Genomic DNA, 56,516 nt, shown 5'->3' on the forward strand with positions numbered 1-56,516 from the left:
TGTACGACCCGTTCCCCAACGTTATTCTCGAAGCGATGGCCTGCGGCCTGCCGGTCATTACCACTACCGGCTGCGGCGGCGCGGAGTTTATTGTTCAGGGCAGCAATGGCTACGTTTGCGATGCGCTGGATATCCCGGCCCTGCAGGAGTCGGTTAGCGCCCTTCCCGCCCGGGCGTTAGGCTCCGCGGAAGGCGAACGCGCCCGCGAGCGCATCATGGCCTGCACCAGCGAACGCCTCTCGGCGCAGCTGCTCTCCCTTTATCAGGATTTGGTGAAATAACGATGCGCATATTGTTTGTTATCGACGGTCTGCCCGGCGGCGGCGCGGAAAAAGTCGTGCTGACGCTGGCGGCGCACTTTCTCAGCCAGGGGGAAAAGGTATCGCTTTTTTCCCTGCGCGACGTCTGCGATTATCCGCTGCCGGAAGGACTGGATTATCAGGTCATCGCCGACCGCTGCCGCAAACCGTGGCGCAAACTGACGGAACTCTCCCGGCGCGCGCGCCAGCTTGATGCGGCCATCGATAGCGCAGAACGGCAGGGCCGCTTCGATCTGGTGCTCTCGAATCTGCATAAAACTGACCGCATTGTCTCCCGCAGCCGCCTGCTGAACGGGCGAAACGTCTGGTATTGCCTGCACGGCGTATTCTCTACTTCCTATCTCGGCCATCGCACCGGTTTTGACCGCTGGCTGAAGCAGCAGAAGATCGGACGCGTTTACCAGGGACGCAACGTCGTCACCGTCTCCGATGCGGTAGGTCAAGATCTGGTCGAGCAGTTCGCCATTCGCCCGGCCCAGCTGAAAACCATCTATAACCCGTTTGATATCGCCGCGCTGCGCGCAGCGGCTGAAGAGCCCAGCCAGCGACCCGACGGCGACTATATTATTCACGTGGGCCGCTTTCATCCCGGTAAACGCCACGACCGCCTGATTGAGGCGTATGCGCAAAGCGGTATTGATGCGCCGCTGGTACTGCTGGGACAGGGAAAACCGGAACAAGAGCAGCGCCTGCGCCAGCTGGCGCAGCAGCTACAGGTTGCCGATCGCGTCCTGTTTAAAGGCTTCCAGAAAAATCCGCTGCCGTGGATCAAAGGCGCGCGGATGCTGGTCCTGAGCTCCGATAGCGAAGGTTTTGGCAACGTGGTGGTTGAAGCGCTGCTGCTGGATACACCGGTCGCCAGCACCCGCTGCCCGGGCGGCGTGACCGAGATCCTCACCGGCGAGCTGTCGCGCGGCCTGGCGGATCTCAACAGCCCGGCGCTGGCTCAGACGATGCAAAGCATTTACCATAGCCCCCCTGCCATCGACGCCTCGGCGCTGGAGAAATTCAGCGTGGCATCGATTTGTCAGCAGTATCGTCAGCTGCGCAGCGCCTGACGCCGTTATTCAACCAGGATCGAATGATTTATGAGTCAAACGCCTTTACTAAGCATCGTAGCCGCCGTCTATAACGGCGAAAAATTCCTTGCGCAATTCTTTGAGTGCCTTGAGCAACAGCAGCTGGAAAGCTATGAACTGATCCTGGTGAACGACGGGTCGACGGACGGTAGCCTTGCGGTTATCGACCAGTGGAAAGAGCGCCTGCAAAACGTGCTCGTACTGGAACAGGAAAACCAGGGCGTGTCGGTGGCGCGCAATACCGGGCTCGCCGCGGCGACCGGTAAATACCTGACCTTTCCGGATATCGACGATAAGCTTTACCCGGGCATGTACCGTACGCTTCTGGAAATGGCGGAAAAGGGCAATCTTGACGTCGCCACCTGCAACGGCCGCTACGTCTACGAGACAAAAAAAGATATCCATCCTATTTTCCCGCTGGACCGGCTACAGTCGACCGGCGTTTTGCCCGGCCACGTCTGGTTAAAACAGGCGCTGGATTCTCGTAAGTTCCTGCATGTCACCTGGCTCAATATTTACCGCCGCGAGTTTATCGCGGATCACCGCTTCCATTTTGAGCCGGGCCTGCGTCATCAGGATATTCCCTGGACCACGGAAGTGCTGCTGGCGGCAGAACGCGTGCAGTACACCAGCGAGCAGTTCTACGATTACTACATCCATTCGGAATCGGTGTCGCATAAGCCGGACAATGACGATACGCTGATGCGTTCAGCGCGCCACTATATGAAGATTCTTGAGATGCTGGACGCCATCAACCAGCGCTATCCGGACAAGGTTCGCAATATTTCCGCCTGCCGCTGGCAGATCGCTAAAGAGGGGCTGGGAATTATTCATACCTTCGATAGCATGAAAGATGAGTCAAAAAAGCATATTATCATTAAAGAGTTCTTTGACCGCGGTATCTGGAGCCTGATCTGGAAAAATGCCCATACGTTCCGTCTACGCTGGCGTCTTGGACGCCGCTATCTGCGCATCAAGCGCTATCGCGACGCGGCTTAATACTGAATCCCTTAGTTTCCGCCAAAGAGATAGCTTTACGCGGGTTAAATGCTTAGAATTTGCCCGCAAAAACATAAATACGGATAAATCGCTTGGAATTGCTTTATACCGCCCTACTTTACCTCATTCAGCCGCTGGTGTGGCTGCGACTGCTGTTACGCAGCCGTAAGGCCCCTGCCTATCGTAAACGCTGGAAAGAACGTTATGGCTTCTGCCAGAACAAGGTAGAACCGGGTGGCATCCTGCTGCATTCCGTTTCCGTGGGTGAAACGCTGGCGGCTATCCCGCTGGTGCGCGCGCTACGCCACCGCTACCCCTATCTGCCGATCACCGTCACGACCATGACGCCAACCGGCTCCGAACGCGCGATGTCCGCTTTCGGTAAAGACGTCCATCACGTCTATCTGCCTTACGATCTTCCCGGCGCAATGAACCGCTTCTTCAATACCGTTCAGCCAAAGCTGGTTATCGTCATGGAAACCGAACTGTGGCCGAACATGGTCGCCACGCTGCATAAACGCAAAATTCCGCTGGTTATCGCCAACGCCCGGCTGTCCGAACGCTCGGCGAAAGGCTATGCCAAACTGGGCAAATTTATGCGTCGGCTGCTGAGCCGCATTACCCTTATCGCCGCACAGAATGAAGAAGACGCCAGCCGCTTTATCGCCCTTGGCCTGAAACGCAATCAACTGGCGGTCACCGGCAGCCTGAAGTTTGATATTTCAGTCACGCCGGAGCTGGCCGCTCGCGCTATCACCCTGCGTCGCCAGTGGGCGCCGCACCGCCAGGTATGGATTGCCACCAGCACCCACGACGGCGAAGAGCAAATCATTCTTCAGGCGCATAAAAAGCTGCTGGAGCGCTTCCCCAACCTGCTGCTGATCCTTGTCCCGCGCCACCCGGAGCGCTTCGGCGACGCCCGCGAGATGGTGCAGAAAGCGGGAATGAGCTACACCCTGCGCAGTACCGGCGAAATCCCGTCGAACAGTACCCAGGTGGTGATTGGCGATACCATGGGTGAGCTGATGCTGCTGTACGGCATTGCCGACCTCGCGTTTGTCGGCGGTAGCCTGGTGGAGCGCGGCGGTCATAACCCGCTGGAGCCCGCTGCTCATGCGATACCGGTACTGATGGGCCCGCACACCTTTAACTTCAAAGATATCTGCGCCAAGCTGCAGCAGGACGATGGACTGATTACCGTCACCGACGCCGACTCGCTGGTGACGGAGGTGTCAAACCTGCTGACCGATGAAGATTACCGTCTGTGGTATGGTCGTCACGCGGTGGAAGTCCTGCACCAAAACCAGGGCGCCCTCTCCCGTCTGCTACAGTTATTGCAACCCTATCTGCCGCAGCGGAGCCACTAATGTCGCCTCGACTCTCGGTCGTGATGATCGCCAAAAACGCGGCGGATCTGCTGCCTGATTGTCTGGCGTCGGTAAGCTGGGCCGATGAGATAGTGCTGCTGGATTCCGGCAGCAGCGACAACACCGTCGAATTAGCCCGCAGCATGGGCGTTCAGGTGCATGTCAATCGCGACTGGCAGGGCTACGGTATTCAACGCCAGCGCGCCCAGGACTACGCCACCGGCGATTACGTGCTGATGATCGATACCGACGAGCGCGTCACTCCGGAGCTTGCGCAGTCTATCCGCAGCGTGCTGGCCGCGCCGCAAACCGGCGCAATATACAGCATTGCCCGGCGCAACTATTTTCTTGGCCGCTTTATGCGCCACAGCGGCTGGTATCCCGATCGCGTGATGCGCTTGTACGAACGCGGCCGTTACCGCTATAACGATAATCTGGTCCACGAATCTCTCGATGCCCGAGGCGCGCCGGTTATCGAACTCGCGGGCGATCTGCTGCATCTGACCTGCCGTGATTTCTCCGGCTTTCAGCAAAAGCAGCTGGCCTACGCCGCCGCCTGGGCGCAGGAGCGCCATCAGAGAGGCAAAAAGACCTCGCTGGCCGCTATCTTCGGCCATACGCTGGGCGCCTTTGTGAAAACGCTGCTGCTGCGCGGCGGCATTCTGGATGGGAAACAAGGCTGGCTACTGGCGGTGGTCAACGCGCAATACACGTTTAATAAATACACCGAGCTGTGGGCCCTGAGCCGCGGCTACTCGGAGAAAGTGTCATTATGAGCACAAAAGCGATCTATCCGGGAACCTTCGACCCTATCACCAACGGCCATATCGATATCGTCACTCGCGCGGCCAGCATGTTCGATAAGGTGCTGTTGGCTATCGCCGCCAGCCCGAGCAAAAAGCCGATGTTCACTCTCGACGAGCGCATCGCGCTGGCCACCCAGGCAACGGCGCATCTGGTCAACGTTGAGGTTATTGGCTTCAGCGATTTAATGGCCAATTTTGCCCGCGCGCAGCAGGCGAACATTTTAATTCGCGGCCTGCGGGCGGTGGCGGATTTTGAATATGAGATGCAGCTGGCCCATATGAACCGTCATTTAATGCCGACGCTGGAGAGCGTGTTTCTGATGCCGTGCAAAGAGTGGTCGTTTATCTCCTCTTCGCTGGTAAAAGAAGTGGCGCGCCACCAGGGCGACGTCTCCCACTTTCTGCCGGCAAACGTTCACCAGGCGCTGCTGAAGAAGCTGTAATCCTGCGCCATCGGGTCTCTTCCCGCAGGCGATGCTGCGCATCTGTCCGGGCTACCCAATCAAATCGCACGGACGCGTAGCCCGGCTAAGCGCAGCGCGAGCCGGGTTCACCGCAACCACCGCATATTATTTCTGGCACTGGCGACAATAAAACGTCGCCCGCTGGGCGTGTTTACTGCCGATAACCGGCGTCCCGCAAATGCGGCACGGCTCGCCCTTGCGGCCATACACCTGCAGCTCCTGGGCAAAATAACCCGGTTTACCGTCGCTTTGCAGGAAATCTTTCAGCGTCGTCCCACCCTGTTCGATGGAGCGCAGCAGGACCAGCTTAATCACTTTCACCAGCTGTTCGCACTCCTCGCGCGACAGCGAAGAGGCCAGCCTGTCGGGGTGAATACCCGCCGAAAATAGCGATTCGCTGGCGTAGATATTACCCACGCCGACCACCAGCTTGTTATCCATTAGCCAGGGCTTGATCGCAGTTTTCTTCTTCGCGCATTTCTGCTGGAGATAATCGGCGTTGAACTCATCGCTCAGCGGCTCCGGCCCCAGATGCGCCAGCACCGGATGCCCTTCCAGCTCTTTAGTCCACAGCCAGGCGCCAAAGCGTCGCGGATCGGTATAGCGCAGGACCTTGCCGTTACTCATCACCAGGTCCACATGGTCGTGTTTTTCCGCCGGCAGATCTCCGCTGAGGATACGCAGGCTTCCCGACATGCCGAGATGGACGATAATCCAGCCGTCGGGCAGTTCGAGCAGCAGATATTTAGCGCGGCGGCGCACGCTGAGCACAGGAACGTCGCTCAGGCGATAGATCTCTTCGGAAACCGGCCAGCGCAGGCGCCCGTTGCGCACAATGGCGTGCAGGATGGTCGCACCAACCAGGTGAGGCTCAATGCCGCGGCGGCTGGTTTCTACTTCAGGTAATTCAGGCATTCTTTTCTCGAACAAAAACGGCTGGATGCTCTATCTTACCGCGTTCAACGACGAGGTTCAGGGCAATTATTGTTCAGCTTGCTCTTCCGCCTGCCACAGGAGGGCTAAACTCCCGCCAGCGCCGACGGTGGCGTCGTTTTAATAACAAAAAACCCCGCCGAGGCGGGGTTTTTCTTTACAAGGAACCTAAAATTATTTGATTTTAGCTTCTTTGTATAAAACGTGCTGACGGACAACTGGATCGAACTTTTTCAGTTCCAGTTTTTCCGGCTTAGTACGCTTGTTCTTCGTGGTGGTATAGAAGTGACCAGTACCAGCAGAAGAAACCAGCTTGATTTTCTCACGAATACCTTTAGCCATGATTTATTTCCTCTAAGTACTTAGTACTTTTCGCCACGGGCACGCAGTTCGGACAGAACTGTATCAATGCCTTTCTTATCAATAACACGCATACCTTTAGCAGATACGCGCAGGGTGACAAAACGCTTCTCGCTCTCAACCCAGAAACGGTGAGAGTGCAGGTTCGGCAGGAAACGGCGTTTAGTCGCGTTCAGTGCGTGGGAACGGTTGTTACCGGTCACCGGACGCTTGCCAGTAACTTGGCAGACTCGGGACATGTCTATTCTCCAAAAATCAAATTAGCTCGAGCTTCGTATGGGGTATTGGCGCCTCGTCAGGCTTTACAGCCCGGTCATCGCATAGTTCTATTGAACTCTCGATTGCCAGGCCCAAATGCCAAACCCGAGATTCTCAAAGGTGGCGTAGTATACGCTGACTCTGCGATGTGCTCAAGTCCCGAACAGACAAAGATCCCGATGGATCGCATGATCGGGGCTAAATCCAGCCGCGTTCAGCAAAAGATACGTACGCTCCGCGGCCGATAACAAGGTGATCGAGCACACGTATATCCATGAATCGACAACATTTTATCACTCTTTCGGTAATCAATCTGTCGGCCTTACTCGGCTCAGGACTTCCGGATGGATGATTATGTGCCAGGATCACCGCGGCGGCGTTCACTTTGATGGCTTCGCGTACGATTTCTCGCGGATGCACCTCAACGTGGCTAAGAGTACCAGAAAAAAGTCGGCTATGTTTCAATACCCGGTTCTGATTGTCTAAAAAGATCACCATGAAGATCTCGCGCTCTTCGTCGGCCAGCTGGCTTTGCAGAAACTCCCGCGTCATCGACGGGGTGACCAATGAGGGCTCTTCCGTCATCCGCAGGCTGAAATAGCGTCGCGCCAGTTCAGCAATCCCTTTTAGCTGCGCATATTTCGCCAGACCAATGCCTTCAATCTCAGCGAACTGTGACTCTTCCGCCGAAAGCAGGCCGTACAGCGAGCCAAATCGCTGCAGCAGCTCTCGCGAAAATGTCATCACGTCCTGCGTGCGCGTACCGGTACGTAAAAACAGCGCTAACAGCTCGATATCCGATAAAACTTCGATACCGTAACGCTGCATCTTTTCCCTCGGCATGAGGGTTTCCTGTATCTCCATCGCGGCCTCTCCTTCCCACTCCCCGCTATCCTGACACAGCCTTTTTGCGCCGCCGACAGGCAAGTTTTATCCCTGCGTAGCGCCTCGCAAAGTGGATCGCCACCAGGCACACGATGCCGTGAGGATTGTGATAAGATGCGCGAATTCTGGTGTACCGCAACAGGAAAAAATCATGATGAGTCTGGCTGGTAAAAAGATCGTTCTCGGCGTGAGCGGCGGCATTGCTGCCTATAAAACGCCGGAACTGGTGCGCCGCCTGCGCGACCGCGGCGCGGATGTCCGCGTCGCCATGACGGAAGCCGCTAAAGCCTTCATTACGCCATTAAGTTTACAGGCGGTATCGGGTTATCCGGTTTCCGACAGCCTGCTCGACCCGGCCGCCGAAGCCGCAATGGGCCACATTGAGCTGGGGAAATGGGCCGATCTGGTTATTCTCGCTCCGGCGACCGCCGATTTAATCGCCCGAGTCGCGGCAGGCATGGCTAACGATCTCGTCTCGACGATTTGCCTGGCGACGCCGTCGCCCGTCGCGGTCGTGCCCGCCATGAATCAGCAAATGTATCGCGCCGCCGCCACCCAGCATAATCTTGAGGTGATTGCCTCGCGCGGTTTGCTGGTCTGGGGCCCGGACAGCGGCAGCCAGGCCTGCGGCGATGTTGGGCCGGGGCGGATGCTGGACCCGCTGACCATTGTGGATATGGCCGCGCAGCACTTCTCTCCTGTCAAAGATTTGCAACATCTCAGCATCATGATTACCGCGGGCCCAACCCGCGAGCCGCTGGATCCGGTGCGTTATATCACTAACCACAGTTCTGGTAAGATGGGCTTCGCGATTGCCGCCGCCGCCGCGCGTCGCGGGGCAAACGTCACGCTGGTAAGCGGCCCGGTTTCTCTACCTACGCCGCCGTTTGTACAAAGAATTGATGTCACCACGGCGCTGGAAATGGAAGCCGCGGTGCAAAACGGCGCCTCACGGCAGCATATTTTTATTGGCTGCGCAGCGGTCGCCGACTACCGTGCGGTCACCATTGCCGAAGAAAAAATCAAAAAACAAGGTGATGAACTCACCCTGAAAATGGTTAAAAATCCGGATATCGTCGCAGGGGTCGCCGCGCTTAAGGCCAACCGCCCTTACGTCGTTGGGTTTGCCGCCGAAACGAATAATGTGGAAGAATACGCACGGCAAAAGCGAGCCCGCAAAAATCTTGATCTGATCTGCGCTAATGATGTTTCACAGCCAAATCAGGGATTTAACAGCGACAGCAATGCATTACACCTTTTCTGGCAGGAGGGAGATAAGCGCTTACCACTTGAGCGCAAGGAACTCCTGGGCCAATTATTACTCGACGAGATCGTGACCCGTTATGATGAAAAAAATCGACGTTAAGATTCTGGACCCGCGCGTTGGTCAGCAATTTCCGCTGCCGACCTATGCCACCTCCGGTTCCGCCGGACTTGACCTGCGAGCCTGTCTCGATGACGCCGTAGAGCTGGCGCCTGGCGCTACGCTCCTCGTGCCAACTGGCCTGGCGATTCATATTGCCGATCCGTCTCTGGCAGCAGTGATTCTCCCGCGCTCCGGGCTGGGTCATAAACACGGCGTCGTCCTGGGTAACCTGGTCGGCCTGATTGATTCCGACTATCAGGGTCAGCTGATGGTTTCCGTCTGGAACCGCGGTCAGCAGAGCTTCACCATCGAACCCGGCGAGCGTCTCGCGCAAATGGTGTTCGTGCCCGTTGTACAGGCGGAATTTAACCTGGTGGAAGAGTTTGACGCCACCGATCGCGGCGAAGGCGGCTTCGGTCACTCAGGGCGTAAATAAGCCCGGCAATAGACAAAAATCTTCGGGGCGTCGCCGATTAACGGGCAGTCCCAAAGATGAAGTGGAACCTGCATCGCAAAGCGCACTAATGCAATAACATCACCGCAGGCAACAGCTTGCGGTCGCTTTGTGGATGCCTGCCTGACAAGTGCTTTTTTTCAGGGGTATTTTAAAACATGGCAGAAAAACAAACTGCGAAAAGGAATCGTCGCGAAGAAATACTTCAATCTCTGGCGCTAATGCTCGAATCCAGCGACGGGAGTCAGCGTATCACCACGGCGAAGCTGGCGGCCTCCGTTGGCGTATCCGAAGCGGCTCTGTATCGGCATTTCCCGAGCAAGACCCGCATGTTTGATAGCCTGATTGAGTTTATCGAAGACAGCCTGATTACGCGCATCAATTTGATTTTAAAAGATGAAAAAGACACCACCGCGCGCCTGCGTCTGATTGTGTTGTTGATTCTGGGGTTTGGCGAGCGTAATCCTGGGCTGACAAGAATTCTGACCGGCCACGCGCTGATGTTTGAACAGGACCGGCTTCAGGATCGCATAAACCAGCTTTTTGAGCGTATTGAAGTCCAGCTGCGTCAGGTGATGCGTGAAAAGAAAATGCGTGAAGGTGAAGGCTACTCCGTCGATGAAGCCCTGCTGGCCAGCCAGCTGTTGGCATTCTGCGAAGGGATGCTGTCGCGCTTTGTGCGCAGCGAGTTTAAATATCGCCCGACGGACGATTTTGACGCCCGCTGGCCGCTGGTCGCCGCCCAGCTGAAGTAACCCTCTCCTGTCTCTATGCAGCCCGAAAGGCTGCATCTCTCTTTTTTGATTATTCTGGCATAACGCCCAGAACAATTCGTAGAACTGCCAGATGTTTTCGGCTCTCGCTCTCTCATACCATCCTTTGATTGTATCTTTGCAATGGATAAGGAGAGGGCTGATGGCGACATCACGACGGGAATTGCTCAAACTGGGCGGTCTGGCAACCGCATCACTCGTGCTTAGTCAAAAAAGCTTCGCGGCCTGGGCGCCATCTGCACGTTATCCCGATCCGCGTATTATGGCGGTGGATGATAGCTTTCGCCGCTATATGCTTGCCAGCGCAAAAGTGGAGCAGATCGCCACCGGCTTTCGTTGGGCGGAAGGGCCGGTATGGTTTGGCGATACGCGCATGCTGCTCTGGAGCGATATTCCTGACAACGTCATTATGCGCTGGGATGAGGCCACCGGCGCTACCAGCGTATTTCGCCAACCGGCAAACTACGCGAACGGCCACGCCCGCGATCGGCAGGGACGGCTCATCAGCTGCGAACACGATACCCGACGAATTACCCGCACTGAATATGACGGTAGCATCACCGTACTGGCGGATAACTTCGAAGGCAAACCGCTGAACTCGCCAAACGACATCGTCGTGAGGTCAGACGGCAGCATCTGGTTCACCGATCCGCCTTTCGGTATCAGCGGATTCTATGAAGGTCATAAGGCCACGCCGCAGCTGCCGCAAAACGTTTATCGACTGGACCCGGAGAGCCGTAAACTGAGCGTCGTGCTGGGCGACGTCAAGGGGCCAAACGGCCTCTGTTTTTCCGCCGATGAAAAAACGCTCTACGTGGTGGAAAGCCGCGCTACCCCAAACCGGCTTATCCTGGCGTGGGATGTTGTCGATAACACATTGAAAAACAAAAGAGTGCATATTGACTGCGGTAACGGAACCGCTGACGGCATCGCCTGCGACATGGACGGGAACCTGTGGTGCGGGTGGGGTACGGGCAGCGAAGAGCTGGACGGCGTCCGCGTCTTCAATCCGCAGGGGAAAAACATCGGTATTATTCAGTTACCGGAACGCTGCGCCAACCTGTGCTTCGGCGGTGAACAGCGCAACCGCCTGTTTATGGCATCCAGCACGTCCATCTATTCGCTCTACGTCAATGCGCAAGGCGCAAAGCTGGTCTGAAAATATGCCCGGCGGACGTTGCCGGCCGGGCTGATATTTACACCCCGTACGCTTCGCGATAGGCGCGAACGGCTGCCAGATGTTCAGCCATTTCCGGCTTCTCTTCCAGATAGCTGATCAGGTCTTTCAGCGTCACGATGGAAATCACTTTACAGCTGTAGTCGCGCTCAACTTCCTGAATCGCTGAGATTTCGCCGCGTCCGCGTTCCTGACGATCCAGAGAGATCAGTACGCCGGCTAACTCGGCGCCGTTGGCCTGAATAATTTCCATCGATTCCCGAATCGCGGTGCCTGCGGTGATAACATCATCTACCAGCATCACGCGGCCCTGCAGCGCGCTCCCCACCAGATTTCCACCTTCGCCGTGGGTCTTTGCCTCTTTGCGGTTAAAGCAGTAAGGCAGATCGCGGTCATGATGTTCCGCCAGCGCTACCGCCGTGGTAGTGGCGATAGGGATGCCTTTGTAGGCCGGGCCAAACAGCAGGTCAAAATCAATCCCGGAATCCACCAGCGCTTCGGCATAAAAACGGCCTAACAGTGCCAGATCGCGCCCGGTATTAAACAGGCCGGCGTTGAAGAAATAGGGACTCTTGCGCCCGGATTTCAGCGTAAACTCGCCAAACTTAAGTACCTGCTTGTTAAGCGCAAACTCAATAAACTGGCGCTGATACGGTTTCATGGATTCGCTCCTCATCTTACTTTTCTACGGACAAAAAAAAGGCGACTTCTCAGTCGCCTTAAAAACTAGTTTTGCAACGCCGCCTTCTGCGTCGTGACAATGGATTCGATGCCTCCTCGGGCCAATGCCAGCAGGGTAAGGAGCTCTTCATGGGTGAACGGTTCGCCTTCTGCCGTACCCTGCACCTCAATGATGCGACCATCTTCGGTCATCACCACGTTCATATCGGTTTCCGCCGCGGAATCCTCAACGTATTCCAGATCGCAAATCGCTTCGCCATTCACGATCCCTACGGAGACTGCCGCCACCATTCCTTTCATCGGGTTAGTTTTCAGCTTACCGGCCGCAACCAGCTTATTCAGCGCATCCGCCAGCGCCACGCAGGCTCCGGTAATCGATGCGGTACGGGTGCCGCCGTCGGCCTGCAGCACGTCGCAGTCCAGAGTAATGGTGAATTCGCCCAGCGCTTTCAGGTCAACTGCCGCGCGCAGCGCACGCGCGATCAGGCGCTGGATTTCCATGGTGCGGCCGCCCTGTTTACCTTTGGCGGCTTCACGCGCGTTACGCGTGTGGGTAGAACGCGGCAGCATGCCGTATTCGGCAGTGATCCATCCCTGCCCCTGGCCTTTCAGAAAGCGCGGCACGCCTTCATCAATAGAAGCGGTGCACAATACTTTCGTGTCACCAAATTCGACCAGCACGGAGCCTTCTGCGTGTTTTGTGTAGTTACGGGTCAGGGTTACTGGACGCACTTGATTAGCGCTACGGCCTGCTGGACGCATGATGTTCTCCGGCTTGAAACGAATGTGGCTGCGCATTATACGGATAATGCGCGCTTATTCCTATCCTGATAAGGCCGCGAAAGCTATAATCCACCCCACTCTCCTTTAAAAACAGGAACGTCTATGATCCGCAGTATGACCGCCTACGCCCGGCGTGAAATCAAGGGTGAATGGGGTAGCGCCGCGTGGGAACTGCGCTCGGTAAACCAACGATATCTGGAAACTTACTTCCGCCTGCCGGAGCAGTTCCGTAGCCTGGAGCCCGTGGTGCGTGAACGTATTCGCTCCCGTCTGACCCGCGGTAAAGTCGAATGCACCCTGCGTTTTGAGCAGGACCCGAGCGCACAGGGCGAGCTGATTCTCAACGAAAAGCTGGCAAAGCAGCTGGTTAATGCCGCCAACTGGGTAAAAATGCAGAGCGACGAGGGCGAAATTAATCCGGTGGATATTCTGCGCTGGCCCGGCGTAATGTCGGCTCATGAGCAAGATCTGGACGCCATTGCCGCCGAAATCCTGGGCGCGTTGAACGGCGCGCTGGACGACTTTATCGTCGCCCGTGAAACCGAAGGCCAGGCGTTGAAAACGCTTATTGAGCAGCGCCTGGACGGGGTCACCGCCGAAGTGGCTAAAGTACGCGCCCACATGCCGGAAATTTTACAGTGGCAGCGCGAGCGTCTGGTTTCCAAACTGGAAGACGCCGAAGTGCAGCTGGAAAATAACCGCCTTGAGCAGGAGCTGGTGCTGATGGCGCAGCGTATTGACGTTGCCGAGGAGCTGGATCGCCTGGAAGCGCATGTGAAAGAGACGTGGAATATCCTGAAGAAGAAAGAAGCGGTCGGTCGCCGCCTCGACTTTATGATGCAGGAGTTCAACCGCGAGTCGAACACGCTGGCATCTAAATCGATTAATGCCGAAGTGACGAACTCCGCCATTGAACTGAAAGTGCTAATCGAACAAATGCGCGAGCAGATCCAAAACATCGAGTAACAATGACTCGCCCCGCAAATCGTTTTTGAACAAAAGGTCATGGTAAATCATGGCCTTTTATTTTCGCTGCGTTTCAGAAGGAATCATTCTTATCCAATATCCGGCAGGTTAAAAATGCCCCTGCCGCGCACAGCAGCGTGGGGGCCAGATAGCTGTGATCCATATGGGTGAATTCCATCACCAGCGCCACCGCCGTTATCGGCATCTGCATGGATGCGGCGAGAAACGCCGCCGCACCAACCAGCGCAAAACTGCCGTAATCGCCGCCGGGAAGCAGCTGTTGCCAGAGCATACACAGCAGCAGGCTGGCCAAGCCGCCTACCGCCAGCCCCGGCGTCAGCAGGCCGCCTTCCGCACCGCCGCGCAGCACCGCCAGAATCACCACCATCTTCAGCACCAGCAGCATCGCCGCCCCGGGGAAACCAAGTTCATCGCTGAGAGCCAGCTGCATAGGTCCTTTACCGTTTCCCGGAAGCTGGGGGAAATAGAGGCTGAGGGCGGCAAGCAGAGAAAACGCCAGCAGACAGAAAACCGGCATCTGCCAGTTGCTTTGGACGTGCGAACGAGCGGTACTGGTCGCTTTGCGAAAGAGCCAGGCCCCGGCGCCGAGAATGGGGCCAGAGATAATCGCCCACCAGAGAAATGAATGCGGCAGGATGTCGGAAGTAAAATGGTATTGCGACTCATCGCCTAAGCCGAGGGTGGCCGTCCACGCGGCAATCGCCGATGTGATGATAGCCGCCAGCGTTTTTTCCCAGCTAAACGACAGCAGCATCACCTCAAGGCTGAATAACGCGCCGGCCAGCGGGACGTTATACACCGCCGCCAGACCCGCACCTGCGCCGCAGGCAATCAGCGTTCGGCTTTCATCTTCCGGCAGACCCAGCTTACGCGCCACCATCCCTGCCCCCAGCGCGCCCATTTCCCGCGGCGCGACTTCGCGACCAAGGGGTGAGCCCAGCGCCACGGTGACGATCTGCAACAGGGCATGAATCGTGGTGGTACCCGCAGGCATTGGCACGGAAGGATTGGCCACCGCTGACGCAATTGAAACCCGCTTCTGCCCATATCGCCCAAGCAGCCACCAGCCAAACCCGGCGACTGCACCGCCGGCGACGATTGCCATGATCCGACGCGACCAGGACGAATCCGTGACGCCCTGTAAAAATGACTCTGAGCCAACGAGCTGGCCGTGGCTGTAGCCAAACGCCAGGTGCTGAATCGCGTGTAAAATCAGCGCCAGAACCATGCCTGACAGGCCAGCCAGTATCCCCGTCAGCACAACGGCAAGCAGGCGGATGAGATAGTTTTTATTGTCAGCGGCGGCAGTCATTTTCTCAGACCTTGAAGGAGGAAACTAAAAGGATAAAGGCCCAGAGTTAAACATTAAGTATTCATACTGCTTTCAATATAGATGTGCATAAAAGGTTTAGTCATTATTTTTTCTAATCAATGGATGAATAAACAGCAATTAAATAACCATTAAATAAAGCCAATATAAGCACATCTCGCATTAGTTTAATCTGGTTAAATGCGAATGCTTTAGAAAATCTCAGTCGTGATCCTGAGCACAAATCGTTAACCTTCCGCCATCATCGTGGGGGATTTATGCTGCTTCATATTCTTTATCTGATTGGGATCACGGCGGAAGCCATGACCGGCGCGCTGGCTGCCGGGCGCCGCCGTATGGATACGTTTGGCGTGATTATCATTGCGACAGCGACCGCCCTCGGAGGCGGTTCGGTGCGCGATATTCTGCTTGGTCACTATCCGCTTGGCTGGGTACAACACCCCGAGTACGTCATTATTGTTGCCATTGCTGCGGTCCTCACCACGATTGCCGCGCCGGTCATGCCGCACCTGCGCCGTCTGTTTCTGGTACTTGATGCGCTCGGCCTGGTGGTGTTCTCAATTATTGGCGCCCAGATCGCGCTGGATATGGGCCAGGGCCCGGTAATCGCCTCCATTGCCGCGGTCATCACCGGCGTCTTTGGCGGCGTGCTGCGTGATATGTTCTGCAAGCGTATCCCGCTGGTGTTCCAGAAAGAGCTGTACGCCGGAGTATCGTTCGCCGCCGCGATTTTATATATCGCGCTTCAGCATTACGTCAGCAGTCACGATGTAGTCGTCATTTCCACCCTGCTGTTCGGCTTTACTGCTCGTATGCTGGCGCTGCGCTGGAAGCTGGGCCTGCCGGTATTTAACTACAACCACAGCGCGCATTAATACTTTCAGAACCCCGGAATGCGTTGCCCGCTCAGCCACTTCGCCAGCGCGGCAACATCCGGGTGATGTAAGAACGTCACCAGCTGCCGCGCCCTTTCAGCCCCGACGCCCGGCAGCCGTTGCCACTGCTCTTCGTTTCGATCCTGCATCTGCCGCCAGCTGTCCTCCTCCAGTCTGACAAAAGCCGTCTTCGGTATGGGCACTCCCATCGCCTGGATCCAGCGTAGAAAAGGCCGTTCGCGCGCAAGATTGAACTGATGCCACAGCCGCTGCCCGCGCTGCGCGGAGATACCTGGTATGGCTTGCAGCTGTTCCGGCGTAAAAGCCAGCCATGAAAAGAGATGCTCCATGCCGCGGGCATCGTGCAGTGTCCGCCACAGCGTCTCTCCCGCCCCGTCAATGTTGAGAATCGATCGGGATGAGAGCCAGACCAGCCGCGAGAGAAACTGCTCCGCGCACTCTGGCGTGGCGAAATAGCAGGTTAAGGCATTGTACCGTGCCGCCGGCGGCTGGGGTTTATTACGCTGCGCCGTGCGCCAGACGACCGAATCGATGCGCGGAATTCCCTGCCCGGCAAGGCTGATTTGCAGCTGATCGCCAATACCGATATCCAGAGTGGACCAGCGGGATACCGAGCCGACGTTCACCCGCTGCACGCGCTTATCGTCCAGCAGCTGCGGCTCCAGATGCGCCACCACCGCTATTTTACCGCTACGCCCGATGCTGAAGCTGATACCGCGAACCTCCATAACCCGTGAGGCAGGAGGATATTTCCAGGCGATAACCCAATCACCCTGTCCCGGTACCCAGAAGCGCCCGGCTGACTCTTTTCCCCGCCGCACCACTACGCCATCGCTGGCAAAAGGCAGCGGCGAAGTAAACCAACGCTGGCGCCACTGTTCCACCTGCTGCGCATTCGCGACAGGATGCGAAAAGCGCGCGCTGTAAACAAAGCCGCCCTGCCGCAGCAGCGCCAGCCGCTGTTGCATCTCCTGCGGACCATCGGGCCATGCCCAGATAAAGATGCCCAGTTGATTAAGTTCCGCCGCAGCCTGCTGGCGCATCATCATGCCGGCCACCTTTGCGCGCGCGTTCATGCCCCCCATCTGCTTTTGCACATGCCCCGCGCGAAGCAGGAACAGTTCTCCCTGCAGAACGCTATTGGCCAGTGCACCGTCAGAGACTTTAGGCACGGAGGGGATCTGTAAAACCCTGGCCGTCCAGTCTTCTCCGGCCAGACCATTCCCCCGGCTTATTGCCTGCACCAGGCGCCCCTGTCGATAGACCAGAGTCACTGCGACGCCATCGACTTTAGGCTGTACCCACAGGCCGGATTGACCGCGCATCCAGCGCGCCACCGCAGCGCGGTCCGGCAGTTTACGCACGCCGGTGTGCGCGACCGGATGCCTGACATCCCCCCTCAGCGGCGGAAGAGCATCGTGAGCGGGAGCCTCGCCGGTGAAGCAGCGCCGCCAGAACGCCAGCCGCTCCGCCAGCTGGTCATAGACTTCATCGCTTACCGCACTATTCCCCTGCTGCCAGTAGGCGTTTTTCCATTCCGTTATCTGCTGGCTGAGGCGTTCCATTTCCTGTTCGGCCCTCGCCTGCGGCCACGCGGGGCAGGCTGCCTGCGCGTATCCCACCAGCATCCACAGCACCAGCGCCTGGATTCCTTTTTGCATCGCGATGCCCTCCTGTTTATTCGCCGGGAATTGTGCCGCAGGCGTATTTTCATCGGCGATAGGGGATTTTTAAGGCTGCGAGCAGACGTCCAGGTTTTCTATGTTGTTTCTGCAATGCCCGGAGAAATCAGGGAAACGGCAAGCAAAATGAAAGAAAAAATGCAAAAAGTGTGACAGGGACTGCGTCACGCAGCGGCGGCGTGTATAATAGGCTCGTATGTAAGCTCTATTTCGACCATCACATACAAAAGACACTCATGGCTCAAGGCACGCTTTATATTGTTTCCGCCCCTAGCGGCGCGGGTAAATCCAGCCTGATTCAGGCTTTATTAAAAACCCAACCGTTGTACGACTCTCAGGTTTCTGTTTCGCATACCACACGCGCTCCGCGCCCGGGTGAAGTGCACGGTGAACACTATTTCTTTGTCAATCACGACGAATTCAGGACGATGATTGGCGAAGACGCTTTTCTTGAACATGCAGAAGTCTTTGGCAACTATTACGGCACCTCGCGCGAAGCTATCGAGCAGGTACTGGCGACCGGCGTCGACGTCTTCCTTGATATCGACTGGCAGGGCGCACAGCAAATCCGCAACAGAATGCCCGGCGCACGCAGCATTTTTATTCTGCCGCCGTCAAAAGATGAGCTTGATCGTCGCCTGCGCGGCCGCGGTCAGGATAGCGAAGAGGTTATCGCGAAACGTATGGCACAGGCAGTTGCAGAAATGAGCCATTACGCGGAATATGATTACCTGATTGTGAATGATGATTTTGATACCGCGCTGAGCGATCTGAAAATTATTATTCGCGCCGAACGTCTGCGCATGAGCCGCCAAAAGCAGCGACATGGCGCTTTAATCACCAAACTGTTGGCAGACTGAACCCACATTCAGTATCATGCCCAGTCATTTCTTCACCTGTGGAGCATTTTAAGTATGGCACGCGTAACTGTTCAGGACGCTGTAGAGAAAATTGGTAACCGTTTTGACCTGGTACTGGTCGCCGCGCGTCGCGCTCGTCAGATGCAGGTAGGCGGAAAGGATCCGCTGGTACCGGAAGAAAACGATAAAACTACCGTTATCGCACTGCGCGAAATCGAAGAAGGTCTGATCAACAACAAGATCCTCGACGTTCGCGAGCGCCAGGAACAGCAAGAGCAGGAAGCCGCTGAATTACAAGCCGTTACCGCTATTGCTGAAGGTCGTCGTTAATCACACAGCGGGTCGCCCTTGTATCTGTTTGAAAGCCTGAATCAGCTGATTCAAAACTACCTGCCCGAAGAGCAAATCAAACGTCTTCGGCAGGCTTATCTCGTTGCACGTGACGCTCACGAGGGCCAGACACGTTCAAGCGGTGAACCCTATATCACGCACCCGGTAGCGGTAGCCTGTATCCTGGCCGAGATGAAGCTCGACCATGAAACGCTGATGGCTGCCCTGCTGCACGACGTGATAGAAGATACCCCCGCCACCTATCAGGATATGGAGCAGCTTTTTGGCAAAAGCGTTGCAGAACTGGTAGAGGGGGTGTCAAAACTTGATAAGCTAAAGTTTCGCGACAAGAAAGAGGCTCAGGCCGAAAACTTTCGCAAAATGATTATGGCGATGGTGCAGGATATTCGCGTCATCCTTATCAAGCTTGCTGACCGCACCCACAACATGCGCACGCTGGGCTCATTGCGCCCGGATAAGCGCCGCCGCATCGCCCGCGAAACGCTGGAAATCTACAGCCCTCTGGCGCACCGTTTAGGTATTCACCACATCAAAACCGAGCTCGAAGAGCTGGGCTTTGAGGCGCTGTATCCTAACCGCTACCGCGTTATTAAAGAGGTAGTTAAAGCAGCGCGCGGCAACCGTAAAGAGATGATTCAAAAAATCCTCTCCGAAATCGAAGGGCGTTTGCAGGAAGCGGGAATACCCTGTCGCGTTAGCGGTCGCGAAAAGCATTTGTACTCCATCTACTGCAAGATGGTGCTCAAAGAGCAGCGTTTTCACTCGATTATGGATATCTACGCCTTCCGCGTGATTGTCCATGATTCTGACACCTGCTATCGCGTGCTAGGCCAGATGCACAGCCTTTACAAGCCGCGTCCAGGCCGCGTCAAAGACTACATTGCCATTCCAAAGGCGAACGGCTATCAATCTTTGCACACCTCGATGATCGGCCCGCACGGCGTCCCGGTTGAGGTACAAATTCGTACCGAAGACATGGACCAGATGGCGGAAATGGGGGTTGCGGCGCACTGGGCTTATAAAGAGCACGGCGGCGAAAGCAGTACCACGGCGCAAATCCGCGCTCAGCGCTGGATGCAGAGCCTGCTGGAGCTCCAGCAGAGCGCCGGTAGCTCATTTGAATTTATTGAGAGCGTGAAATCCGATCTGTTCCCGGATGAGATTTACGTTTTCACCCCGGAAGGGCGCATCGTCGAACTGCCCGCTGGCGCGACGCCGGTGGACTTCGCCTACGCGGTGCATACCGATATCGGCCATGCCTGCGTCGGCGCGCGCGTCGACCGCCAGCCATATCCCCTGTCGCAGTCGCTCTCCAGCGGCCAGACGGTGGAGATCATCACCGCGCCGGGCGCTCGTCCGAACGCCGCGTGGCTAAACTTTGTCGTCAGCTCCAAAGCGCGCGCCAAAATTCGCCAACTGCTGAAAAACCTCAAGCGCGACGATTCCGTTAGCCTCGGGCGACGCCTGCTTAATCACGCGCTCGGCGGCAGCCGCAAGCTGGCCGAAATTCCGCCAGAGAACATTCAGCGCGAACTTGACCGTATGAAGCTGGCAACGCTTGACGATCTGCTGGCCGAAATTGGCCTCGGTAACGCCATGAGCGTCGTCGTAGCAAAAAACCTGCAGCAGGGTGAAACCACCGCCGTGCCTGTACAGCCGGCGCCTGTCGGCCATAACCATCTGCCGATTAAAGGCGCGGATGGCGTGCTGATCACCTTTGCCAAGTGCTGCCGTCCGATTCCCGGCGACCCGATTATTGCGCACGTCAGCCCGGGCAAAGGCCTGGTTATTCACCACGAGTCCTGTCGTAACATTCGCGGCTACCAGAAAGAGCCGGAGAAATTTATGGCGGTTGAGTGGGACAAAGAGACGGCGCAGGAATTTATCACCGAAATTAAGGTGGATATGTTCAACCATCAGGGTGCCCTGGCGAATCTTACCGCCGCAATCAACACCGCCTCTTCCAATATTCAAAGCCTGAATACGGAAGAGAAAGATGGCCGCGTTTACAGCGCCTTTATTCGCCTCACCGCGCGCGACCGCGTGCATCTGGCGAATATTATGCGCAAAATTCGCGTCATGCCGGATGTGATAAAAGTCACCCGTAACCGAAATTAGCTCTGACACAAAATCATTCGAATTGCATCAAGGCGGCAAGCGAATGACAAATCTGCCAGGAGCAGATTTGAACGCTGCTTACAGCGGCTCCGTAAGGGGCGAGGCCCAGGGATGGGCCGAGTAATCCGCAGCGATTAAAGAGTCATTCGAAGGATGAAGTGTAATGAATTTACAGCGTTATGCGCGTATCTGCGAGATGCTCGCCAGGCGTCAGCCTGACCTGACGGTCTGCATGGAGCAGGTCCATAAGCCTCATAACGTCTCTGCGATTATTCGTACCGCAGACGCCGTTGGCGTGCATGAAGTGCACGCCATCTGGCCCGGTAGCCGTATGCGTACCATGGCCTCCGCAGCCGCAGGCAGCAATAGCTGGGTGCAGGTGAAAACCCATCGTACTATTGGCGATGCCGTCACGCATTTAAAAGGCCAGGGCATGCAGATTCTGGCAACCCATCTCTCTGATAACGCCGTTGATTTTCGTGAAATCGACTATACCCGCCCCACCTGTATCCTGATGGGCCAGGAGAAAACCGGCATTACTCAGGAAGCGCTGGACCTGGCGGATCAGGACATCATTATTCCGATGATTGGCATGGTGCAGTCGCTGAACGTTTCCGTCGCCTCGGCGCTTATTCTGTATGAAGCCCAGCGCCAGCGGCAGAACGCCGGCATGTATCTGCGCGACAACAGCATGCTGCCGAAAGAAGACCAGCAGCGTCTGCTGTTTGAAGGCGGCTATCCGGTGCTGGCGAAGGTCGCAAAACGTAAAGGTCTACCCTACCCCCACGTCAACGAGCTGGGCGAAGTCGAAGCCGATGCCACGTGGTGGGCCACTATGCAGGCTGCAGGATAAAAACGATGCAAGGTCGCCTGTTAGATGCCGTCCCCCTTAATACCCTAACCGGCGTTGGCGCGGCACAGAGCAGCCGACTGGCGAAAATCGGCCTGCACACGGTGCAGGATCTGCTTCTGCACCTGCCGCTACGCTACGAAGACCGCACCCATCTGTATCAAATCGGTGAACTGCTGCCCGGCGTTTACGCCACCGTTGAAGGCGAAGTTCTTAACTGCAATATCACTTTCGGCGGCCGCCGGATGATGACCTGCCAGATAAGCGACGGCTCCGGCATCCTCACCATGCGCTTTTTTAACTTCAGCGCAGCGATGAAAAATAGCCTGGCAACCGGGCGTCGCGTGCTGGCCTACGGAGAGGCTAAGCGCGGTAAGCACGGGGCGGAGATGATCCACCCGGAATATCGGGTTCAGGGTGATATGAGTACCCCTGATTTACAGGAAACGCTGACCCCGGTTTATCCCACCACCGAAGGCATCAAGCAGGCTACGCTGCGTAAGCTCACCGACCAGGCGCTGGAGCTGCTTGAAACCTGCGCTATCGCCGAGCTGCTGCCGCCGGAGCTGGCGCAGGGGATGATGAGCCTGCCTGACGCCTTGCGCACGTTGCATCGCCCGCCGCCCTCTTTACAGCTTAGCGAGCTGGAAAGCGGCAAACATCCGGCTCAGCGACGCTTAATCCTGGAAGAGCTGCTGGCGCATAACCTCAGCATGCTGGCGCTGCGGGCAGGCGCTCAGCGCTACCACGCTCTCTCGCTCAGCGCTAACGACACGCTAAAAGACAAGCTGCTGGCCTCTCTCCCCTTTACGCCGACCGGCGCGCAGGCGCGCGTCACGGCTGAAATTGAGCGCGATATGGCGCTGGACGTGCCAATGATGCGTCTGGTGCAGGGGGATGTTGGCTCCGGTAAAACCCTGGTTGCCGCGCTGGCCGCCCTGCGCGCCATCGCGCACGGCAAGCAGGTGGCGCTGATGGCGCCGACAGAACTGCTGGCTGAGCAGCATGCCAATAACTTCCGCAGTTGGTTTGAACCGCTGGGCGTTGAAGTAGGCTGGCTGGCGGGCAAACAAAAAGGCAAAGCGCGCCTGGCGCAGCAGGAGGCTATCGCCAGCGGACAGGTGCAGATGGTGGTCGGTACCCACGCCATCTTTCAGGAACAGGTCCAGTTTAACGGCCTCGCGTTGGTGATTATCGACGAACAGCATCGTTTCGGCGTCCATCAGCGGCTGGCGCTATGGGAGAAAGGCCAACAGCAGGGCTTTCATCCGCACCAGCTGATTATGACCGCGACGCCGATTCCGCGGACCCTGGCGATGACCGCTTATGCCGATCTCGACACCTCGGTCATCGATGAACTGCCGCCGGGCCGTACGCCGGTTACGACGGTAGCCATCCCGGATACCCGCCGCAGCGATATTATCGACCGGGTACGGAACGCCTGTACTCACGAGGGTCGCCAGGCCTACTGGGTTTGTACGCTGATTGAAGAGTCGGATCTGCTGGAGGCCCAGGCGGCGGAAGCCACCTGGGAAGAGCTGAAGCTTGCGCTGCCGGAGCTGAATATCGGCCTGGTGCACGGACGCATGAAATCTGCCGAGAAACAGGCAGTCATGAGCGCGTTCAAGCAGGGCGAGCTGCATCTACTGGTCGCCACCACGGTAATTGAGGTCGGCGTGGACGTGCCTAATTCCAGCCTGATGATCATCGAAAACCCTGAGCGTCTGGGGCTGGCTCAGCTGCACCAGCTCAGAGGGCGCGTCGGGCGCGGTGCGGTGGCCTCACACTGCGTGCTGCTCTATAAATCGCCGCTTTCTAAAACCGCGCAGAAGCGCCTGCAGGTTCTGCGCGATAGCAACGACGGCTTCGTCATTGCCCAGAAAGACCTGGAAATTCGCGGTCCCGGCGAGCTGCTCGGCACGCGCCAGACCGGCAACGCTGAATTCAAAGTCGCAGATTTAATGCGCGATCAGGCCATGATCCCCGAAGTTCAGCGCATCGCCCGTCATATACACGAAAGATATCCTCAGCAGGCCCAGGCGCTTATCGAGCGCTGGATGCCGGAAACCGAACGCTATTCCAACGCGTAGCGTGCACGTCATCCCGCCACGCTGCGCATAATTTTTTATTCAGATGAGTGGATTATGAAACGAGAACTGGCCATCGAATTTTCGCGCGTCACCGAAGCCGCCGCGCTGGCAGGCTATAAATGGTTAGGCCGTGGTGATAAAAACACCGCCGACGGCGCCGCCGTCAACGCCATGCGCATTATGCTCAACCTGATCAACATCGACGGTACTATCGTGATTGGCGAAGGCGAAATCGACGAAGCGCCGATGCTGTATATAGGCGAACGCGTCGGTACCGGCAACGGTGATGCGGTAGACATCGCCGTCGATCCCATTGAAGGCACCCGCATGACGGCGATGGGCCAGGCCAACGCGCTGGCGGTGATGGCGGTAGGCGATAAAGGCTGTTTCCTGAACGCGCCGGATATGTACATGGAAAAGCTGATTGTCGGTCCGGGCGCGAAAGGCACCATCGATCTGAACCTGCCGCTGGCGGAAAACTTGCAAAACATCGCCCGCGCGCTGAATAAGCCGCTAAGTGAATTAACCGTTACCATCTTAGCCAAGCCGCGCCATGACGAGGTCATCGTTGAGCTGCAAAAACTGGGCGTGCGCGTATTCGCTATTCCCGACGGCGACGTTGCCGCCTCTATTCTGACCTGCATGCCGGATAGCGAAGTTGACGTTATGTACGGTATCGGCGGTGCCCCGGAAGGGGTCGTTTCAGCGGCGGTGATCCGCGCGCTGGACGGCGATATGCACGGTCGTCTGCTGGCGCGCCACCACGTTAAGGGCGACAGTGAAGAGAACCGCCGCATCGGCGAGAACGAGCTGGCACGCTGTCAGGCCATGGGCATCGAAGCAGGCAAAGTGCTGCGTCTGGACGATATGGCGCGCAGCGACAACGTCGTTTTCTCAGCGACGGGCATCACCAAAGGCGATCTGCTGGACGGTATTACCCGTAAAGGTAATATGGCCACCACCGAAACCCTACTGATCCGCGGTAAATCCCGCACTATCCGCCGAATTCAGTCGATTCATTATCTCGATCGCAAAGACCCGGATATCCAGCTACACATCCTGTAAAACATTTGATCAATAGAGCTTTCCAGCCTTTTCGGGCTGGAATTCTGCTCTCGTCGCGGTGAAGATACGCTAACAGGATTGAGAGGAGAGACGCTATGGCAAACTGGGTTACAGGCAAAGTCGTAAAAGTTCAAAACTGGACGGATGCACTGTTTAGCCTCATCGTTCACGCACCGGTTGAACCGTTTACCGCAGGGCAGTTTGCCAAACTGGGGCTGGATGTCGACGGTGAACGCGTGCAGCGCGCCTATTCCTACGTCAATGCCCCCAGTAATCCCGATCTTGAGTTCTACCTGGTAACGGTTCCGGAAGGCAAACTTAGCCCACGGCTGGCGGCGCTGAAGCCGGGCGATGAAGTGCAGGTGGTCAGCGAAGCGGCCGGCTTCTTCGTGCTCGAAGAGGTGCCGGATTGCGACACCCTGTGGATGCTCGCCACCGGCACGGCGATTGGCCCGTATCTGTCAATTCTCGAAGAAGGGAAGGACCTGGATCGTTTTAAAAATCTCGTACTGGTGCACGCCGCGCGCTATGCCGCGGATCTCAGCTATCTGCCGCAGATGCAGGCGCTGGAAGCTCGCTATGCGGGCAAGCTGCGCATCCAGTCGGTCGTCAGTCGGGAAACCGCGCCGGGCATGCTCACGGGACGTATCCCGTTCCTGATTGAAACCGGCGCGCTGGAAGAGGCCGTTGGCCTGCCAATGAACGCCGAGAGTAGCCACGTCATGCTGTGCGGTAACCCGCAGATGGTGCGCGACACTCAGCAGCTGCTGAAAGAGACCCGGCAGATGAGCAAGCATCTGCGCCGCCGACCGGGTCATATGACCGCCGAACACTACTGGTAATCAGGGCTCCGCTTTCCAGCGCACGTCCAGCGTCTCTTTGCCAAACTTATTTGCCCCCTGGGTGCCGACAAACGCCCCCAGGTCGATAAGCATCATCACGATAATCAGCGTCGGTATAAACCGCCCGACGCCCCACTGCCAGACGCCCGGCAGCATCGACCAGTTACCCGCCAGCAGCATCCACGCCAGAATCATCAGCAGCGCCCAGAGGCCGGATTTCCCCCGGTCGTGCAGACGTTTAATGGTCACCGCCGCCGTCGGCCACAGCAGGCATACCAGAATAAACGCCGCGGTCTGTAAGTTGAGTAGGTTGCTGCCAGCCAGCGTGAACAGCGCGCTCATGGTCGCAATCCAGATAGCAATCCAGATCCAGAAGTCGCGACGTCCAATCCGCCCTTTAATTGAGAATAGCCACTGCTGTAGGGTCATGTTTTATTCCTTATCATCATCACCGACGTAGTTTACCCTGAAGGCGTGACTTTTTGACAAGCGTGACGGTTCTCGTTTTAATCGTCGGCAGACAAAAAAAGGAAAGATGGGCATGAAGAAGTGGGCAACTTTATATTTAATTGGGCTGACGGCGCTATCCGTCGGCCAAAATGCGTTGTCCGCCGAGCCTGACTCCGCCGCTACGGCGCCCTATCTTCTCTCCGGCGCGCCGGTGTTTGATATCTCCATCAGCGCGTTTCGGGAAAAATTCAATACCGATAACCCGAAGCTTTTGCTCAATGAGTTTCGCGCCGTCACCTCCAGTAAAGACCAGGCGAATTTGACCCGCGCCGCCACCAGGATCAACGACAATCTTTATGCCTCGACCGCGCTTGAGCGCGGTACGCTTAAAATTAAATCGATGCAGATAACCTGGCTGCCGATTCAGGGGCCGCAGCAGAAAGCGGCGAAAGCCCGGGCCCTCGAGTATATGAGCGCCGTCATGCGCGCGTTCGTGCCGACGCTCAGCCAGGCGCAGAGCCAACAGAAGCTACAAAAGCTGCTGGCCGCCGGAAAAGGCAAACGGTACTTTTCGGAAACCGAAGGCGCGGTACGCTATGTGGTGGCGGACAACGGCGAAAAGGGGCTGACCTTCGCTGTTGAACCGATTAAGCTGGCGCTATCTGAAACGCTGGAAAACAACAATAAATGACAAAAAGCAAAGCCTTTCCAGTGATGAATCTCTATACTGTTTCACAGACCATGCTGCCCGCGGGGGCGGCTATATTCCTTAATTCGCTTTAAAGCGTGGAGAATAAAAATGCGACATCCTTTAGTGATGGGTAACTGGAAACTGAACGGCAGCCGCCACATGGTAAACGAACTGGTCGCGAACCTGCGTACCGAACTGGCAGGCGTTACCGGCTGTGCAGTTGCCATTGCTCCGCCTGAGATGTACATCGACCTGGCTAAACAAGCCGCTGCCGGCAGCCACATTCACCTGGGCGCGCAGAACGTTGATCTGAACCTGTCCGGCGCATTCACCGGCGAAACCTCTGCCGAAATGCTGAAAGACATCGGCGCTGAATACATCATCATCGGCCACTCCGAGCGTCGTACCTACCACAAAGAGTCCGACGAGTTTATCGCTAAGAAATTCGCGGTACTGAAAGAGCAGGGCCTGATCCCGGTACTGTGCATCGGTGAAACCGAAGCGGAAAACGAAGCGGGCAAAACCGAAGAAGTGTGCGCACGTCAGATCGACGCCGTTCTGAAAACCCAGGGCGCGGCGGCGTTCGAAGGCGCGGTTATCGCTTACGAACCGGTATGGGCGATCGGTACCGGCAAATCCGCTACCCCGGCTCAGGCTCAGGCAGTACACAAATTCATTCGCGATCACATCGCGAAAGCCGATGCGAAAGTGGCTGAACAAGTCATTATCCAGTACGGCGGTTCCGTTAACGCGGGCAACGCAGCAGAACTGTTCACCCAGCCGGACATCGACGGCGCGCTGGTTGGCGGCGCATCCCTGAAAGCGGACGCTTTCGCGGTAATCGTTAAAGCAGCAGAAGCCGCGAAAAAAGCGTAATTCGCTTTACAGGCACTCCCCGGTCGCGCTTCGCAACCGGGGAGTGCCTGGCAGCCCGGACAGGTGCGCAGCGCCGCCTCCGGCAAAATCCCCGAACGAAACAGGCTACAGTTTGCCCAACGCCTGATACCACAGATAGTCCAGCGGCAGCAGAATTAAATAGCTCACCGCCGCCAGCGCAATACACAGCAGCATTCCCGCCCGTGCAGGTACTTTCCCTAGCCCCATCGCCACTACAATCGGTGACGCCTGATACGGCAACAGCGGCGTGGAGTATCCCAGCACCTGAATCATAATCACGCTCAGCAGCGGGAAGCCGGTCGCATCGGAGAAGCTCTGTGCGAAAGTGGTATACAGCGCCGGTACGCCGTTCGCGGTCATAATAAAGTTTAGCGCGCTGGTAATACCGGTCAGCGCGAGAAAGCTGGTAAACGGGCTCTCTTTATCCAGCGGCATAATCTGCAGCAGGGCATTCCCCACCACACCGCCGATCCCGGTCTGGGTCACGGTGATTGCCAGCCCCAAAATTCCGGCGACGTAAATACAGGTGCGGATGTTCACGCCGCTGGAAAACTCCTCGCCGCTGATAAAACCGACTCGCGGCAGCAGCGTTATCACCGCCGCCGCCAACCCCGTCCAGGCTGGCCCTATGCCGTGCCAGCTCTCCGTAACCCAGAGCGTCAGCACCACGACCAGCAGCCAGGCAAGGCGCTTCTCATCGCGGCTCATCGGCGGCAGCGGCGACAGATCGCGCGGCGGGTGCGGTTTCCCCGGGAACAGCCAGCATATCAGCACGATCAGCGCCGCCCCCTTGAGCCAGCCGAGCACCGGCGTATGCAGCAGTAAATAGGGCAGATAATTCAGATGGATACCGTACGATCCCTCCGCCGCGCCGCTCATCACCAGATTCGGGACGTTGGCGGGCAGGATAGTGGCAGACAGCTGGAAGGTACCGAACCCCACCGCCAGCGCCAGGCCAAACCAGGGGCGCGTTCCCTCTTCAATACCGGCACGCCTGGCCATTGCCGCCACAATCGGCATCAGCAGCGCGATGCGCCCCATATTGGACGGCATCACAAACGCCAGCGCATAGCTGAGCAGCACCACGCTGCCGACCATCAGCGGCCAGGAATCCGTCAGACGCGACGAAAGCGCCCGTGCCGCCCTGTCCGCCAGCCCGGTTTTGCGGATAGCGATCCCCAGCACAAAGCCGCTGAACACCAGCCAGAATGCCGACGACGCGAAGCCGCCGAAAATCACCTCCGGCGGCGCGATTTTAGCGATCATCGCTGCGGCAAAAAACAGCAGCGCGGTCATAAACTCCGGCAGGAGCGATGTCGCCCAAAGCAGGATAGTGAGGCCAACGATAATTGAAGGAAGGAACAGAGGATGGGACAACCAGAGCGACATACCTGTCTCCTGTCGGTTTTTTCAGCAAGAATACGACGGACAACAGGGCAGGTAAACGCCAGATATAGTGGGGGTTATGACAACTCTGGTGCGGGCAGATTAGTGATAATGAATTTCGCCAAAGTATTCCGACAGCACGTAATAGCGGCAATATTCGAAAGGGCTGTTATGCCCGGCCTGAAACGTCTGTCTGGCGACAGATAATAGTGGTTTATTCGCCGCAATCTGCAGCTTTTCGCACAGGTCGGCGGAAGGTAAGATCGCCTCCACCTTTTCAGTCGCCGAGTCACTGGTGACGTTTAATAGCGAATAAAGCGACGTATGTTCCAGCGCCTCTGGCGTGAGCTGCAGATTGGGAAAGAAGCTAAGATCGAGATAGATCTTTTCATGGTTAAACGGGCGATTGTTCAGGCAACGAATACGCGAGATATAGAGATAATGATGATGGGCGGGCAGGCTCAAACCATCTGCCTGAGCGTCACGCGCGCGACGCGGCGCGATCTCAAGAATACGGTTCTCTATCTCGACGCTGGCATCCTGAAGATCGCTGGTAATGCCGCGAAACGTGTGGCCGTAGCTTACTCCCTCCGGCACAGAGCACACTACCGATCCGCTTCCGCGCTGGGACGAAATAATGCCCGCATTGATTAATTCGCTCCAGGCCTGTTTAACCACGATGAGCGAGACGTTATAGGCTCTGGCAACCTCTTTTTGCGTCGGCAGCTGGCTGCCTAACGGCAAGGACCCATTCTGAATCTGCTGACAGATGATAAAAAATAGTTGCTTATAAAGCGGAGTAAAGCTCGTTTTATCAACCTGCAAACTGCGCACCTCACGTCTTCGCCAGCAGGGGACGTTTTACCGTCCCCGGCAGGGTGAATTCGCTACCCTGCGATTTGCCTGGCCAGTTGTGCCAAATCGAAATGATTCATACGATCCACGGTCGTTAAATAATCGGCGGGAAAAGCCTCCACGCCATGGAATGCGCCGGAAATCGCTCCAACCATGGTAGCGACAGTATCAGTATCATTGCCGATATTAACGCCGGAGATAATAGCATCTACGGCAGAATTCGGACAACACGCGAACAGGCCAAAGGCCGCCGGTACGGCTTCGCTGACGTGCAGCCCGGAACCAATAATATCGGCAAGTTCCACCACCGCCGTTTCCCAATGACGATGCCGTTGACCGATAGCCACGGCCAGTTCGATGCGTCGGGCAACGGATGGGCCTGCCACCATCATCGCCCCTTGATCCTGCGCCAGCAGATAGCCTCTTTGCGCGCCATAAATACCGGCGGCAATAATGGTGTCCGCATTGGTCTGCGATCGTAACGCTTCGCTGGTTGCCGCCGCCATCGCCGCTGCGCCGGACATCGCCAGCACGTTATTATGCGTAAAGCGGCAAATCTGCAGCGCGCAGTGAATCGCCGCATCAATATCTCCCGGATGCAGTACCGCCGCAGGCCAAATCTTCATGGCGGCGCCGTTGGTGGCTTCCGCGTTTCCCTTATTAATAATCTGTACCGACTGCTTTTCGCCTTCAAGATCACCCTGCAAGGAGGCGCGATGGTCATTGAATATCGCTTTCATTGCCGCACGCGTTGTCGGGCCGGTAAAGTTGGCGTAGTAAGGGTAATCCAGCCACTGCTGGAAGGCCTCGCGCATCGCCTCATCGCTGACCTGGCGCTGGTGGCGCAGCAGCGCTTCCATAATGTATTTCGCCTGAATAAAATCATCCGTGCACATACCCGCTTCGTTACAGCGGCCAAACGTATCCGCTGGCGGTTTTTGAAAGGTCGTCACCCAGCCGCCGAAATAGTCCTTAATTTGCTGCTGAGTCCGTACTTCCGTCGCCGCGCCCATCGCGTCCGCGGCGGCGGCACCCACCAGGCATCCCAGTATTTTGTTTTGATCAACGTGCATGATGACTCCTTATTTCACGGTCATGGCTTGTGCCAGCGAACGGCTGGACAGAAAAGTATTGAGCTGGTCGGGAAACGGCAGAGCAGTCATTGCCCCTTTTGCCGTCACCGCCATCGCTCCGCAGGCGTTGGCATTGCTGATCGCCTCCGCCAGCAGGGCATGATTCCAGTGGTTTTCGCGGGAAAGCGTGAACAGCAGGCCGCCAACAAAGGCATCACCGGCTCCGGTGGTATCGACGACCTCCACGCGCGGGGCAGGAAAAAGGAACTCTCCCTCGGCGGTGATAAGCAACGCTCCTTCGGCCCCCAACGAAATGATGGTGGTCTCGCAGCCCAGATCGCGCATGTAATACCGCGCATCCTGCCAGTGGCTGGCGCCGCTCAGCTGACACAGCTCATCTGCCGAGACTTTGCAGATAGACGCCAGCGCAGCGGAGCGGGCGATCAGGTCAGGGATCTCAGCGGCATTGCGCCACATCTTGCTGCGCAAGTTGACATCAAACAGAACGTAGCCGCCGGCCTCCCGCATTCTTCGCGCGCCCTCAAGGCATGCCTCGCGAGCGGGGCTGTCGGTGAGACCAATGGAGCTAAAGTAAAACCATTCGTATTTTCTGAACGTCGGCAGATCCTGAGGTGAAACGTAGGTATCAGCCCCCGGATGTACCAGATAGGTAAAGCTGCGCTCGCCGTCAGCCGTCAGATTGACGATCAGTACCGCGCTGGTCAGGCTCGCATCCAGCCGCAGCGAAGAGACATCGACGCCGTTATCCTGAAAAACCTGGCGCAGGAAACGCCCGGCGTCATCGTCGCCAAGGCAGCCGATAAAACCGCACGTTCCGCCCAGCCTGGCAACGCAGACCCCCACGTTCGCCGAAGCGCCTCCGGGACATTTCAGGTAGCTGTTCTGTTTTTCCGGTACGAGGTCTACGGAGGCGTCGCCGATCGCCCAAACCTTATTCATGGCATTCATTTACGCCTCCTTATGCCTGTTTTTGCGCAAGGGCTAGCTGAATATCACGATAATATTCGTTATTAATCAGATACTTTTTCATAAGCAACCCAACCGCAAGATGGAAAAGGGCCGGAATGAGCGTCATCATCAGCGCAATACCGGTGAGCGAACGCGCGCTCTGTTCAACGTCGGCCTGATAGCCAAAGTGGCTCAGCAGGAATCCCAGTACGCCCCCCGCGATCCCCATACCAAACTTCTGGAAGAAGAGAATGCCGCCAAACGCGAGGCCGGATACCCGCAGCCCGGTTTTCTTTTCGCCATAATCCACCGCTTCGGCGATAGAGGACCAGAACACCGGCATTTGCATATCGCAGAAGAAATTAATAAGAAAATAGAACGTAAATGCCAGGATAAGATTTTCACGCCCGACGAAGAAATACATCAGCGCGCTTAGTACAAAGGTAATAATCTGGGTGTAGCGGAACATCTTAATTTTATCCCAGAATTTAGTTATCCAGGTGGTGGCGATCATCGCCAGAATAGAGGCGACAACACCGGTAGTCAGAAAAGGTGAAATCAGGCTATCGCCGCCATTAAGATAATACTTGGCATAATAGGCCGCGACGGAACCGCGAATAACGTAACCACACATCAGCAATAAAATAACAACCCCAAGAATAATCCACTGATCGTTACGTAACAGATACTTAAACTGCTTCCCTACCGATAGCGAAGTAATTTCCGGCTCGCTACGTTCACGAGTGGTGAGAAAACAGAAGATAAACAGCAGGGCCCCCATCGCGCCCATTAGCCCCATAGAAAACTGGTAACCCAGGGCCTTGTTGCCCTGCCCAAGCCAGACGGCAAGCATCGGGACGACAATAGTCACCAGAAAAGCGGCAATTTTGGTCATCACAAAGCGATAGCCGTTTGCGCTTAGCCGTTCCACGGGATCGCTGGTAATCACGCCAATCATCGAGATATAGGGAATAGTGATAGCGGTATAGACCAGGGTCATCAGAATATAGGTGCCATAGGCCCACGCCAGCTTAGCCATATAAACCATATCAGGCGTGATAAACATTAAATAAACGGCGAAGCCAAAAGGGATGGCAAACCACAGCAGCCACGGGCGATAGCGTCCCCAGCGCGTATTCAGCTTATCGGTAAGGACGCCCATGGCCGGATCGATAATGGCATCGATCATCCGCACAACCACGAAAAGTACGCCAACATCAGCGGCGCTCAGGCCGTAGATATCGGTATAAAAATAGGCGAGAAGCAGCTGCATGGCGATGATCACAACGTTTATCGCCATATCTCCTGCGCCGAAGCCGATTTTTTCCACGATAGAAAGTTTCATGTTGATATTCCTTTACGCTTAGCCGCGCAAATAGAGGAAACAATTAATGATGTCACTACATGAAATAAAAACGTTTTTATAAATAAGCCGCCTGTCCGACACGCAATAGAGGCTATGAAGAGAGTGTAACCATCCTCAAAAAGATATAAAGGTATACCTTTATATCTTTTGATCGGTTTCACATATTTTTATGCACCCGATCCTACCCCGGCGTTAAACCGGGATAAGAATCAAGGAGATAATGAATAGCGGGAACGTAAAGAAAATTAACGGGATGCGAGAATGGCGCAGCTATGGTCCTGAACCTCTTCTGCCGATGCGCGATTCAGCGTCAGCAGGTTACGCTCGGTTGCCAGCAGCAGCAGCGAGCCGTCGCTCTGCTTCGCCATCGCCAGCGCGAAACGGCCCATATGGTCTCGCGCTTCCGGCACCTCTTCAGCCAGCATCAGGAACGGACTGCGCTGCGCCAGTTCGGTTTCGGTTACGCGGCGCGCCAGATATTCATGGCCCATGAGCCCACCGGGCAGCGGTAACCAGCGGCTGCTGATAGCGGCAGCCTGGCTATCCAGCTGATGGCGCACATCAGGTCGCAGGCAGGAGATATGAATATGGAAATGATTTTGCGTGCGTCCGCTGCGCGAGTTGATGGCCAGCGAGACCGCCTCATCCGGTACGGCAGAGCCACGGTGCTGGCTCATGATTTCGCGTCCCTGCCAGGCTTGCCAGAAGAAGTTCGGCGTCAGCGGTTCAAGCAGCAGCGGGCTTTCAGTGCCGTTGATACGGTAGGTTGGCATCAGCAAATACTGCAGCGGGCCATTGCGGTCCTTAAACAGGACATAGCCGCCCTTCAGGTTCACTTCCGCGCAGGGCGCGGGATTGTGATTCTGCTGTTGATGAGGGACGCACTGTTGCAGAACAATGTGACGCAACGCGTCACGGTTGCCGGAATGAAGCCAGTAGTAGCCGCCAGCCATCGCCGCCACAACCACTACCACCAGCGCTAAAAAAAGGTGTCGTACTCTTCGCATTATTTTTTCCTGTCTCAGCCAGAAACGGAAGAGTAGCGCAGTTTGATGACCAAATGAAAACGAGAGGAGGTGCGGTGAGTTTTGCCGGAAACGGTGCTTAACGCGCCTGAGCGGGCTACCAGACTACTCTGCCCCGGGTCGCGGCTTATGCCTTACCCGGGCGACAAGCGTTGTCGCCCCGCTACGCGCAGCGCGAGCGGGGATAAGGAGAGGCTATTTAACGCTGGTTGATCTGGTCAAAGGTGCCGCCGTTGGAGAAGTGCTCTTTCTGCGCTTTAGTCCAGCCGCCAAACACGTCATCGATGGTGAACAGCTTCAGTTTCGGGAACTCATCCGCGTATTTTTTCGCGATTTCAGGGTCACGCGGACGATAGAAGTTCTTCGCCGCAATCTCCTGGCCTTCCGGCGAGTAGAGATACTTCAGATACGCTTCCGCCACCTGGCGAGTGCCCTTTTTGTCGACCACTTTATCCACCACGGAAACGGTCGGCTCGGCCAGAATCGATTCGCTCGGGGTGACGATCTCGAATTTGTCTTTACCCAGTTCGTTGGTCGCCAGCAGGGCTTCGTTTTCCCAGGCAATCAGCACATCGCCGATCCCGCGTTCCACAAAGGTGTTGGTCGAACCGCGGGCGCCGGAATCCAGTACTTCGACGTTCTTAAACAGCGCTTTTACGAACTCCTGCGCCTTAGCCTGATCACCGTTGTTCTGGTGCAGGGCATAGCCCCAGGCCGCCAGATAGTTCCAGCGCGCGCCGCCGGAGCTTTTCGGGTTCGGGGTAATCACCGACACGCCCGGTTTGATCAGGTCGTTCCAGTCATGAATCTGCTTCGGGTTACCTTTACGTACGAGGAACACGATGGTTGAGGTATACGGCGCGGAGTTATCCGGCAGACGCTTCAGCCAGTTTTTGTCGATTCGTCCACGCTCGGCGATCGCATCGACGTCATAGGCCAGCGCAAGGGTCACCACATCGGCTTCAATGCCGTTGATCACCGAGGTCGCCTGTTTGCCGGAGCCGCCGTGTGACTGACGAATCACCACGTTGTCGCCGGTTTCTTGCTTCCAGTGCGCGCTGAAGGCTTTGTTGTACTGTTCGTACAGCTCGCGCGTCGGATCGTAAGAAACGTTTAATAGCTGAATGTCTTTTGCCAGAACGCTGGCGGATGCCAGCAACAGAGTTAACCCCACGCCCCACTTATTCATCGCACCGCTCTCTTTATGTAGTGTTGTGATGGATTAAGCGTGCCAGAAAGCAGACTGATGATTAAAGAATAAAAAAAGATTGGCTATAACTTGTGAGTATATAGAGCGAGGTGAGTTTGCCTCCTCCCGAACGGGAGGAGGCGGGAAGCATCAGACTTCTTCCATACGGCCCAGCAGCGCCTGCAGACGATCCTGCCAGCCCTGCTGCTGTTCTTTAAGCTGACCGTTTTCACGCTCAAGCTCTTCACGGCTATGCTGGGCGCTCTGTACTTCCTGCGCCAGCGTATTGTTCTTTTCTTTCAGCTCTTCGATTTCCATCTGTAACAGAGTGATGGTATCAATCGCCTGCTGAACTTTAGATTCTAATTTCTCAAACACTTCTAATGACATCGTCATACCTCTCCTGAACTTGCAAGGCGTTGATAGAAACCGTCCGTTTCGTATACGCGTTGACGCCTTAACGAAAATTAGCGCACTACAGTGGTGATGTAGTCGATTGTATGAAGCCCCGCCGCCCCTGTCCAGCGACAACCCGCGTAGATTGCGGTTTGCAACACTTTTCAGTCTTTACCTGGTCCGTTCGCCGCTTTTACCCGGTACTTTTTCGTAATTGTTAATCACCTCGTTAAAAAAATGAGCGGTGAAACGCTCCCGCAAATGACCGAACACGCGTTTATGGCGCGAAAACGCTCATTTTCTTGACGAGGTACACACATTTGAATTTCGATATTTCTCGTTTTTGTTCGTTAACGATAAATTAACACTATGCCTACATGGCAGCGTGGTCGCCTGCGACCTTCACACATACAATAATCATCACTTCGCTTCAGGATTCGATTATGAGCCAAACATCAACACTAAAAGGCCAGTGCATCGCAGAGTTCCTCGGTACCGGGTTGTTGATCTTTTTCGGCGTTGGGTGCGTCGCTGCGCTTAAGGTCGCGGGAGCCAGCTTCGGTCAGTGGGAAATCAGCATCATCTGGGGTCTGGGCGTCGCCATGGCGATTTACCTGACCGCAGGGGTTTCCGGTGCGCACCTTAACCCGGCGGTGACCATCGCGCTGTGGCTGTTCGCCTGCTTTGACGGTCGTAAAGTTGTTCCTTTTATCATTGCGCAATTCGCTGGCGCCTTTTGCGCTGCGGCTTTAGTTTACGGGCTTTATTACAATCTTTTCTTCGATTTCGAACATACCCACAATATGGTGCGCGGTAGCGTCGAAAGTCTTGAGCTGGCGGGTATTTTCTCTACCTATCCAAACCCGCATATCAATTTTGTGCAGGCCTTCGCGGTAGAAATGGTGATTACCGCTATCCTGATGGGCGTCATTCTGGCGCTGACCGATGATGGCAACGGCGTGCCGCGCGGCCCGCTGGCGCCGCTGCTGATTGGTCTACTGATCGCCGTCATTGGCGCATCCATGGGCCCGCTGACCGGCTTCGCCATGAACCCGGCGCGTGATATCGGACCGAAAGCCTTCGCCTGGCTGGCAGGCTGGGGCAACGTCGCCTTCACCGGCGGTAAAGATATTCCTTATTTTCTGGTGCCGCTGTGTGCGCCAATCGTCGGTGCTGCGCTGGGCGCATTCTGCTACCGCAAGCTGATTGGCCGCCACCTGCCTTGCGACACCTGCGTCGTTGAAGAGAAAGAAGCCGCATCTCCCTCTACGACACAACACAAAGCTTCGCTGTAATCTGACTACGGGACTCATACTATGACCGACAAAAAATATATCGTAGCGCTCGACCAGGGCACCACCAGCTCCCGCGCCGTGGTAATGGATCACGATGCCAATATCGTCAGCGTCTCTCAGCGAGAATTCGAACAAATTTATCCGCGTCCAGGCTGGGTTGAGCACGACCCGATGGAAATCTGGGCATCGCAAAGCTCTACGCTGGTTGAAGTGCTGGCAAAGGCCGATATCAGTTCCGATGAAATCGCCGCGATCGGCATTACCAACCAGCGTGAAACCGCCATCGTGTGGGAGCGCGAAACCGGTAAGCCGATTTATAACGCCATCGTCTGGCAGTGCCGCCGTACCGCCGAGATCTGCGAACAGCTCAAGCGCGACGGCATGGAAGAGTACATCCGTAAGGCAACTGGCCTGGTGGTTGACCCCTACTTCTCCGGAACCAAAGTGAAGTGGATCCTTGACCACGTCGAAGGTGCGCGCGAGCGCGCAAAACGCGGCGAGCTGCTGTTCGGCACCGTAGACACCTGGCTTATCTGGAAAATGACCCAGGGACGCGTTCACGTTACCGACTACACCAACGCCTCGCGTACCATGCTGTTCAATATCCACGAACTGGACTGGGACGACAAAATGCTCGACGCGCTGGATATTCCGCGCGCCATGCTGCCGGAAGTGCGCAAATCTTCCGAAGTGTACGGCCAGACCAACATCGGCGGTAAGGGCGGCACGCGTATTCCGATCGCCGGCATCGCGGGCGACCAGCAGGCGGCGCTATTCGGCCAGCTGTGCGTTAAAGAGGGGATGGCGAAAAACACCTACGGCACCGGCTGCTTTATGCTGATGAATACCGGCGAGAAAGCGGTGGCATCAACGCACGGCCTGCTGACGACTATCGCCTGCGGCCCGCGCGGTGAAGTGAACTATGCGCTGGAAGGCGCGGTATTTATGGCGGGCGCCTCCATTCAGTGGCTGCGCGATGAGATGAAGCTGATTAGCGACGCGTTCGATTCCGAATATTTCGCCACCAAAGTGAAGGATACCAACGGCGTGTACGTGGTTCCGGCGTTTACCGGGCTCGGCGCGCCTTACTGGGACCCGTATGCCCGCGGGGCGATCTTCGGCCTGACCCGCGGCGTCAATTCCAACCATATTATTCGCGCCACGCTGGAATCGATCGCCTATCAGACCCGCGACGTGCTGGAAGCGATGCAGGCTGACTCCGGGATCCGTCTGCACGCCCTGCGCGTTGACGGCGGCGCGGTCGCCAACAACTTCCTGATGCAGTTCCAGTCCGATATTCTCGGCACCCGCGTAGAACGCCCGGAAGTCCGCGAAGTCACGGCGCTGGGCGCAGCCTATCTGGCCGGTCTGGCGGTGGGCTTCTGGCAGAATCTGGATGAGCTGCAGGAGAAAGCCGTGATCGAGCGCGAGTTCCGTCCGGGAATTGAAACCACCGAGCGTAACTATCGCTACAGCGGCTGGAAGAAGGCGGTAAAACGCGCGCTGGCGTGGGAAGAGCACGACGAAGCGTAAGATTGTTGAGGTATTCCCGGCTGGCGGCGTAAACGCCTTAGCCGGGATACAACCCGCAGACCGCACACCCCGTAGCCCGGCTAAGCGCAGCGCGAGCCGGCGAGAAGCCACGCCGAGTCATGAATCCCGGAGTATCCCCGGGTTGCGGCGTATACGCCTTACCTGGGCTACAGCCCGCAGACCGCATAATCCCGTAGCGCACCACCTCCGGGTTTTTATCAGCCAAATACCGGCAGCAGCAGATAGAGCTTAATCACCAGCGCGTTAACGATATCGATAAAGAACGCCCCCACCATCGGCACCACCAGAAACGCCATATGCGACGGACCGAAACGATCGGTAATCGCCTGCATATTGGCAATCGCCGTCGGCGTCGCGCCGAGGCCGAAACCACAGTGGCCGGCGGCCAGCACCGCGGCATCGTAGTTTTTACCCATCATTCGATAGGTCACAAATACCGCATACAGCGCCATTGCTATCGTCTGCACCGCCAGAATGGCAATCATCGGCAGCGCCAGCGACGCCAGCTCCCACAGCTTCAGGCTCATCAGGGCCATCGCCAGGAATAGCGACAAGCTGACGTTACCCAGCACCGACACCGCGCGGTCGAATACGCGGTACAGGCCAAGTGCTGACAGGCTATTGCTGAGGATAACGCCGATAAACAGCACGCAAACGAAGGTAGGCAGTTCGAATACGGTCCCCGCCAACAGTTGCGCAACGATCTTCCCTACCGTCAAACAGATGGCGATCAGCGCGATGCTCTCAATCAGCACCAGCGACGTGATCATGCGCCCCATATCCGGCTTTTCAAACGCGGTCGGCGCGAGCTGATCGTCCGGCGTGCCGTCCGGTGATGAAGAGTGTTTGACCAGATAGCGCGCCACCGGCCCGCCGATCAGGCCGCCAAGAACGAGACCGAAGGTTGCGCAAGCCATAGCCACTTCGGTGGCGTTGACAAAGCCATAGCGCTCAATAAACAGTTTACTCCACGCCGCGCCGGTACCGTGGCCGCCGGAAAGGGTAATCGAACCGGCCAGCAGCCCCATCAGCGGGTCGAGGCCCAGCAGCTTCGCCATGCCGATACCGAGGGCGTTTTGCAGCAGCAGCAGCCCCACCACCACGATCAGGAATGTCCCCACCACTTTGCCGCCAGAGCGCAGGCTGGCGAGGTTGGCATTCAGGCCGATAGTGGCGAAGAAAGCCAGCATCAGCGGGTCTTTCAGGCTCATATCGAAATCAATTTCGATATCCATGCTTTTCTTTAATACCAGCAGCGCCAGAGCGACCAGCAGACCGCCCGCCACGGGCTCAGGAATAGTGTATTTCTTCAGGAAAGGGACGGTTTGAACGAGTTTTCTACCTAGTAGCAACACTAATGTTGCGGCAACGAGCGTCGATAAGGTATCGAGATGAAACATAAAAAGAGCTCCTTATAGGCGCATGATCCATTCACACGCGACGAAATTCCCGGTGTCGATTGCTTCTCATCATGAGTAATCGGGAAGGGATTTTAAGCAGAAGTACGGAAAAAAGGACAGGAAAAGATATTTTGTAGGGATAATGATGCGATCAAGCATACAAAATGTTAATAAATATTTGACACCTATTCCCTGCATAAATATTTGCCGCTAAAGAGTGGCAAACGTTTGCTTTTGGTCTATAGTCCGATAAAATCCCCGCTTTGCCACCTTTGGGATTGTTGTGATGTCCGTTAACACCGCAGAATCAGAAAATGCGCAACCGGTTGCGCATAAGCAAACCAGCGAATTAATCTACCGCCTTGAAGACCGCCCGCCGCTACCGCAAACGCTGTTCGCCGCGTTCCAGCACCTGCTGGCGATGTTTGTCGCGGTTATCACTCCGGCGCTGTTAATTTGTCAGGCTCTGGGCCTCCCGGCTCAGGATACACAACACATCATCAGCATGTCCCTGTTCGCCTCCGGCGTGGCATCCATCATTCAAATTAAAGCCTGGGGCCCGGTGGGTTCTGGTCTGCTTTCGATTCAGGGCACCAGCTTTAACTTCGTCGCTCCGCTGATTATGGGCGGAACCGCGCTGAAAACCGGCGGCGCCGATGTTCCGACCATGATGGCCGCGCTGTTCGGCACCCTGATGCTGGCCAGCTGCACGGAGATGGTTCTCTCGCGCGTTCTGCATCTCGCCCGCCGCATAATCACTCCGCTGGTCTCCGGCGTGGTGGTAATGATTATCGGCCTGTCGCTGATTCAGGTTGGCCTGACCTCCATCGGCGGGGGCTATGCCGCCATGGCCGACCACACCTTCGGCGCGCCAAAAAACCTGCTGCTGGCGGGGATCGTGCTGGCGCTGATTATTATCCTTAACCGCCAGCGCAACCCGTATCTGCGCATCGCTTCGCTGGTTATCGCGATGGCGGCCGGATACCTGGCGGCATGGCTACTCGATATGCTGCCGACCAATACCGCACCGACGGAAAGCAGCCTGATTATGGTTCCCACGCCGCTGTACTACGGGCTGGGCATCGACTGGAATCTGCTGCTGCCGCTGATGCTGGTGTTTATGATTACCTCGCTGGAAACCATCGGCGATATCACCGCCACCTCTGACGTTTCCGAGCAGCCGGTTTCCGGCCCGCTATATATGAAGCGTCTGAAGGGCGGCGTGCTGGCCAACGGTCTGAACTCGTTTGTTTCGGCGGTATTCAACACCTTCCCGAACTCCTGCTTTGGCCAGAACAACGGCGTGATTCAGTTGACCGGCGTCGCCAGCCGCTATGTTGGTTTTGTGGTCGCGCTGATGCTGATCGTGCTCGGCCTGTTCCCAGCGGTGAGCGGCTTCGTGCAGCATATTCCTGAGCCGGTGCTTGGCGGCGCAACGCTGGTGATGTTCGGCACCATTGCCGCCTCCGGCGTGCGTATCGTCTCCCGCGAGCCGCTGAACCGCCGCGCGATCCTGATTATCGCCCTGTCGCTGGCCGTCGGCCTTGGCGTTTCCCAGCAGCCGCTGATCCTGCAGTTCGCCCCTGACTGGCTGAAGAATCTGCTCTCCTCCGGTATCGCCGCCGGCGGTATCACGGCGATTGTTCTGAATCTGATTTTCCCGCCAGAGAAAAACTGATCCTCTCTGATGCTCCGGCCGCGCAACGTCGGCCGGAGCGCAAACATCATCAACCTCACATCATCTCATTACACAATTCCTGTCTTGAGGATTGCGCATAATTCGGGCATAACAGCCTTATGTGCCTCGCTCAGGATCGAAGATCATGAAATTTCTCAGAAAGCTGATTCTCTGGCTGCTGATTGCTCTGCTGGTGGTGATTATTGCCGCTTATTTCCTGCTGCAAACCCAGTGGGGAGGGCGTCAGGCCAGCGCCTGGCTAAGCGACGGTACCGGCTGGAAGGTCTCTTTCAACAAAATGGACCATAATTTCTCTTCGCCACTGCACCTGCAGCTGCAAAACGTCACCCTCGGTCGCGACGGCAAACCCGCCACGCTGGTGGCGCAAACCGTGGATATCGGATTTAGCAGCCGCCAGTTTAGCGACCCGCTGCATGCTGACGAAATCATTCTCAGCGACGGTACGCTAAACTTCTCCCCTTCTTCCGCAGCGCTGCCGTTCGCCGCCGATCGTCTCCGGTTGCGCAATATGGCGTTCAACAGCCCGGAGAGCGACTGGGATCTGAGCGCGCAGCGCGTCACCGGCGGCGTCAGCCCGTGGGCGCCGGAAGCGGGTAATGTGCTGGGCAAGAAAACGCAAATTCAGATGAGCGCCGGGTCGATGACGCTCAACGGTATTGAAGCCAGCAACGTGCTGATTCAGGGGAATATCGATAACGGCGAAGTGACGCTCTCAACCCTCGGGGCGGACGTCGCTCGCGGCACGCTCACCGGCACGGCGAAACGCAGCGCCGACGGCGGCTGGCAGGTCGATAATTTGCGCCTCAACGAGATCCGTCTGCAAAGCGATAAATCACTCGCCGACTTTTTCACGCCGCTGACCACCCTGCCCTCGCTGCAGATTGGCCGCCTTGACGTGACCGACGCCAGCCTGCAGGGGCCTGACTGGGCGATCGCTGGCCTCGACCTTAATCTGCGCAACCTGACCCTGAGCCGCGGCGACTGGCAAAGCCAGGATGGCACGCTGTCGATGAACGCCAACGAGTTTATTTACGGTTCGCTGCACTTCCTCGACCCAATCCTTAACGCCGGATTCTCCCCGCAGGGTATCGCGCTGCGCCAGTTCACCTCACGCTGGGAGGGCGGGATGGTGCGCACGTCCGGCAACTGGCTGCGCGCCGACCATGCCCTGGTGCTGGACGACACCGCGTTCGCCGGACTGGAATATACGCTGCCGACCAACTGGAAGCAGCTATGGATGGCGCCGCTTCCCGAGTGGCTGCAAAGCCTGACGCTGAGAAAGTTCAGCGCCAGCCGCAACCTCATTATCGATGTTGAACCGGCGTTCCCGTGGCAAATCACCGCGCTCGACGGCTACGGCGGCGAGCTGCAGCTGGTGAAAAACCGCAGCTGGGGCGTATGGAACGGTAGCGCGACGCTGAACGCCGCCGCCGCGACCTTTAATCGTATTGATGTCCGCCGCCCGTCGCTGAAGCTGAGCGCCAATGCCTCAACGGTGAACGTTAACGAGCTCAGCGCCTTTACCGAGCGTGGGATCCTGCAAGCCACCGCGGCGGTGTCGCAGCTTCCGCAGCGTCAGGTCAATCTGAGCCTGAGCGGTCGCGGCGTGCCGCTAAATATTTTGCAGGCCTGGGGCTGGCCAGCGCTGCCGATATACGGCGATGGTAATCTCCAGCTAACGGCGACCGGCAGCGTGCTGCCAGATGCGCCGCTGAAGCCAACCGTTAACGGTCAGCTCAGCGCAGTCAATATGGAGAAACAGCAGGTAGCGCAGGTCATGCGCAACGGTGAAGTTACCAGCGCTCAGGCTCCTTCTGCTCCGATAATGTCTACCCCCTAGTTTCCCCTCACCCTAACCCTCTCCCCGCCGGGGAGAGGGAACCGCCCTCTGCACTCTTTATTTTTTATGCCCACACCGATCGACCCCCTCTCCCTTTCAGGGAGAGGTTTGGGGTGAGGGTCATATAATATCCTTAATGGTGAAACCTGTTGCCATTTAGCGGCTATTTGTACCTATTTTCCGCAACCTGTTCCTTTCAAATAGCGGACTTGCTATAACAAAAATACTGGAAGCGAAAAAAATAATTAAAGTCCCTGAACCTATACCCAAAATAATTCGAGTTGCTTAAAGGCAGCAAGGGAGTGAGTCCCCAGGAGCATAGATAACTATGTGACTGGGGTGAGCGAGCGTAGCTAACACATAAGCAACTTGAAGTATGACGGGTATACAAAAATAAAGGAACGACCATGTCCGTAATACGTCAACGTATTCTGGAGAATATGCAAAAATTCTCCAGAGCAATGATTGGTGCAGTATTGTTCTTGCCGGTCATCGGCTTAATTTTGGCACTCAGCTCAGTCTTAACCAACCCAACATTAATTTCGGAGACCAGCTTTTTACACCAGCTTGGACAGCTACTCGGCGATACCTTCTGGCCTTTATTCGGCAATCTGGGATTACTCTTTTGCGTCGGCATCAGCTATGGCCTGGCAAAAGATAAAAAAACCGAAGTCGCGCTGGTTTCAGTGATGTGTTTTATTATGTTTCTTGGCGCCAACCACTCCTGGCTGGAGCATACTCACGGCCTGGCGGAAAAAATTAACGGCGAATATTACGGCACCGGGCAAACCCAACTGCTGGGCTTTGTGGTGGTCGATATGGGGGTTTTCCTCGGCATTATTCTCGGCTGCACCATCGCCTGGGTGCATAACAAAGTATCGACTATTGAGCTACCCGGCGCGCTCTCCATGTACGGCGGGGCCAAGCTGACGCTGGTGGCGATGACGCCGGTCATCATTTTCTACGCCATCGCTTTTACCTGGATCTGGCCGTTTATGACCCACGGCATCGCGGCGCTGACCGGCTTTATGAAAAACGCCGGCGTGGCGGGGGTCTTCGTTTACGGCTTCTTTGAAAAATTCCTCATCCCCACCGGTCTGCACCACTTCGTCTGGTCGCCGTTCCAGCTCACGCAAATCGGCGGCACGCTGAACGTCGACGGGCAGATAGTCTCCGGAACCCAGGCGATTTTCCTCGCCTATATGCGTCACCCGGATCTGACGCCGGTGATGAACGAGGCGCTGCGTTTCTCACAGCAGGGGATGACCACCATCTTCGGCCTGGCCGGCGCCTCGCTGGCGTTCTACCATACGGCGAAACCGGAGAAAAAAATGATGGCTAAAGCGATTCTGCTACCGGCCATTATCACTTCCATGCTCACCGGTATCACCGAGCCGATTGAGTTTACCTTTCTGTTCGTTTCCCCGCTGCTGTGGGTGATCCATGCTACCTTAACCGCAGCTTCGCAGGCGATTTGCGACATCTTTACCGTCCGTCCGTGGGGCGCCTCGGGGCTGATTGAGTTTCTGATTTACAACCTGCCGCTGCCGGTCGCCCTGACCCGCTGGCCCGGCTACGTGCTCATCGGGATCGGCCAGTTCGCCGTCTACTACGTTATCTTCCGCACGCTGGTCGTTAAGTTGAATCTCAAAACGCCGGGCCGTGAAGATGATGAAAACGTGAAGTTATATAGCAAAGCTGATTATCGTAAAAAAATGGGCGAACCGCAGTCGGTGACCAACGAGATTATTAATGGCTTAGGCGGCAAAGCGAATATTATTTCAGTCGACAACTGTTTTACCCGCCTGCGCGTCGCTATTCACAATATGGATTTAGTTGATGATGCAATATTAAAAAGCACCGGTGCAAACGGCGTAGTACGAAATCGAAATGAAGTTCAGGTTATTTACGGCGTCAAAGTGGGACAGGTCCGTTCCCGGGTTGATAGCTGGCTAGCAGAAAATTAATTAGGAGTTGTTTATGAAATTAACCGTATTAGGCGGGGGCGGCGTTCGCTCTGCGTTCCTGGCAAAATCTCTGGCATATAACGCGCACCGCATTGGTTTAACGGAAGTTGTATTTCTCGACAGCTCCGCTGAGAATCTGGCAATTTTTGGCGAAATCGCCCGCTATGTGTTTAATACGATTCGCCCGGATATTCACTTCAGCGTAACCAGCGACCCGGTGCCGGCACTCAAAAATAGCCACTATGTCATCACCACCCTGCGGGTAGGCGGCGATGAGAGTCGCATTCGCGACGAGCGTATCGCCCTGCAGCACAACACCCTGGGCCAGGAGACCACCGGCGCTGGCGGTTTCGCCATGGCGATGCGTTCCATTCCGGCGATTCTTCACTACTGCCGCCTGATTGAAGAGCACGCCGCCGGAGACGCTATTCTTTTTAACTTCACCAACCCGTCAGGGCTGGTCACCGAGGCGATTATCAAATCCGGCTTTAAGCGCCGGGTGTACGGCATCTGCGACGCGCCGTCGGAGCTGATTCGCGAGCTGCCGGCAATCCTCGGCTGCGACGAGCGCGATCTCGGCGTTGAGTGCTACGGGTTGAACCACTTCTCCTGGTTTACCCACTTCACCGTAAGCGGCGAGGATGTCACCGAGCGCCTGATTACCAGTCCTGAGCTGTATCGTAAGACGGCGATGCAGTATTTTTCGCCGGAGCTGGTTCAGCTATGCGATAAGCAACTGCTTAATGAATATCTTTACTACTACTACTATCGAGAAGTGGCTTTAAAAGCGATTCAGAACGCAGCGGAAACCCGCGGCGAGCAGATTGCCCGTATCAATCACGATATGCGCGAAGAGCTGCGGACCGTGGATGTGAAAGCCAACCCGGAAGCGGCGTTTACCATCTGGATGAAGCACTATCTGCGCCGGGAAAATAGCTATATGCAGAACGAGTCGCAGCAGGAAAAATTCCATACCCGCGAGCCGTTAACCTTAAAGCAGTTTATCGAGGAGCCGGATACCGGCGGCTACGCAGGGGTGGCGCTGGATATTCTGGAGGCGGTCAACAGCACCACCACCAAGCGTATTGTGGTGTCGATGCCCAACAACGGCACGCTGGACTTCCTGCGCCAGGACGACGTGATTGAGATCAGCTGCGATCTCAGTAAAGAGGGCCTGAAGCCGGTGACGCCGAAACATGTGCCGACAGCGCAGAAAAACATGATCGCCAGCGTGAAGGAGTATGAGCGGCTGGCGGTGGCGGCGATTCTGCAGCGGGATAAGTCACTGGCGGTACGGGCGCTGATGGCGCATCCGCTGGTCGGCTCTTATTCGCTGGCAAAAGCGCTTGTTGAAGCTTATCTCGATGATAAGCAGTTCGCCGACTGGCAATAATCCCACCCTCGCGCCACCGCACTCCTCCCGGTGGCGCTGCGCTGACCGTGCTACGGGTTCACCACCGCCTGCGGGGCGGTAGCCCGGACAGGCGCCTCAGGCGCCGCCTCCGGGGATCCCCGTGTGTGTAAACCACATCTTCAGCAGCCGCTCAAACCCGAGTATGCAGTAGCCAAAAAACGGGTTGCTCCAGTAAATATCATCATCGAATTTCTGCGGATCGTGAATAATAAACGCCGTATCCGCCGCCTGCGCCAGCGGGCTTTGATAATCGCCGGTGAAGCAGACCAGATTAATCTTCTTCCCTTCCAGCGCCTTCACCCAGTTCAGCGCCGAACTGCTACGCCCGGATTTGGAAATAATCCAGATCGAATCAAATTTAGCGGCGTTCTTCTGCTCAAGAATTTCGTAATCCGGCCATAGCGCCAGGCTGGCGTTTACCCCGGTCACCAAAAATTTATTGTAAATATACTGGGCGATCAGCTGCGAAAAGCCGCTGCCGTGAATCAAAATGCGATGATGTTGCAGGCTTTCCAGTAGAGAAGTTATCCGCTCTATCGGCTGAATGCTCATGTAGTCGATATCGTTGGTGACATCGAGTTTCGGCATGGTGATATTGAATTTAATAAAATAGACCAGCTCCAGCCAGCCGCTGAATTTCAGTTTCTTCGCCAACCGCACTAGCGAGGAAGGGTTGCTATAACAGTGTTCCGCGACGGCGCGGATCCCCTCGCGCACACATTGCTCAGGGTCATTCTGAATAAAACGCAGCACGGTCATTTCGGTTTTGCTTAGCTTAACGTCACGAAAAATGTTTTCTAAATCCATTCCGGGCTCCTCTCAGCGGTAAACTACGCTATCACCTGACGGCGCGAGTGTCTGTGGGGTGAATCACCAGAATGAAATGAACGTTACTTTTTCAGAAGAAATGGAATAAAAAAACCCTCTCCGCAAACGAAGAGGGCATAGCCTGTAGCCCCGGTAAGCGTCGCGCCACCGGGGAGGATAACCTGAAGCTACATTGCGCCTGTATCCCGGAGGCGGCGCCTGCCGCGCCTTGTCCGTGCTACCTGGCCCACAGGATCCGTAGCCCGGCTAAGCGCAGCGCGAGCCGGGGAGCAGCAGCGCAGATGCATCAGGTTCGGCACATTCCCCGGAGGCGGCGCCTGTCGCGCCTTGTCCGGGCTACGGGTCCGCAGATGGCTGTGAACCCATGCTTCAGGAAGCAAAAACTTACAGCGTGATGGTCAACGCATTGCCCTGCGCGGTCACCACCACGCCCAGCTCACTGCCTGCCTGAACACCGCCCTGCACGCTCGCTACCTGCTGGATATTGCGCAGGCACAGCGTCCAGCCGCTGGCCTCACCGTCACCGCTGACGGTAATGACATTGCCCTGGCGTTTCGCCTTCAGGGTAAAGACCACCGACCCGTCCGCTGCCGGCACCTGGCTGACCGCTTCGCGCCCATCTTCGAGATTAAACAGCTGGAAGGCGGTGCCTTCATTCCACGCGTAGTCCGGTTTCTGGTCATTGTTGCCCAACGCCAGCAGGGTGTTGTCACGCACGTACACCGGTAGGCTCAGCACATCATGATTCTGCTTATGCCAGCGGCTGCCCTGCGCTTCATCGTTGTGCCACAGATGGGTCCAGCGGCCTTCCGGCAGCCAGAACTGGACGTCGCCCGTTTCGCTAAACACCGGCGCCACCAGCACCGAATCCCCCAGCATGTACTGCCGGTCCAGATAGTCGCAGGCCGGGTCGTGCGGGAACTCCAGCATCATCGAACGCAGCATCGGCGTACCGAACTCGTTGGCCAGCGCCGCCTGACGGTACAGATACGGCATCATGCGGCATTTCAGCTGCGTGAAGTGGCGCACCACGTCGCAGGACTCGTCATCGTAGGCCCATGGCACACGATAGGATTTGCTGCCGTGCAGACGGCTGTGGCTCGACAGCAGGCCGAAGGCGCACCAGCGCTTGTAGACATGGGCGGGCGCGGTGTTTTCGAAGCCGCCGATATCGTGGCTCCAGAACCCAAAACCGGACATGCCGATCGACAGGCCGCCGCGCAGGCTTTCCGCCATCGATTCATAGTTGGCGTAGCAGTCGCCGCCCCAGTGCACCGGGAACTGTTGCGCGCCCACCGAGGCGGAACGAGCGAACAGCACCGCTTCTTTCTCGCCAACGGTCTCTTTCAGCACGTTCCACACCAGCTCGTTATAGATGAAGGCATAGTGGTTGTGCATTTTCTGCGGATCGGAACCATCAAACCACTGCACGTCGGTCGGAATACGCTCGCCGAAGTCGGTTTTGAAGCAGTCTACGCCCATCGCCACCAGGCCTTTCAGCTTGTCGGCATACCACTGGCAGGCTTGCGGATTGGTGAAGTCATAAATCGCCAGGCCCGGCTGCCATTTATCCCACTGCCACAATGAACCATCCGGACGTTTCAACAGATAGCCTTTCTCCTGGAGCTCTTTAAACACCGGTGAACGCTGGCCGATATACGGGTTGATCCACACGCAGACCTTCAGTCCTTTCTCTTTCAGGCGTTTAATCATCCCTTCCGGGTCAGGGAAGGTCACCGGATCCCACTCAAAATCGCACCACTGGAAGGCTTTCATCCAGAAACAGTCGAAATGGAACACGTGCAACGGCAGGTTGCGCTCTGCCATACCGTCAATAAAGCTGTTAACCGTCGCTTCATCGTAGTTGGTGGTAAACGAGGTGGTCAGCCACAGGCCGAAGGACCAGGCTGGCGGCAGCGCTGGACGCCCGGTAAACCGGGTATAGCGGTTCAGCACCTCTTTCGGAGTCGGGCCGTCGATGACGAAGTACTCCAGGTATTCCCCTTCGACGCTGAACTGCACCTTCGAGACTTTTTCGGAGCCGATTTCGAAAGAGACGCGCTCAGGATGATTCACCAGCACGCCGTAGCCGCGGTTAGTCAGGTAGAACGGGATATTTTTATACGACTGTTCGGTACTGGTGCCGCCGTCTTCGTTCCAGGTTTCGACCGTCTGGCCGTTACGCACCAGCGCGGTAAAGCGCTCGCCGAGGCCATAAACGGTGTCGCCGACGCCGAGATCCAGACGCTCGAACATATAGTTGCGATTCGTTTTGGTATCCTGCACGTAGCCGTCATTTTTCAGCTGGCTACCGGTAATACGCACGCCGTCACGCAGAAAATCCAGCGACCAGAAATCGCCTTTCGTGACGCGTGCGGTCAAATTGCCGCTTTTCAGCTCGGCATATTCAGCGCCATTATTAATCTCCACGTTCACGTCTTTCAGCACGGTCAGCGGGTAATGCGGGCCGTTGTTCAACGCGCCCTGGAAGTGCTCCATGCGTACGCCGATCACTCCTTCCTGTGGGGAGAAGAAGCGCACGGTAAAGAGCGGAACGTCCAGTTGGGCGGCGCGTTCGCGAACTTCGCGAGACGCCACATAGACGACCATCTCGTTACCTTCCTGCTCAACCTCATAGACCTGCACGGGTTGGATCAGATTGAGCCCTGGTTGAATAAGCCAGTTTCCATCACTGATTTTCATGAATAGCTTCCTCTTAGTTTTGCAATTCTTTGCCTGTCGGCGCTGAAGTGAAGTCGTGTTCGTTGCGGCGCGCGCCCTGAGCCAGTTCCGCCATCATCTTTTTCAGGAACGGCGTTTTCAGGGTGTAGTAGCGTTTCGCGATAACCGCGCTCAGCAGGTAGCAGACCGCCGGAGCAAGGGTGAACAATGAGATGATGATGGTGATAGTGGCGCTGTTCTGGGTTTTGGCCGCGGCATCGTAACCGCCGCCCGCCAGCATCCAGCCAATCAGCGCGCCGCCCAGCGCCAGGCCCAGCTTGAGCACGAACAGGGTGCCCGCAAAGCTGATGCCGGTCAGGCGTTTGCCGTTACACCATTCGCCGTAGTCGACGGTGTCGGACATCATCACCCACTGAATCGGCGTCACCAGCTGATGCAGCACGCCAATTACGAAGATAAAGGCGAACATGGTGATTTCGGCGTCCATCGGCACGAAGAACATCGCCACGCTCAGCGCCGCCAGCAGAGCATTGGTCCACCAGAAAACGCTGACTTTGCATTTCCAGTCGGTAAGCGGCTTCGCCAGCGCCGAGCCAATCAGGTTGCCGACGCAGTAGGTGGTGAGGAAGGCGGTGAACAGACCCGCGGATCCCATAATCCAGGTGGTGTAGTACATCATCGCGCCGCCGCGAACGCAGACCGCGAGAATATTGAGAATGGTCAGCAGGCCAACCACTCGCCACTGATCGTTGCGCCAGATATCACGCAGGTCTTCCCGCATCGAGGTAGAGCTCGGCGGCGCTTCGACGCGCTCTTTGGTAGTGAAGAAGCAAAACGCCAGCATCAGGAACGCGATCACCGAGAGCACCGCGATGCCGCCCTGGAAACCAAACGCTTTATCTTCGCCGCCGATAAAGTTCACCAACGGCATCATCAGGACGGTGGAGAGCATGCCGCCCGCCGTCGCCAGCACAAAGCGCCAGGACTGCAGGGAGATGCGCTGCGTCGGATTGTCGGTAATGACTCCGCCCAGCGCGCAGTAGGGGATGTTGACCACGGTGTAGAGCAGGGTCAGCAGCGTGTAGGTGACCGCGGCGTATATCAGCTTGCCGTTATGACTCAGGTCCGGCGAGCTGTAGGCCAGTACGCACACGAGACCGAACGGAATCGCTCCAAACAGTATCCACGGGCGGAATTTTCCCCATCGGCTACGGGTACGGTCGGCCAGCAGCCCCATGCAAGGGTCGGATATCGCGTCCAGCGCGCGGGCCAGCAGGAACATGGTACCGACATAGCCGGCAGGGATACCAAAGATATCGGTATAGAAAAACATCATATACAACATGACGTTATCGAAAATGATGTGGCTAGCGGCGTCGCCCATGCCGTAGCCAATCTTCTCTTTGACGGACAAAATATGATCTTTCATCGCACACTCTTCTCTCAGCGCTACCGCGGGTTGGTACCGGTTACATGCTTTGTAAACCATCCGCGCTGTAAGATGAATTGCGATATCTCATAATCAAATTACGTTTCTTGTTTTATGTGATCCCGGTAGCCTGAAAGAGTGTGTAAAAGTGTAAGCCACGGATTTTGCAAGGGAATGTTTCAGAAGGTTCTGTAAAGTCCAGTTTTCGCAGTAAAAAAGTGCGTTGGGGGATGTGGTTAATGCAGGAAAGTAGCTATAATGCGCCCGCCTCCATGTAGCAATCGAGGCGCGGAAGATCGTCATCTCCGGTGAGGTGGCTGGACTTCAAATCCAGTTGGGGCCGCCAGCGGTCCCGGGCAGGTTCAACTCCTGTGATCTTCCGCCAGTTCAATCATTTTTATCCATGTGAACTTATCCAGAAAATCAGCCTTTCGGTTCAATGCCTTTCGCTTTTAGCGCGCTTCTCGCCAGTTCTTTAAACCAGCTCGCGAGACTCACCCCCTCTTCCGCCGCCACGGCATCCAGTTGTTCCTTTAAAAGCGTCAACAACACGCTTCATCTCGTCTGACGGCCGGACATGTTCACCTTCTGGATAGCCGCTCCCAAATGACGCCGGGTTAATCGCCCGTCTAATGAAATTTATGCTCTTCTGACATGCTATGCGAACCAAAGTAGGTTAATCCGGAGGTTATATGGCAAATGAACACTTAACGTCGTCCCTCATAGATAACTTAAATGTAAACATGCCCCCTGCAAAACAGGTTTAAGACTCACCAGACGGCTGAGTTGTTTGGTTATCTCGAACAACTCAAGCTTGTAGTCGTTTAAATAGCATACTGATAATGCGCTAATTCCTTTACCGTCATCGGTAAACCCTGCTTTAGCAGCATTTCAAGAAATTCATCGACCGCCATAGATGGATGTTTTAGAGACAGTCGCTGCCGCCTGACGGCTTCAAGCGTCAGAGCATGATTAAGATCGAAGAGATCGGAAATAAACGCATCAGGGTGAAGCGTTTCTATTTCATATGGACCCAGAAGTTCTGGCGGAAAGTCCTTATGGTTAAGCGTTACAATAATTTCAGCTTTCGCTCTTATCGCTGCGGCAAGAACATGTCTGTCGTTGGGATCCGGCAGATGCAGATTACTTATTAATCCCTTATATCCCGTAACATTGGCATCTGGTAAGGCGGAATTCATCATTTTGACAGTACGCTGAAGCGTCTCTGGCAGAATGTCAGGCCGATTAGCAACCAAGTTTCTGCACCATTCATCCTGAATGCAGCGGCTCCATTTTGGTTGATACAGCCCGGCAATCCCCAGGTGCATCAGCAAATCTCTGAGTCGTGCCGGATATAACACACAGGCATCTAAAATCACCGGATAAGGTGAATGTCACATTAATACATCCCTAAGTCCTGCGCCTGATCGGCCAATGATTGCATCGCGTCCAGGCTCTCCTGTTCCCTGCGTTTCTTATACTCCATAAGATCGGCAAACAACACTCTGCGATGACGCCCCGTTTTATGAAATGGGAGCTTCCTCGCTTCCAGGAGCTTAACCATATGCGGACGAGAGACATTGAGTATATTTGCCGCCTCCTGGGTTGTGAGTTCCGCATGTACGGGAACGATTTGTACCGCATTTCCGCTAGCCAACTCCCCCAATATCTCCATCAGCAATGTCAGCGCACTTGTAGGTAGCTCTATGGTATGAGCTTTATCATCCTCTCCTACAATGGCAATACGCTGTGTTTCCAGCCTGGTGGAAAGATACGCCGCAAGCTCACGCTGTCCGCGCTGCGCAAGTTCGCTCTCCTGGCGATCGGGAAGGTTGAGATGAGTCAGTGTAGTCATATGATTGCCTCCTGTGAGTCATACAGGCGAGTATATTCGAAATATTCGAAACTCTCAATATTCGAAATAAACGAAAATAAGCCTGCCGATTTCAGATCCCATCTCCCCAGCCAATCATTTCCATCCAATGTTTGCGTTATTCCCTTCACCTTTAAATCCTTACACTAACGGGATAACGTGGCTTAAAAAGGAGACCAATGATGACACCCGAACTCAAACACAGCTTCTCTATCACCATTCAGGTCGACAAACCGGTCATCGTTTCCCGCAGCCCGCAGAGCGGGAAACGTCAGCTGATCCCTATCCTCAGCGGAATCGTACGCGGTGAGCTCAACGGACACGTCTTACCCGGCGGCGTCGACAGCCAGATCATCGAGCCTGACGGCACCTGCCGCCTCTCCGCGCGCTATGCCTTACACGTGGAAGGAGGCACGGTATATATTGAAAACAACGGCATTCGACGCCTACCCGAAGAGTATAAAGAACGTCTTTTTGGCGACGATATGCGCTTTTTTAGCGATATACCGCCGGAAGCGATCTATTTTCGTACCGTACCGACTTTCGAAGTGGATGCGCCGGCGCTGCGCTGGCTCACCACCTCGCTGTTTATCTGTTCCGGCGGCCGCTCCCAGGACGGCGTAACGCTCGATTTTTATCGCGTCCGCTGATTTTCACTTTTTCAATATAACTGTTATCGCCGCCGGGCCATTTTTCCCCCACGTGCCGCGGTCTATCCTCAATACATTCAAACGATGAACCTCATTCAAAACCGGAGAGTGTATGAAAGCGATCGCCATTACTCGCGCAGCGACCGAAGGCAGCAACATTCCTTTTTTAACCGACATCGAGCTGCCGCAGCCGGTTGCCGAGGGGCATGATCTGCTGGTTGAAGTGAAGGCCATTTCCGTCAACCCGGTGGATACCAAAGTCCGCGCCGGCTTTAACGCCGATACCCCGCGCGTGCTGGGCTGGGACGCGGTTGGCGTAGTTAAAGCCGTCGGCAACGCGGTAACCCTGTTCGCCGCGGGCGATGAAGTGTGGTACGCCGGCGCGCTGGGCCGTCCGGGCAGCAACAGCGAGTTTCAGTTAGTGGACGAACGCATCGTCGCCCGCAAACCGCGTTCGTTGGATAACGCCGCCGCCGCCGCGCTGCCGCTCACCGCCATCACCGCATGGGAGCTGCTGTTCCACCGCCTTGGCGTAGAGGAAGGCGGCAACGCGGGCGACACGCTGCTGATCGTCGGCGCGGCGGGCGGCGTCGGTTCGATACTGACCCAGCTCGCCAGCAAGCTCACCGGTATGACGGTTATCGGCACCGCCTCGCGTCCGGAAAGCCAGAAATGGGTACGGGAAGCGGGCGCGCATCATGTTATCGATCACAGCAAACCGCTTGCTGAAGAGCTGGCGCGGATTGGCGTCAAAGCGGTAACCCACGTCGCCAGCCTGACCAATACCGACCAGCACTATCCGCAGCTGATCGCCGCTCTCGCACCGCAGGGCAAGCTGGCGCTAATCGACGATCCGCAAACCCTCGACGTGGTGCCGCTGAAGGCGAAAAGCATCTCCCTGCACTGGGAATTTATGTTTACCCGCTCAATGTTCGAAACGCCGGACATGATCGCCCAGCATCAGCTGCTGACCCGCGTGGCGGCGCTGATTGACGACGACACCATTAAGACCACCCTCGGCGAGCACTACGGCGCCATCACCGCCGCCAACCTGCAAAAAGCGCACGCGCAGCTGGAAACCGGGCGTTCGGTGGGCAAAATCGTGCTGGAGGGCTTTTAAGATGAGCGGCGAGGCGATTTCACTTCTCGCGGTGCTGACGGCGAAACCGGGCTACAACGACGCGCTGCGCCAGGCCCTGCGGGCGCTCCTGTTGCCCACGCGTCAGGAGCCGGGCAATCTTGATTACGCCCTGTTTCAGCTGCGCGATGCGCCGGATACGTTCTATATGCGCGAATCCTGGCGCAATCAGGAGGCTCTGGACGCGCATATCGCCCTGCCGCACTTCCAGGCTTTTATTGCGCAGATGGATAGCCTGCTTGCCGGGCCGCTGCGGCTGGATTATCTGACGCCCGTCGCGCCCTGATATTTTCTGCACTCCGTTTGCGGGGGTGAGCCCATCTTTAACCCTTTGAGCTCTCCCCCTCCCATTGCGCCTCAACCAGGCTACGCTTGATCCTGCCGCTCAAAAAACGCTCTCCCCCTCCGTTTTATTCAACGCCATTATGTAGAAGAGGTTTTGCTATGCAAATCAACGCTATTGGAACGAATTCGGCCAGCCAGCCGTTGGGGTCTATGGCCATCACCCGCCGCGAGCCGGGGCCGGATGATGTGCAGATCGCCATTGATTATTGCGGCGTCTGCCACTCGGATGTGCACCAGGCGCGCTCCGAGTGGGCAGGGACGCTCTATCCCTGCGTACCGGGTCATGAAATCGTCGGCCGGGTGACCGCCGTAGGCAGCCGCGTCTCCGG

55 protein-coding genes and 1 tRNA gene (2 of these 56 running past the window's edge) are annotated in these 56,516 nt (G+C 56.3%); 32 read left to right on the top strand and 24 right to left on the bottom strand.

The genetic code is table 11. From position 1 onward, the window contains the following. From ACSIPU_RS14775 to coaD, 6 genes are all read left to right on the top strand, one after another. Positions 1-281: the end of a glycosyltransferase family 4 protein gene (locus tag ACSIPU_RS14775; RefSeq protein ID WP_024274816.1), read on the top strand. 847 nt of this gene lie to the left of the window's left edge; only the last 281 of its 1,128 coding nucleotides appear in the window; its start codon lies off the left edge, out of view; it ends in the stop codon at positions 279-281. A gap of 2 nt (positions 282-283) precedes the next feature. Next, positions 284-1,378 carry a glycosyltransferase gene (locus ACSIPU_RS14780; protein WP_004116437.1) on the top strand — a complete coding sequence of 365 codons (1,095 nt, stop codon included), beginning with the start codon at positions 284-286 and terminating at the stop codon, positions 1,376-1,378. 30 nt (positions 1,379-1,408) lie between these two features. Beyond that, complete coding sequence (locus tag ACSIPU_RS14785; RefSeq protein WP_004106893.1) at positions 1,409-2,398, top strand: glycosyltransferase; 990 nt, start codon at positions 1,409-1,411, stop codon at positions 2,396-2,398. Between the two features lie 92 nt (positions 2,399-2,490). Then, positions 2,491-3,765: a lipid IV(A) 3-deoxy-D-manno-octulosonic acid transferase gene (waaA, locus tag ACSIPU_RS14790; protein ID WP_004106896.1), complete on the top strand. Its 1,275-nt coding sequence runs from the start codon at positions 2,491-2,493 to the stop codon at positions 3,763-3,765. Next, positions 3,765-4,541 (top strand): glycosyltransferase family 2 protein, encoded by a 777-nt coding sequence (locus tag ACSIPU_RS14795; RefSeq protein WP_004106899.1) that lies wholly within the window; start codon positions 3,765-3,767, stop codon positions 4,539-4,541. The genes waaA and ACSIPU_RS14795 overlap by 1 nt, the downstream gene beginning before the upstream one ends. Further along, complete coding sequence (gene coaD / locus ACSIPU_RS14800; RefSeq protein WP_004106901.1) at positions 4,538-5,014, top strand: pantetheine-phosphate adenylyltransferase; 477 nt, start codon at positions 4,538-4,540, stop codon at positions 5,012-5,014. The genes ACSIPU_RS14795 and coaD overlap by 4 nt, the downstream gene beginning before the upstream one ends. A gap of 126 nt (positions 5,015-5,140) precedes the next feature. Here coaD and mutM read toward each other — a convergent pair whose 3' ends face one another. The 4 genes from mutM to radC form a co-directional block, all read right to left on the bottom strand. After that, entirely contained in the window at positions 5,141-5,950 is an 810-nt protein-coding gene (mutM, locus tag ACSIPU_RS14805) for a bifunctional DNA-formamidopyrimidine glycosylase/DNA-(apurinic or apyrimidinic site) lyase (RefSeq protein WP_016809752.1), read from the bottom strand. 192 nt (positions 5,951-6,142) lie between these two features. Continuing rightward, positions 6,143-6,310 (bottom strand): 50S ribosomal protein L33, encoded by a 168-nt coding sequence (rpmG, locus tag ACSIPU_RS14810; RefSeq protein WP_003024094.1) that lies wholly within the window; start codon positions 6,308-6,310, stop codon positions 6,143-6,145. A 20-nt stretch (positions 6,311-6,330) separates the two neighbouring features. Further along, the gene (gene rpmB, locus ACSIPU_RS14815) at positions 6,331-6,567 is read right to left on the bottom strand and encodes a 50S ribosomal protein L28 (RefSeq protein ID WP_002436699.1); all 237 of its coding nucleotides are present in this window, start codon (positions 6,565-6,567) and stop codon (positions 6,331-6,333) included. 217 nt (positions 6,568-6,784) lie between these two features. Next, complete coding sequence (radC, locus tag ACSIPU_RS14820; RefSeq protein ID WP_004106905.1) at positions 6,785-7,450, bottom strand: RadC family protein; 666 nt, start codon at positions 7,448-7,450, stop codon at positions 6,785-6,787. A gap of 175 nt (positions 7,451-7,625) precedes the next feature. Between radC and coaBC the strand changes: the two genes are divergently transcribed. From coaBC to ACSIPU_RS14840, 4 genes are all read left to right on the top strand, one after another. Then, complete coding sequence (coaBC, locus tag ACSIPU_RS14825; RefSeq protein WP_032727074.1) at positions 7,626-8,837, top strand: bifunctional phosphopantothenoylcysteine decarboxylase/phosphopantothenate--cysteine ligase CoaBC; 1,212 nt, start codon at positions 7,626-7,628, stop codon at positions 8,835-8,837. Further along, on the top strand, positions 8,815-9,273 hold the full coding sequence (gene dut, locus ACSIPU_RS14830; RefSeq protein WP_004106909.1) for a dUTP diphosphatase: 459 nt from the start codon (positions 8,815-8,817) through the stop codon (positions 9,271-9,273). The genes coaBC and dut overlap by 23 nt, the downstream gene beginning before the upstream one ends. Positions 9,274-9,449: 176 nt before the next feature. Next, on the top strand, positions 9,450-10,046 hold the full coding sequence (gene slmA, locus ACSIPU_RS14835) for a nucleoid occlusion factor SlmA (protein ID WP_004106912.1): 597 nt from the start codon (positions 9,450-9,452) through the stop codon (positions 10,044-10,046). Between the two features lie 160 nt (positions 10,047-10,206). After that, on the top strand, positions 10,207-11,223 hold the full coding sequence (locus ACSIPU_RS14840; RefSeq protein WP_004106915.1) for an SMP-30/gluconolactonase/LRE family protein: 1,017 nt from the start codon (positions 10,207-10,209) through the stop codon (positions 11,221-11,223). 37 nt (positions 11,224-11,260) lie between these two features. On the opposite strand, the gene pyrE is transcribed toward ACSIPU_RS14840, so the two are convergent. Next, positions 11,261-11,902: an orotate phosphoribosyltransferase gene (gene pyrE / locus ACSIPU_RS14845; RefSeq protein ID WP_004106918.1), complete on the bottom strand. Its 642-nt coding sequence runs from the start codon at positions 11,900-11,902 to the stop codon at positions 11,261-11,263. A 65-nt stretch (positions 11,903-11,967) separates the two neighbouring features. Then, positions 11,968-12,684, bottom strand: coding sequence for a ribonuclease PH (rph, locus tag ACSIPU_RS14850; RefSeq protein WP_004106921.1), 717 nt, complete (start codon positions 12,682-12,684; stop codon positions 11,968-11,970). Between the two features lie 123 nt (positions 12,685-12,807). On the opposite strand from rph, the gene ACSIPU_RS14855 reads away from it, so the two are divergent. Next, the gene (locus ACSIPU_RS14855) at positions 12,808-13,671 is read left to right on the top strand and encodes a YicC/YloC family endoribonuclease (protein ID WP_004116450.1); all 864 of its coding nucleotides are present in this window, start codon (positions 12,808-12,810) and stop codon (positions 13,669-13,671) included. Positions 13,672-13,744: 73 nt separating this feature from the next. Here the strand turns inward: ACSIPU_RS14855 and ACSIPU_RS14860 are convergent, their stop codons facing one another. Beyond that, positions 13,745-15,004 carry a chloride channel protein gene (locus ACSIPU_RS14860; RefSeq protein WP_023329081.1) on the bottom strand — a complete coding sequence of 420 codons (1,260 nt, stop codon included), beginning with the start codon at positions 15,002-15,004 and terminating at the stop codon, positions 13,745-13,747. A 275-nt stretch (positions 15,005-15,279) separates the two neighbouring features. On the opposite strand from ACSIPU_RS14860, the gene ACSIPU_RS14865 reads away from it, so the two are divergent. Next, positions 15,280-15,897 carry a trimeric intracellular cation channel family protein gene (locus ACSIPU_RS14865; protein ID WP_023329082.1) on the top strand — a complete coding sequence of 206 codons (618 nt, stop codon included), beginning with the start codon at positions 15,280-15,282 and terminating at the stop codon, positions 15,895-15,897. A gap of 5 nt (positions 15,898-15,902) precedes the next feature. On the opposite strand, the gene ligB is transcribed toward ACSIPU_RS14865, so the two are convergent. Next, positions 15,903-17,579: an NAD-dependent DNA ligase LigB gene (ligB, locus tag ACSIPU_RS14870; protein ID WP_004106925.1), complete on the bottom strand. Its 1,677-nt coding sequence runs from the start codon at positions 17,577-17,579 to the stop codon at positions 15,903-15,905. 257 nt (positions 17,580-17,836) lie between these two features. On the opposite strand from ligB, the gene gmk reads away from it, so the two are divergent. The 7 genes from gmk (at position 17,837) to fpr (ending at position 25,776) form a co-directional block, all read left to right on the top strand. After that, a complete protein-coding gene (gmk, locus tag ACSIPU_RS14875) occupies positions 17,837-18,460 on the top strand; it encodes a guanylate kinase (RefSeq protein ID WP_004106926.1) in 624 nt (207 codons plus the stop codon). A 54-nt stretch (positions 18,461-18,514) separates the two neighbouring features. Continuing rightward, positions 18,515-18,790, top strand: a complete 276-nt coding sequence (rpoZ, locus tag ACSIPU_RS14880; protein WP_004106927.1) for a DNA-directed RNA polymerase subunit omega — start codon at positions 18,515-18,517, stop codon at positions 18,788-18,790. Positions 18,791-18,808: 18 nt separating this feature from the next. Further along, the gene (gene spoT / locus ACSIPU_RS14885) at positions 18,809-20,929 is read left to right on the top strand and encodes a bifunctional GTP diphosphokinase/guanosine-3',5'-bis pyrophosphate 3'-pyrophosphohydrolase (protein WP_004106928.1); all 2,121 of its coding nucleotides are present in this window, start codon (positions 18,809-18,811) and stop codon (positions 20,927-20,929) included. Positions 20,930-21,092: 163 nt separating this feature from the next. After that, the gene (gene trmH, locus ACSIPU_RS14890; protein WP_004106929.1) at positions 21,093-21,782 is read left to right on the top strand and encodes a tRNA (guanosine(18)-2'-O)-methyltransferase TrmH; all 690 of its coding nucleotides are present in this window, start codon (positions 21,093-21,095) and stop codon (positions 21,780-21,782) included. Between the two features lie 5 nt (positions 21,783-21,787). Beyond that, a complete protein-coding gene (recG, locus tag ACSIPU_RS14895; protein ID WP_004106930.1) occupies positions 21,788-23,869 on the top strand; it encodes an ATP-dependent DNA helicase RecG in 2,082 nt (693 codons plus the stop codon). Between the two features lie 54 nt (positions 23,870-23,923). Beyond that, positions 23,924-24,934, top strand: a complete 1,011-nt coding sequence (glpX, locus tag ACSIPU_RS14900; RefSeq protein WP_016809637.1) for a class II fructose-bisphosphatase — start codon at positions 23,924-23,926, stop codon at positions 24,932-24,934. Between the two features lie 95 nt (positions 24,935-25,029). Continuing rightward, complete coding sequence (gene fpr, locus ACSIPU_RS14905) at positions 25,030-25,776, top strand: ferredoxin--NADP(+) reductase (RefSeq protein ID WP_004106932.1); 747 nt, start codon at positions 25,030-25,032, stop codon at positions 25,774-25,776. Here fpr and ACSIPU_RS14910 read toward each other — a convergent pair whose 3' ends face one another. Further along, entirely contained in the window at positions 25,777-26,205 is a 429-nt protein-coding gene (locus tag ACSIPU_RS14910) for a DUF805 domain-containing protein (RefSeq protein ID WP_004106933.1), read from the bottom strand. 112 nt (positions 26,206-26,317) lie between these two features. On the opposite strand from ACSIPU_RS14910, the gene ACSIPU_RS14915 reads away from it, so the two are divergent. Then, entirely contained in the window at positions 26,318-26,917 is a 600-nt protein-coding gene (locus ACSIPU_RS14915; RefSeq protein ID WP_004106936.1) for a DUF1454 family protein, read from the top strand. A 108-nt stretch (positions 26,918-27,025) separates the two neighbouring features. Beyond that, the gene (gene tpiA, locus ACSIPU_RS14920) at positions 27,026-27,793 is read left to right on the top strand and encodes a triose-phosphate isomerase (protein ID WP_004106939.1); all 768 of its coding nucleotides are present in this window, start codon (positions 27,026-27,028) and stop codon (positions 27,791-27,793) included. Positions 27,794-27,898: 105 nt separating this feature from the next. On the opposite strand, the gene ACSIPU_RS14925 is transcribed toward tpiA, so the two are convergent. The 8 genes from ACSIPU_RS14925 to zapB all read right to left on the bottom strand — a co-directional run bounded on the left by ACSIPU_RS14925 (position 27,899) and on the right by zapB (position 36,073). Beyond that, the gene (locus tag ACSIPU_RS14925) at positions 27,899-29,203 is read right to left on the bottom strand and encodes an SLC13 family permease (protein ID WP_004116479.1); all 1,305 of its coding nucleotides are present in this window, start codon (positions 29,201-29,203) and stop codon (positions 27,899-27,901) included. Positions 29,204-29,302: 99 nt separating this feature from the next. Next, positions 29,303-30,025, bottom strand: coding sequence for a GntR family transcriptional regulator (locus ACSIPU_RS14930; protein ID WP_004106944.1), 723 nt, complete (start codon positions 30,023-30,025; stop codon positions 29,303-29,305). A gap of 62 nt (positions 30,026-30,087) precedes the next feature. Next, entirely contained in the window at positions 30,088-31,128 is a 1,041-nt protein-coding gene (locus ACSIPU_RS14935) for an ADP-ribosylglycohydrolase family protein (RefSeq protein WP_032729143.1), read from the bottom strand. Between the two features lie 9 nt (positions 31,129-31,137). Further along, positions 31,138-32,097: an aminoimidazole riboside kinase gene (locus ACSIPU_RS14940; protein ID WP_004116482.1), complete on the bottom strand. Its 960-nt coding sequence runs from the start codon at positions 32,095-32,097 to the stop codon at positions 31,138-31,140. Between the two features lie 10 nt (positions 32,098-32,107). Beyond that, positions 32,108-33,442, bottom strand: a complete 1,335-nt coding sequence (locus tag ACSIPU_RS14945) for an MFS transporter (RefSeq protein ID WP_017145229.1) — start codon at positions 33,440-33,442, stop codon at positions 32,108-32,110. 266 nt (positions 33,443-33,708) lie between these two features. Beyond that, positions 33,709-34,470: a CDP-diacylglycerol diphosphatase gene (locus ACSIPU_RS14950; protein WP_024274822.1), complete on the bottom strand. Its 762-nt coding sequence runs from the start codon at positions 34,468-34,470 to the stop codon at positions 33,709-33,711. Between the two features lie 217 nt (positions 34,471-34,687). Further along, the gene (locus ACSIPU_RS14955) at positions 34,688-35,677 is read right to left on the bottom strand and encodes a sulfate ABC transporter substrate-binding protein (RefSeq protein WP_004106966.1); all 990 of its coding nucleotides are present in this window, start codon (positions 35,675-35,677) and stop codon (positions 34,688-34,690) included. A gap of 150 nt (positions 35,678-35,827) precedes the next feature. Beyond that, positions 35,828-36,073, bottom strand: coding sequence for a septal ring assembly protein ZapB (gene zapB, locus ACSIPU_RS14960; RefSeq protein WP_009652751.1), 246 nt, complete (start codon positions 36,071-36,073; stop codon positions 35,828-35,830). A 443-nt stretch (positions 36,074-36,516) separates the two neighbouring features. Here zapB and ACSIPU_RS14965 point away from each other — a divergent pair, with 443 nt between their 5' ends. Both ACSIPU_RS14965 and glpK read left to right on the top strand, forming a co-directional pair. Further along, complete coding sequence (locus tag ACSIPU_RS14965; protein WP_004106970.1) at positions 36,517-37,368, top strand: MIP/aquaporin family protein; 852 nt, start codon at positions 36,517-36,519, stop codon at positions 37,366-37,368. A 21-nt stretch (positions 37,369-37,389) separates the two neighbouring features. After that, positions 37,390-38,901 carry a glycerol kinase GlpK gene (gene glpK / locus ACSIPU_RS14970; protein WP_004106971.1) on the top strand — a complete coding sequence of 504 codons (1,512 nt, stop codon included), beginning with the start codon at positions 37,390-37,392 and terminating at the stop codon, positions 38,899-38,901. 218 nt (positions 38,902-39,119) lie between these two features. On the opposite strand, the gene gltS is transcribed toward glpK, so the two are convergent. Beyond that, positions 39,120-40,322 (bottom strand): sodium/glutamate symporter, encoded by a 1,203-nt coding sequence (gltS, locus tag ACSIPU_RS14975; RefSeq protein WP_004116504.1) that lies wholly within the window; start codon positions 40,320-40,322, stop codon positions 39,120-39,122. Between the two features lie 286 nt (positions 40,323-40,608). Here gltS and ACSIPU_RS14980 point away from each other — a divergent pair, with 286 nt between their 5' ends. From ACSIPU_RS14980 to ACSIPU_RS14995, 4 genes are all read left to right on the top strand, one after another. Next, positions 40,609-42,000, top strand: a complete 1,392-nt coding sequence (locus tag ACSIPU_RS14980; protein ID WP_004106976.1) for a nucleobase:cation symporter-2 family protein — start codon at positions 40,609-40,611, stop codon at positions 41,998-42,000. A 145-nt stretch (positions 42,001-42,145) separates the two neighbouring features. Next, complete coding sequence (locus tag ACSIPU_RS14985) at positions 42,146-43,861, top strand: AsmA family protein (protein ID WP_049094868.1); 1,716 nt, start codon at positions 42,146-42,148, stop codon at positions 43,859-43,861. 407 nt (positions 43,862-44,268) lie between these two features. Beyond that, positions 44,269-45,828 (top strand): PTS transporter subunit EIIC, encoded by a 1,560-nt coding sequence (locus tag ACSIPU_RS14990; protein WP_004106980.1) that lies wholly within the window; start codon positions 44,269-44,271, stop codon positions 45,826-45,828. Positions 45,829-45,841: 13 nt separating this feature from the next. Continuing rightward, the gene (locus ACSIPU_RS14995; RefSeq protein WP_004106983.1) at positions 45,842-47,221 is read left to right on the top strand and encodes a family 4 glycosyl hydrolase; all 1,380 of its coding nucleotides are present in this window, start codon (positions 45,842-45,844) and stop codon (positions 47,219-47,221) included. 96 nt (positions 47,222-47,317) lie between these two features. On the opposite strand, the gene ACSIPU_RS15000 is transcribed toward ACSIPU_RS14995, so the two are convergent. From ACSIPU_RS15000 to ACSIPU_RS15010, 3 genes are all read right to left on the bottom strand, one after another. Continuing rightward, complete coding sequence (locus ACSIPU_RS15000; RefSeq protein WP_004106985.1) at positions 47,318-48,049, bottom strand: MurR/RpiR family transcriptional regulator; 732 nt, start codon at positions 48,047-48,049, stop codon at positions 47,318-47,320. A 405-nt stretch (positions 48,050-48,454) separates the two neighbouring features. Further along, on the bottom strand, positions 48,455-50,773 hold the full coding sequence (gene yicI / locus ACSIPU_RS15005) for an alpha-xylosidase (protein WP_196557634.1): 2,319 nt from the start codon (positions 50,771-50,773) through the stop codon (positions 48,455-48,457). A 13-nt stretch (positions 50,774-50,786) separates the two neighbouring features. Beyond that, the gene (locus ACSIPU_RS15010; RefSeq protein ID WP_004106990.1) at positions 50,787-52,181 is read right to left on the bottom strand and encodes a glycoside-pentoside-hexuronide family transporter; all 1,395 of its coding nucleotides are present in this window, start codon (positions 52,179-52,181) and stop codon (positions 50,787-50,789) included. Positions 52,182-52,471: 290 nt separating this feature from the next. Here ACSIPU_RS15010 and ACSIPU_RS15015 point away from each other — a divergent pair. Then, a tRNA-Sec gene (locus ACSIPU_RS15015) sits at positions 52,472-52,566 on the top strand. A gap of 38 nt (positions 52,567-52,604) precedes the next feature. On the opposite strand, the gene ACSIPU_RS15020 is transcribed toward ACSIPU_RS15015, so the two are convergent. The 3 genes from ACSIPU_RS15020 to ACSIPU_RS15030 form a co-directional block, all read right to left on the bottom strand. Further along, positions 52,605-52,727, bottom strand: coding sequence for a hypothetical protein (locus ACSIPU_RS15020; protein ID WP_094298907.1), 123 nt, complete (start codon positions 52,725-52,727; stop codon positions 52,605-52,607). A 278-nt stretch (positions 52,728-53,005) separates the two neighbouring features. Beyond that, complete coding sequence (locus ACSIPU_RS15025; RefSeq protein ID WP_224227089.1) at positions 53,006-53,560, bottom strand: PIN domain-containing protein; 555 nt, start codon at positions 53,558-53,560, stop codon at positions 53,006-53,008. 20 nt (positions 53,561-53,580) lie between these two features. Next, a complete protein-coding gene (locus tag ACSIPU_RS15030) occupies positions 53,581-54,036 on the bottom strand; it encodes a helix-turn-helix domain-containing protein (protein ID WP_004106993.1) in 456 nt (151 codons plus the stop codon). 200 nt (positions 54,037-54,236) lie between these two features. Between ACSIPU_RS15030 and ACSIPU_RS15035 the strand changes: the two genes are divergently transcribed. The 4 genes from ACSIPU_RS15035 to ACSIPU_RS15050 all read left to right on the top strand — a co-directional run. Beyond that, positions 54,237-54,704: a DUF3237 domain-containing protein gene (locus tag ACSIPU_RS15035; protein ID WP_004106996.1), complete on the top strand. Its 468-nt coding sequence runs from the start codon at positions 54,237-54,239 to the stop codon at positions 54,702-54,704. Between the two features lie 112 nt (positions 54,705-54,816). Continuing rightward, complete coding sequence (locus ACSIPU_RS15040) at positions 54,817-55,824, top strand: zinc-binding alcohol dehydrogenase family protein (RefSeq protein ID WP_032729146.1); 1,008 nt, start codon at positions 54,817-54,819, stop codon at positions 55,822-55,824. 1 nt (position 55,825) lies between these two features. Beyond that, a complete protein-coding gene (locus ACSIPU_RS15045; RefSeq protein WP_023321791.1) occupies positions 55,826-56,128 on the top strand; it encodes a putative quinol monooxygenase in 303 nt (100 codons plus the stop codon). Positions 56,129-56,286: 158 nt separating this feature from the next. Beyond that, positions 56,287-56,516, top strand: partial view of an NAD(P)-dependent alcohol dehydrogenase gene (locus ACSIPU_RS15050; protein ID WP_004107002.1) — the start only. Its footprint extends 820 nt past the window's final position; 230 of the gene's 1,050 nt are visible here — the first part of the coding sequence; it begins with the start codon at positions 56,287-56,289; its stop codon lies beyond the right edge, outside the window.

Origin of the sequence: Klebsiella sp. HN106, from assembly GCF_051209435.1 — a bacterium.
GTDB classification, from domain to species: Bacteria; Pseudomonadota; Gammaproteobacteria; order Enterobacterales; family Enterobacteriaceae; genus Klebsiella; species Klebsiella oxytoca.

What these genes read in the sequence shown, in the direction of transcription:
- ACSIPU_RS14780 (WP_004116437.1), top strand. Translation starts at nt 284, where the DNA reads ATGCGCATATTGTTTGTTATCGACGGTCTGCCCGGCGGCGGCGCGGAA.
- ACSIPU_RS14785 (WP_004106893.1), top strand. Translation starts at nt 1,409, where the DNA reads ATGAGTCAAACGCCTTTACTAAGCATCGTAGCCGCCGTCTATAACGGC.
- ACSIPU_RS14795 (WP_004106899.1), top strand. Translation starts at nt 3,765, where the DNA reads ATGTCGCCTCGACTCTCGGTCGTGATGATCGCCAAAAACGCGGCGGAT.
- coaD (WP_004106901.1), top strand. Translation starts at nt 4,538, where the DNA reads ATGAGCACAAAAGCGATCTATCCGGGAACCTTCGACCCTATCACCAAC.
- mutM (WP_016809752.1), bottom strand. Translation starts at nt 5,950, where the DNA reads ATGCCTGAATTACCTGAAGTAGAAACCAGCCGCCGCGGCATTGAGCCT.
- rpmG (WP_003024094.1), bottom strand. Translation starts at nt 6,310, where the DNA reads ATGGCTAAAGGTATTCGTGAGAAAATCAAGCTGGTTTCTTCTGCTGGT.
- rpmB (WP_002436699.1), bottom strand. Translation starts at nt 6,567, where the DNA reads ATGTCCCGAGTCTGCCAAGTTACTGGCAAGCGTCCGGTGACCGGTAAC.
- radC (WP_004106905.1), bottom strand. Translation starts at nt 7,450, where the DNA reads ATGGAGATACAGGAAACCCTCATGCCGAGGGAAAAGATGCAGCGTTAC.
- coaBC (WP_032727074.1), top strand. Translation starts at nt 7,626, where the DNA reads ATGAGTCTGGCTGGTAAAAAGATCGTTCTCGGCGTGAGCGGCGGCATT.
- dut (WP_004106909.1), top strand. Translation starts at nt 8,815, where the DNA reads ATGATGAAAAAAATCGACGTTAAGATTCTGGACCCGCGCGTTGGTCAG.
- slmA (WP_004106912.1), top strand. Translation starts at nt 9,450, where the DNA reads ATGGCAGAAAAACAAACTGCGAAAAGGAATCGTCGCGAAGAAATACTT.
- ACSIPU_RS14840 (WP_004106915.1), top strand. Translation starts at nt 10,207, where the DNA reads ATGGCGACATCACGACGGGAATTGCTCAAACTGGGCGGTCTGGCAACC.
- pyrE (WP_004106918.1), bottom strand. Translation starts at nt 11,902, where the DNA reads ATGAAACCGTATCAGCGCCAGTTTATTGAGTTTGCGCTTAACAAGCAG.
- rph (WP_004106921.1), bottom strand. Translation starts at nt 12,684, where the DNA reads ATGCGTCCAGCAGGCCGTAGCGCTAATCAAGTGCGTCCAGTAACCCTG.
- ACSIPU_RS14855 (WP_004116450.1), top strand. Translation starts at nt 12,808, where the DNA reads ATGATCCGCAGTATGACCGCCTACGCCCGGCGTGAAATCAAGGGTGAA.
- ACSIPU_RS14860 (WP_023329081.1), bottom strand. Translation starts at nt 15,004, where the DNA reads ATGACTGCCGCCGCTGACAATAAAAACTATCTCATCCGCCTGCTTGCC.
- ACSIPU_RS14865 (WP_023329082.1), top strand. Translation starts at nt 15,280, where the DNA reads ATGCTGCTTCATATTCTTTATCTGATTGGGATCACGGCGGAAGCCATG.
- ligB (WP_004106925.1), bottom strand. Translation starts at nt 17,579, where the DNA reads ATGCAAAAAGGAATCCAGGCGCTGGTGCTGTGGATGCTGGTGGGATAC.
- gmk (WP_004106926.1), top strand. Translation starts at nt 17,837, where the DNA reads ATGGCTCAAGGCACGCTTTATATTGTTTCCGCCCCTAGCGGCGCGGGT.
- rpoZ (WP_004106927.1), top strand. Translation starts at nt 18,515, where the DNA reads ATGGCACGCGTAACTGTTCAGGACGCTGTAGAGAAAATTGGTAACCGT.
- trmH (WP_004106929.1), top strand. Translation starts at nt 21,093, where the DNA reads ATGAATTTACAGCGTTATGCGCGTATCTGCGAGATGCTCGCCAGGCGT.
- recG (WP_004106930.1), top strand. Translation starts at nt 21,788, where the DNA reads ATGCAAGGTCGCCTGTTAGATGCCGTCCCCCTTAATACCCTAACCGGC.
- glpX (WP_016809637.1), top strand. Translation starts at nt 23,924, where the DNA reads ATGAAACGAGAACTGGCCATCGAATTTTCGCGCGTCACCGAAGCCGCC.
- fpr (WP_004106932.1), top strand. Translation starts at nt 25,030, where the DNA reads ATGGCAAACTGGGTTACAGGCAAAGTCGTAAAAGTTCAAAACTGGACG.
- ACSIPU_RS14910 (WP_004106933.1), bottom strand. Translation starts at nt 26,205, where the DNA reads ATGACCCTACAGCAGTGGCTATTCTCAATTAAAGGGCGGATTGGACGT.
- ACSIPU_RS14915 (WP_004106936.1), top strand. Translation starts at nt 26,318, where the DNA reads ATGAAGAAGTGGGCAACTTTATATTTAATTGGGCTGACGGCGCTATCC.
- tpiA (WP_004106939.1), top strand. Translation starts at nt 27,026, where the DNA reads ATGCGACATCCTTTAGTGATGGGTAACTGGAAACTGAACGGCAGCCGC.
- ACSIPU_RS14925 (WP_004116479.1), bottom strand. Translation starts at nt 29,203, where the DNA reads ATGTCGCTCTGGTTGTCCCATCCTCTGTTCCTTCCTTCAATTATCGTT.
- ACSIPU_RS14935 (WP_032729143.1), bottom strand. Translation starts at nt 31,128, where the DNA reads ATGCACGTTGATCAAAACAAAATACTGGGATGCCTGGTGGGTGCCGCC.
- ACSIPU_RS14940 (WP_004116482.1), bottom strand. Translation starts at nt 32,097, where the DNA reads ATGAATGCCATGAATAAGGTTTGGGCGATCGGCGACGCCTCCGTAGAC.
- ACSIPU_RS14945 (WP_017145229.1), bottom strand. Translation starts at nt 33,442, where the DNA reads ATGAAACTTTCTATCGTGGAAAAAATCGGCTTCGGCGCAGGAGATATG.
- ACSIPU_RS14950 (WP_024274822.1), bottom strand. Translation starts at nt 34,470, where the DNA reads ATGCGAAGAGTACGACACCTTTTTTTAGCGCTGGTGGTAGTGGTTGTG.
- ACSIPU_RS14955 (WP_004106966.1), bottom strand. Translation starts at nt 35,677, where the DNA reads ATGAATAAGTGGGGCGTGGGGTTAACTCTGTTGCTGGCATCCGCCAGC.
- zapB (WP_009652751.1), bottom strand. Translation starts at nt 36,073, where the DNA reads ATGACGATGTCATTAGAAGTGTTTGAGAAATTAGAATCTAAAGTTCAG.
- ACSIPU_RS14965 (WP_004106970.1), top strand. Translation starts at nt 36,517, where the DNA reads ATGAGCCAAACATCAACACTAAAAGGCCAGTGCATCGCAGAGTTCCTC.
- glpK (WP_004106971.1), top strand. Translation starts at nt 37,390, where the DNA reads ATGACCGACAAAAAATATATCGTAGCGCTCGACCAGGGCACCACCAGC.
- gltS (WP_004116504.1), bottom strand. Translation starts at nt 40,322, where the DNA reads ATGTTTCATCTCGATACCTTATCGACGCTCGTTGCCGCAACATTAGTG.
- ACSIPU_RS14980 (WP_004106976.1), top strand. Translation starts at nt 40,609, where the DNA reads ATGTCCGTTAACACCGCAGAATCAGAAAATGCGCAACCGGTTGCGCAT.
- ACSIPU_RS14985 (WP_049094868.1), top strand. Translation starts at nt 42,146, where the DNA reads ATGAAATTTCTCAGAAAGCTGATTCTCTGGCTGCTGATTGCTCTGCTG.
- ACSIPU_RS14990 (WP_004106980.1), top strand. Translation starts at nt 44,269, where the DNA reads ATGTCCGTAATACGTCAACGTATTCTGGAGAATATGCAAAAATTCTCC.
- ACSIPU_RS14995 (WP_004106983.1), top strand. Translation starts at nt 45,842, where the DNA reads ATGAAATTAACCGTATTAGGCGGGGGCGGCGTTCGCTCTGCGTTCCTG.
- ACSIPU_RS15000 (WP_004106985.1), bottom strand. Translation starts at nt 48,049, where the DNA reads ATGGATTTAGAAAACATTTTTCGTGACGTTAAGCTAAGCAAAACCGAA.
- yicI (WP_196557634.1), bottom strand. Translation starts at nt 50,773, where the DNA reads ATGAAAATCAGTGATGGAAACTGGCTTATTCAACCAGGGCTCAATCTG.
- ACSIPU_RS15010 (WP_004106990.1), bottom strand. Translation starts at nt 52,181, where the DNA reads ATGAAAGATCATATTTTGTCCGTCAAAGAGAAGATTGGCTACGGCATG.
- ACSIPU_RS15030 (WP_004106993.1), bottom strand. Translation starts at nt 54,036, where the DNA reads ATGACTACACTGACTCATCTCAACCTTCCCGATCGCCAGGAGAGCGAA.
- ACSIPU_RS15035 (WP_004106996.1), top strand. Translation starts at nt 54,237, where the DNA reads ATGACACCCGAACTCAAACACAGCTTCTCTATCACCATTCAGGTCGAC.
- ACSIPU_RS15040 (WP_032729146.1), top strand. Translation starts at nt 54,817, where the DNA reads ATGAAAGCGATCGCCATTACTCGCGCAGCGACCGAAGGCAGCAACATT.
- ACSIPU_RS15045 (WP_023321791.1), top strand. Translation starts at nt 55,826, where the DNA reads ATGAGCGGCGAGGCGATTTCACTTCTCGCGGTGCTGACGGCGAAACCG.